Genomic DNA, 57,671 nt, shown 5'->3' with positions numbered 1-57,671 from the left:
TAATTTCTCTTCCAGTACTGAATTAATCGAATGATGCAAGCGCGTTATACATTACCTTGTTCACTCTGAGGAGATAAGTCAAGAAAACTGAAACAAATTAGTGTTTATTAGCACGCCTTTTCAGTGCAAATGTTTTTCATATTCCCCAGTAAAAATCGACACTATCCACTTTAGCCTGGGACTATCAACATCACTCACAGGCGCTGCACCAAAGCGTTCGGTGTTTTTCCGTAGTTTGGAAGCTTTGCAGTCATAGCTCGTTTGTGCACAGCATTGTGTGCATGATTGTTAATTGTGCTCCATTTGGGCAATATAATGTGTAAGTGGAACGAATTATGAAAATTTTCGTTTTCACAGGCCCTCAAAATGGGCTTAAAGCTGGTCTAGACGTTGTTTTATGCGTTGCTGAAATAGCTGTAATTACTTGCCGTGACTCTATATATGCTGTGGTTAAGCGGGTGTTGCGTTTCAAAACTGAACTTCTTAGGCGTTCTTTTTATAAAGGAGCTCATATGACTATTGTTCCATTGATAGCCGGTGTTTTTTTGGAGGACTAGGTGGGTTTATTTTGTTTGATTATTACCGCTTTAATAACAAAGCCCTAAAAACCTACGGCAAAATACTCCGATATGATGAACTCCAATACAAAGAAAATGCTAACCGTAAACGAACAATGTACAGGCCCTGCTTTGAATATAGAGTTAGCGGTAAAACCTATGAAGTTACATCTAAAACAACATTTAGCACTCAGGTAATACCGATAGGACAAAATACGAAAGTGTTGTATGAAATAGGAGATGAGAGCAATGCTCGGTTAGCTCAGGGGAACGGATATGGTTTAGGTATTCTGTTTATCGCTCTTTCCCTACCAGCATTTTATATTGCTTTGCAGGCGTAAATAGCATTTTTTGAACAAGGGTTCTTAACAAGACACCCATGGTTCTTAACAAGGGGTTCTTAACAAGACACCCATGGTTATTAACAAGGGGTTCTTAACAAGACACCCATGGTTCTTAACAAGACACCCATGTTTAAAAAGAGGGTTCTTGGTTTTTAACTAGACACCCAGGTTCTTAACAAGACACCCATGTTTAAAGGGGTTCTTAACAAGACACCCATGTTTAAAAAGTAGCTGCTTTAACCCAGAACGATGATTAGCCTTAGCTACTGCTCTGAGTTTGAACAATATTTTTATCCCTAAAATTTCAAATATCCTACTTTTAAAGCAAATAATGAGAATGCCAGCCTCAGGTTGTGCGGGTTGATTCTGCTGCATTGGCTATTTTCATGTTATGGGTGTCTAAGTAAAAAATACTTTCAAGTGCATCATGGTAAAGCGTTTTAAAATCCGAATATGTTGAGCCTTATGTCTCAATCTCCCCGAGCGTCTAAAATATCTCAGTTTATTTTGTAATAAATCCCTTAGAAAGAAGACTAGTAACTTTGAATTTCAGATATTGATGTCAATTTCATAAATCTAGAAAAGGTAATTTTAGGGGGAGAGTAAGAATGGAATATATTGATAATATTTTGGCAAGTGACAACTATGTATTTATGGGATTAATATTGATTGGAGTCTTTATTCTCTGGTTTCTTCCTGCAATGCTTGCTCTAGCTTTCAACCGAAAGCATTTTAAATACATATTGCTTGCCTGTATTCCTGCCGGTTTTTCTGTCATAGCATGGGGCGGCGTAATGGTTTGGGCAACAACGGGTAAAGTTTTTGGTAAGTACGCGAATAAAGTGAATGCTGAGAATTAGTGAAGAGGATACAAACTGCTGACCTCGTAGTTCGCAGCGCGAACCGCTTGGACCGAAAATACTGTGGGGTGTCGAAATTCTAACAGAGAATTTTTACCCGTTAGCTTAGTGTTAATTGCACAAGGAAGTCCCGTGAATCTTAATCAAGTTACATTGCCAGTTAAACACATGGATGAAGCCACCGAGTTTTATTTAAAACTAGGGTTTACTCAAATTGTAGATACTCCCCATTATGCCCGGTTCGAATGCACCGATGGAAATTCAACTTTTTCACTTTCATTAGAAACAGGTGATTTTTTAAATGGTGCAGTAATTTATTTTGAACATGAAGATTTAGATCAATGGGTATCAGATTTAAAAGCTGTTGGTATCGAGTTTGATCAACAACCAACAGATCAAAGTTATTTATGGCGTGAAGCAATACTGCACGATCCATCAGGTAATAAAATCAAACTATACTGGGCTGGTGAGAATAGACTCAATCCACCATGGAGAGTTGATAAGCGCGGCTAACTAGCACTTCAAACCGAAATAAAGTTGGTTGTTTTCACTTCGTTCAACATTATAACCAGCTATATTTGTGCACTTATCGCGGCGTTATTGCGCACAGGCTTTTAAAGTCTGTGTTTAGCGTAAACATAGAAATTTTCCTTAGTTCTACGATTTAACCACTGCTTTTTCCCACAATTGAGTAACGACTTTATTAATTTCAAATATTTATATATCTAATTTTTCTATCAAAACCAGTTAAGTGTAGCCTTCATCAAAAATTGTTATTTTCTGGCGGTTTGGTTTAGTCTAGGGTAATAATTTTAATCAATGATACAGTACTAATGGCTTGTTACAGTAAGGCCTCGATAGTCAAGTTGATGCAGTAATTTCGGACGTTAGTTTGAAGGGAGTCGTAATAATGTTCAGTCGAATAATCTTACTATTAATCGTTGTTTTTTCTCTAAATATTAATGCTAAAACAGTATTAGAGTTGGGGGATATACCACCAGATTTTTTGGGTAAAGATAACAATGGTGACATTGTTAGCTTGAAGGATCATAAAGGTAAAATTGTGGTTATATCTTTTTGGGCATCTTGGTGTTCACCTTGTATCAAGGAGCTTCCAATCTTAGAAAATATTCAAAATAAAGTGGGTATAGATAAAGTCAAAGTGATAGCCGTTAATTTTAAGGAAGATCGTAAAAAATATAACAAGGTTAAAAAGTTACTTTCTTCACTAAACTTAACGTTAACTCATGATAAACGAGGTGCCATAGGTAAGAAATTTGGTGTTGAAGCAATTCCTAACTTATTTATCGTAGGCAAAAATGGAGAGCTTGTTTTTCATGAAATAGGTTATGGTGATGCGTCTATAGATAAAATTGTTGAAGTGCTAAACCAGCAACTTTCAAGCTCGCTAGCGGTTTAAAATTGCCACCAAAAACAGAAACAGCTTTTTTACCCCATTTAAGAAGGGATTAGGCGCCAATACCGGAATATGAATGACTGATAAATTCGCAACAAAACAGTTTATTGCCGAGATAGCAAAGCTAGGTCACCAGCAATCAACTAGTGTGCTCCAACTAAGGGGCCTGTTCTCATCTTTGTCCTTATGGAACGCTTGGCGATTGATGGCCCTCCGAGCTCAAGGTGAGCTAGCTTGGCTAGTTAGCTTCCTTCAGTACCGTATTCAGCAGACTACCAGTAAAGGGTGTTGTTCTGTGCTTTTGGTTCAGAGATTACAATGAAGCTTACAGGCAGGCGAACTGCTTACCTCATTTTGCTTGTTGTCATCGTTGTGTTGGGCGCATGGATGATGGTGCACAAACTACAGGGGCCTGAGTTGGCTGTATATCGTATCCAAAGTCAGCCATTGGTGCAGACTGTCGTTGCTACCGGGCGGGTTACGTCGGGATCGCGGGCGCAAGTGGGGGCACAAATCTCAGGCGTGATCGCTGAGCGTTTTGTTCGTGAAGGTGACGAGGTCCTAGCTGGCGACGTACTGGCGGTGTTACAAGACAATGAACAACTTGCTCGCGTCGGTGAAGCAAAAGCCGCCCTTGCTGAACTGCGTGAATCGAGTAAACCACAGGCCGATGTCACTTTGAAACGGGCTGAGGCGCGGTACGAGCAGTTCAGGCGCGAAGCGCAGCGTCGAAGGGATTTGCTAGAGCGTAAGCTAATTGCCCATGAAGCCGTTGAACAGGCGGTTGAACAGGAAACTGAGGCACGTGCAGCACTTGAACAAGCCAAGCTTGCTGCAGAAATGCTGACTGCTGGTTATCCTAGCGATGTTGCTGCTGCCGAGCGCCTAGCGGCTGCACGCGCAGCACTGGAAAAAACAATAGTGCGTGCCCAAGTGAGCGGTACTGTGTTAACTCGTAATGCTGAACCTGGCGACGTAGTGCAGCCGGGTCGCGTGCTGTTTGAGATTGCCCGTGCTGGCCAAACCGAACTGCTGGTGCCGGTGGATGAAAGGAATCTTTCGGCTTTGCGTCTGGGACAACCTGCCCTGTGTGTAACGGATGCCTATCCGGATAGTCCGTTTGCGGCTACCTTGAGTTTTATCTCGCCAGCGGTGGATCCACAGCGTGGCAGTGTTGATATCCGTTTACAATTGGCAGCGATTCCTGACTTTCTGCGTCAAGACATGACTGTCACAGCCAATATTGAAACCGGCCGTCGCGAGAGCGCCCTCGTCGTGCCTAACGATGTGCTTGATGACATTAATGGCAGTTCGGCATACGTTTGGAAAGTCACAAACGGTCGCTTGCAACGCGCAAAAGTGACGCTTGGTTTGCGCGGAATGGGGCGAACCGAGATTACCAGTGGATTGGCAAACGACGATCTGATTGTTGCAAACATAGACCCGTCGCTGGTGGATGGCAGTCGGGTGCGTGCTCGTGAAGATGATGTAATGCCGCTTACCAAGGAAACCGATGCATCTACCGCTCGCGAAACACCGGTTAAGTTCGAATGACAGGCATATGGACCGAATCGACAATCGCTATTAGGTTTTTGCGAGAAGGTCGTTCACAAAGTGCTTTAATTCTTATCGGCATTGGGGTTGGCGTTGCGGTTATCGTGTTTATCAACGCACTGATCACCGGGTTGCAAGACAACATCATTGATCGCACCTTGGGTACACAGTCGCATATCAGATTGTCGGCTCCTGATGAGGTAAACCACATTCTGTCGCTAGCTGATGCTGATGACAGCGTACAGCTAGTATTGGAAAGCAAGCGAGCGCAACGACTGCGCTCAATAAATAACTGGTTGCAGTTGCGTGATGTATTGGACACATTGCCAGAGGTGACGGCGGTATCACCGATTATTTCCGGGCCAGCATTTGCTCGTCGCGGTGAAGCCCTTGAATCGGTGGCACTGGTCGGCATAGACAGCGAGCGCTACCAGCGGATTCTACCCATCAGCGAAGACATTATTGAAGGGGTTTTCGAAGTAGGCGCTGGCAAAACAGTGATTGGCAAGCAACTGGCCATCGAACTAGGTGTTAGTGCCGGCGACAAGTTAAGGTTGCAGACTGGGCAAGGCGGCGACAGCGTGTTGAGTATTGCCGGGATTTTTGAGTTGGGTGTTCGTGAGCTCGATGCGCGCTATGTTTACCTAGATATGAGTCAGGCGCAGTCGCTGCTAAATCTGCCCGGAGCGGCAACCGTAATCGATATGACTGTCACCGATATTTTTCGTGCAGACATTACGGCGACGCGCATAAGCCGACTGACCGGTCAGAAAGTTGAAAGCTGGATGGAGACCAATGCGCAGTTGCTGAATGCACTGCAGAGTCAAAGCTTGTCGACAAATATGATCAGTATGTTTGTGGCGTTGAGCGTGGCGCTGGGAATTGCTAGCGTGCTCTCGGTAAGCGTTGTTCAGCGTACTCGCGAGATTGGCATCTTGCGCGCCATTGGTATCACACGTACACAAATGTTGCTTGTGTTCCTTATTCAGGGCGCACTGTTCGGGCTGTTTGGCTCACTACTGGGCGGCATTAGCGGTTATCTGCTGGTCTGGATTTTTAACACGTTCGGGCCGCGATTGTTTTTCATTCCGGTCGATCTCAACCTGCTGGTGGCCGCGAGCATGCTGGCAACCTTAACCGGAGTCATTTCAGCCTCCATTCCGGCGCACCGTGCCGCGCACCTCGATCCGGTGGAGGCTATTCGTCATGTCTGACGTCGGCACCTTTAATCAGCGCCAAGAGGTGTTGCGTCTAAAAGGGTTGAGGAAGAGTTACAACTTAGGTTTGCCGACTGAGGTAGAAGTGTTGCATCGGCTTGACCTTAGTCTTCAGCGCAGCGACTTCGCCGCGCTGATTGGAACATCCGGTTCAGGTAAAAGTACCTTGCTCAACCTGATTGGATTACTTGACACGCCAACCGCTGGAGAAATCGAGGTGTTGGGCGAAGCTACCCGCACCAGTGATGACAGTCGTCGTACAGCTTTGCGCAGCAGCAGGATCGGATTTGTATTTCAGTTCCACCATCTCATTCAGGCTTTCACGGCGCTCGAGAACGTCCTCATGCCGCTGATGGTCACCCATGGAAAGCCGAACGCCGAACAGCGCGAGCTGGGTCATAGTCTTCTTAACGAAGTGGGCCTAGCCGCTTACGCCGAACGCAAACCTGATCAGCTATCTGGCGGTCAGCAACAGCGCGTAGCTGTAGCGAGGGCACTGGTGACCCAACCTGCCCTGTTACTGGCAGACGAACCCACTGGGAATCTCGACAGCAAAAGCGCAGACGAGGTCTTCGCCTTATTTCGCATGTTCAATCAGAAATTTGGCTGCGCGGTGCTTTTGGTAACACATGATGCGAAACTGTCTGCTCAATGCGACCGCATAATAACCCTCGAAGACGGCAGAATCGCTAGTGACACCGGTGGCCGTGTTTGAGCTAATAAGTTGAAATAAATTATATATTTGAATTGCAAACCGCAATTGCGCTTCACAATGTCACTTATTAACTGTATGTATTCGGACTAACAATTCGCCAAACATTTGATGAACGGTTAGTGTAAGGCACTAGTTTTAAAGGAGTAAAGATTGAAGTATTTAATAACCTTGCTAATTATCGTAAGTTGTAACGCTCTAGCAAATGATGAACTCAAATCTATTTATTTTGCGTTTGAGTCAGATTTTATGAGCAATGATGCTGAGAAATATTCTGATTGGCTAACTGAGCAATATGAAATTGTTCAAACTATGCATATTCCGGGTATGGGTAAAGACAGTCGTAAAGTTACAGGAAAGCAGATGATTGGGTTGATGAAAAAAATGAATAAACCGAATTCTACTCCTCGCTCTACATTTGAGAATACCAGTATTCGTCTAATTGATAATACGGGGTTCTGCGCGACTTCTAGTACGCTCACAACAACAAAAGTTTCAGGCAAAGACTACGAAGAAAAAGAAACCAGAGAAGTATGTTTTCGTAAGTTAGACAGTGACTTTAAAGCGATTGAACACAAAATTGACGTTTACTACAAAAAACTATAAATCCATACAAGCGCTTTAAACTTGATTCTAAAGTAGTCATGTTTTTTGCGGAACAAAAGCCAGAGCGAGCTTTCTACACAATTTAAGCGGCGGCAATGAGTCATGGGGGATTATGCATTGAATGTTGGAATCTACATTTACGATGATGCTGAAGTACTAGATTTTTCTGGTCCTTTTGAAGTGTTTTCAACTGCCAACAGGTTATCTAATCCAGCAGGGTTGTTTAACGTGTTTTTAGTAGCCGAGGAAAGTCGCACTGTTAAGGCTAGAGGCGGATTTAAGGTTAATCCGCATTATTGTTTTAGCCATCATCCTGAAATTGACGTACTGATAGTTGTTGGCGGCATTCACACCCAAGAGTTGCTAAAATCGAAGGTTATTGATTGGGTTTCTACTACGTCAAAGAGCGCCAAAACGGTAGCGTCTGTTTGTACCGGAGCCTTTATTCTTGCGGAGGCCGGATTGTTATCCAATCTCAAAGTAACCACTCACTGGGAAGATATTGAAGATCTTCGGAGCTCATATTCAGACCTAACCGTTATCGAAAATCAACGGTGGGTAGATGAAGGCAAGGTGGTAACATCTGGTGGTATTTCCGCTGGCATTGATATGACCCTTCACTTAGTTTCAAAACTTGCTAGTTTAGATTTGGCAGAGAAAACAGCGAGGCAAATGGAATTTGACTGGCGTAAAATTATTTAGACACCCATGGAATTATCAAGACACCCATGATTGTTTAGGGGAACAACTCAGGCTGCAGATTCTTTCAGATTAACTTGGGACGGATATTCCACAAGAGCTGTTAGCGGGCGCTTAAGTTGGCGTTAGCAAACAAGAAGTTACTTAATGATTTTTATAAAAATGAGAATTTGATGCTAAACAAAATATTCATGTTATTTCTTGCTCTTATTCTAACCAGTTGTGTAGTTTTGCCTGAAATAGACCATTCAGAAAAGTATCAATGTGCGCTATCAACAGATAGAAAAATATTAAAATTAGTGAACTTGACTGATGGTGATACTAGCTTTTACCAATGGAATGATGAAATATTTGCAATACTATCTATTCCAACATCAGCAATTATTTCAGGTACATATGTCCTCGTTAATAACGTTTATCATATTGGCGAAAAGAAAATTAAATGTGGTTAACAAAATTAACATGACATCCATGATTATTTGGTAATTTTTTCTAGATGTTCTAGGCTTACAGTTACTCAACAACCATGGATGGTTAGTTATGCCTCAGTCACGAAAATCTCAAATTAGTCTTATTGATACGCCCTATTACCATTGCGTCTCCCGTTGTGTTCGTCGCTCGTTTTTGTGCGGTGAAGATGAATTTACGGGGCAAAGTTATGAACATAGGCGAGGCTGGGTCGAGCAACGTTTACTCAATTTGAGTGCTGTTTTTGCTATTGATGTGTGTGCTTATGCTGTCATGAGTAATCACACACATATTGTAGTCTGTGTTGATAAAGAAGCAGCCGATAACTGGTCGTTAAAAGAAGTGGCTTATCGTTGGCATCAATTACATAAAGGCACATTACTTACCCAACGATTTTTGCGTGACGAATCACTGAGTCAAAGTGAGCAAATCACATTGAATGAAACGATTAATATTTATCGTCAACGTTTGTACGACATTAGTTGGTTCATGCGCAGTCTGAATGAATACATAGCCCGCGAGGCGAATAAAGAAGATGACTGCACAGGTCGATTTTGGGAGGGACGGTTTAAATCTCAAGCATTATTAGATGAGTCGGCCGTGCTAGCTTGCATGGCCTACGTGGATTTAAATCCAATTCGAGCCAAAATCGAAAAAAAAACGCCAGAAACCTCAAAACACACCAGTATCCAAAAGCGTATCCAGGCCTGTATTAAAGGAGAGCAACCCAAAAACTTGATGGGGTTTGTGGGTAACCATAGACAAGGTATGCCTAGAGGCATTGCCTTCTCTCTCATAGATTACTGTAAATTAGTCGATTGCACAGGCAGAAGTATTCGAGAAGATAAAGCCGGTTACATCGAACACCAGCATAGCCCTATTTTAGAACGCCTTGGCCTTAATTCAGAGCAATGGATAACGCTTACCACAGAGTTTGAACAGCACTTTCATACAGCGGTAGGCAGTGAGCATATGATGCAACAATTTAAACAACATACCGGCCATCAACGAATACGAGGGATAACAAAGGCCAAAGCATTATTACAACAAGCCTAAACAATTTAGCAGCCAAATTTGTTTTAATCCTCCTACTCGATGGACGATTCTTGCTGTCTGTAATATGAATTAAATCAGAGATATAGCTACATAAAGCCACAACAATTCCAAACTTCCCCCCACTTTCTTATCAAAGCCCAAAAGCGCCATATTCACATCACTTTTTCGCTCTGAATTGGTTTGGATTAAAGGGGCTTAATAGTTTGGATGTCTTAATCGGCATTAGGCACTTTATTTTGGGTGTCTTAATAGACACTTCTTAATAGTTACTTGAGGTTGGGGCATTGACGCAATTTTGATGCTTCAAACTGCCAATAAATCGATAAAGTAATACGTCACTCTTGCATATCAGCAAAGGGTTAATGCACCTGTTTTCACTGTGTTACCCATTAAAGTCGCTATGTCAAAAATGGACTATACTTAATTTCCCTTAATATGAGATTTTTAACGATATTAGTTGTCATTGCACTTAACCCAACTAGTTGCTTTCGTTTATTTAAATTCAGGATCGAAAATATTATCTAAATAAAAAAGGAGATAGAGATGCAACGACGGGAATTTTTGAATAGTTTAGGTTTTGGGATTGGAGCGAGTATGTTGGCCCCTGGAGCTGTGCTAGCACATTCTTCAAGCACTGATATGGGTGTTTCAACAGTTCGAACCGGTGATTGGCGTGCATTGCGAAAATTGTTTCCACTGACTCACGACTACATACAGTTATCGACTTTTTTGTTGGCTTCGCACCCAAAGCCTGTAGCTGATGCTATCGAAAAACATCGACGATCTTTTGATGAAAACCCTTCTGATTACTGGCACGAAAACTTCCTAACTATCGATAGTGAAATTTCAAATAGTGCGGCTCAATATATGGGCGGTAAAGGGGAGAATATCGCCCTAACCGACAGTACCACTATGGGGCTTGCCATGGTTTACAGTGGATTAAAGTTACAAGCCGGTGAAGAAATTTTGCAAACAGTTCATGATCATTATTCAACGGATATGTCATTGGTTCATAGGGCGAATCGAAGCGGTATTAAAATCCAGCGTATTGCTCTTTATGATAATCCAGCAAAAGTGAATGTTAAGGAAGTTGTTGCCCGCTTAAAAGAAGCAATAAATGTTAACACCCGAGTTTTTGCCGCCACATGGGTTCATTCGTCGACCGGCGTTAAACTCCCTATACGAGAAATGGCCGATGAGATTGCTCGAATTAATAAAACGCGTAAGTCAGCTCAACAAATCTTATTTTGTGTGGACGGAGTTCATGGATTTGGGATTGAAAATCAAGATGTGAGCGAACTTGGCTGTGATTTTTTCATTGCTGGTACGCATAAATGGATTTTTGGTCCTAGAGGAACTGGTGTTATTTGGGGAAACGATAAAGCTTGGGATCAGGCTGAAGCGGTTATTCCTAGCTTTAGTGCATCGTACGATGTTTGGATGGGATTGGTGAAACCAGGAAATGTGCCAGTGGGCGAACACATGTCACCGGGTGGTTTCCACTCGTTTGAGCACCGCTGGGCGTTACCCGAGGCCTTTAAATTGCATTTGCAATTAGGCAAAGAAAATGTACAAAACCGCATCCATCAATTAAACCAGCAAACCAAAGTCGGACTAGCAAAAATGCCTCATGTTACCTTGTATACACCTGAGAGTAGCGCGCTTTCATCGGGTTTAGTCTGCTTTGACGTAGATGGAATAGATCCTGAAACAGTAGTAAAAAGAATGCATAAAAAAGGCATAATCATGAGTAGTACTCCTTATCGGAAAAGCTACGCCCGATTTGCACCTTCATTACTTAATAATGAACAAGAAATTGAAACAGCCTTGGCTGAAATTAGTGCTATGGGATGAAAAACTTCTTTTAAAAATAAAGAAAAAATAAAGAAGACACCCATCTTTAGTAATTTTTATTACGCAGTAGATTTATATAAAAATTAACAAAGTGCTTTACCTCTATATCACCTCTGAAGGCGCTTTATTTTCAAAGTGTACATATTGTTTTTTATTTTGGTAATAATGGGTGTCTTAATAAGTACTATCCAAATAGTCCTGCAAGGTGGGCAGTTCTTGCTGCCAATAATATGCGTTAAATCTGATATATATCTAAATAAAGACATAGCAATTCAAAAACCTCCGAAAACTTTAAATTCAAACCCCAAATTAACAATATTCACATGATTCTACCGTTCTGAATAAACCAGAAAATGAGGACTTATTACTATGGGTGTCATAGTAAGAAAATATTAAATTCAAACCCCAAATTAGCAACATTCACATTATTCTACCGTTCTGAATAAACCAGCGAATGAGGGCTCATTACTATGGGTGTCTCAGTAAGAAAATGATGGGTGTCATGGTAAAAGAATGGGTGTCTCAAAAATTAGTGACATTTGTCATCGTGAATGAATGACAAAACACACTGACCTAATTTTTGCTATAGGGATAAAGTTAAACCTCAAACAAATTTGGGGAACAACAATGAAAATAACGAAAATTTTGGCTTTATCACTATGTTTAATTAGCTCAGTTAGTTCAGGCTATGTCAGCGCACAAAGCAGCAAATCGTCAGTTAAAATTACTCATCAATATGAAGCATTTAATGCAGTGGTATCCGGAGCGGGTAAGCCTATCATTTTGATTCCTGGGGTCTCTTCTTCCGCTGCTGTATGGACAGATACTATTAAGCACTTTTCTGATCGTTATCAACTTCATGCCCTTACTTTAGCTGGATTTGCTGGGGTAAAAGCCGCCGCACCAGAAACCGTTGGCGCTAACTATCTTGAATTTCAAAAGAATGCGATTTTAGACTATATCCGCACAAATAAATTAGAAGACGTTGTGATTGTCGGTCACTCTCTTGGCGGAACTTTAGCTTTGTGGTTGGCAACAGAAAAACATCCTCAAATATCAGCAATTGTGAATGTTGATGGACTACCAGCACTTGGGGCTTTATTTGCTAATCAGCAAGCACCAAGTGGCGAAACACCACGTTCATTTGATCCTAAAATCATGGTCAAATCGATGGCGAATAATGAAGCTTGGCACTCACAAATGCTAAATGAGATGATGACTTCAGACCCAATGACATCGGGACGGGCATTCGGTGAATTGATGCAATTAGATCTCAGAGATAAGCTCAATGAAATAGAACGCCCCGTGCTTACAATTGGCGCACCGGCACAAGCAGCGCCTTATGTAAGTTATGCTGCTACAAAAAACAATTACGTCACGCAACTGGCTAATATTCCGGAAGAATTTAAGCACATGGCCTATGCCCCAACCGCTAAGCACTTCGTGATGGCTGACGAACCTGAGTGGATGCTCAGTCAAATTGAGTTGTTTCTTAAATCGAATTTATGATTTTAACCCGCAACACCAACACACTAAGTTAAGTCCTTAGTGTGTTGTTTTGAATTGTAAATCACTTCACTTACGAGGCGCTCGTGCTCAAATCAACAAGTTTTCTGTGCATTTCGAGACCGATAAAAAGTATGTTATGTTTATTCTCACAGCGCTCTTTTTAGGTGTTATTGATAAACCATCGGGTGTAGGCATATAGCGCAACCAAGTAAATTAGATATCAACACCTAAAAAAGTAGGCTCAAGGGAAGTTACAATATTTATAAGGAGATTCGATGAAACATATTTTTTGTGCTGTACTCATTATTATTGTTAGCGGCTGCGCAAGCATAAAAAGAGATTATGTATTTGATGGCTCAACAATTGAATCAACGAAGCAGGGAATTTTGTACGTAAGCAAACGTCTAAAACGTGCAGAGGAAGTTGAGTTTCTAATGGCTTTGATGGCGATACAGTTTTCAGATGTCAAAAGTTTTTATGACATAGAGGGAGACCCTACAATGACTAACGAAATCAACTATTTCATTATTGGTAAAAAAATTGACGGATTAAATTACAACGAAGTATTAGAGTTGGCAAAATCCTCACCAACAAAAGTTAGTTTGTTTTCAAAATAACTATAATAAGGCAAAACATTGGTTGCCTCCGCCGCTTAGATACCAATCTTTTTGTGTTTTAAAACATTAGGTGCTCAAGGGAAAATGGAATTTTCGATAGATTCATCAGTTTCAGCTAACTCGCTCAGGTTCACTCATCCTGAGCATGATTATTTTATCGTCCATTCATCTGGAGTTGCTTATGCATCCGTTCGCGTTTGCACATATACAGATGAAAAGGGGCTGCTAAATTTTTTAAATGAGTTGGCTGCATTTAACAAACCATGGAAATCAGCTCGTAAATGGGAGTCCATAGAAAGTCAGTTTAGTCTCTCTGCAATTTGCTCATCTGTTGGAGAGGTTTGTTTTTCTTTCCAGCTAAAAGGTATGCTTGGACATCCAGAAGAGTGGCAATTAAGGTCAAGTATCTTAGTTGATTTCGGACAATTGCCACATTTAGCGACCCAAGCTGATCGTTTTTTCAATCATGTTCCGACTCAATAAAAGTATCAAATATGCTTTGCTTATCAGCGGGAAACGCATGCGGTTTTACCCGTCATTGTGAGGGTTAGGGGTAGCATGAAATATCTTTTTCCATTAGCAACAATTCTACCATTTCCTGCATTTGCCGAAGTTTCGGATAAAATGCCAAGTCTTATAGAGATACTTTTCACTGGCGTTGGAATTTTTATAGTCGCTATTGCAGTTAGTTTTATTCGATGGTGGCTGAGTGCAATATTCATTTTTGTTGGTGCTTTGTACTCGATAGGTCTTATATCCTTGTGGCAAGATATACAAATGCGCAATGCCTTACTTGATGAGCAAGGTTGGTACTATTTTGCTGTTTTAGGTATAGAGCAATTTTTAATTTATGCAGGTGGATTAGGTGGTATTTATTTTGGGCATAAAGGCAAAACCAATAAACTTGTTCCCTAGGCCTAATATTGGCGGCATGCAGCCTGTTTCCAATAAATACTGCCAGCAAGCTTATCTTAAAATTGTGGGGCCCTATGTGGCAAAGATATAATGAAGTCTGAGAAACCAACCATCATGGGAATGGCAGAGTTTTCACCTTCTGCAAAATGTCCAAAATGTCAGTTAATTATGTATCTTGGGAATAGGTGTCCTCACTGTGAACATTTGTTAAGTCATGCTGAGCAAAAAGCACAAAAAGAGTTTTGGATAAAAGTAAGAAATCGCGGTTATAAAAAAGGTTTTATTTTCTTTACTCTATTTTTTCTGATTTTTTGCTTAGTTTATAATTTTTAAACCAAAAGACATTACTCTTTTTGCTTCTACTATTTGTTTCGGCAATTTATTAAATCTTGAGATGATTTTGAAAACAACGTTTCTTATCTCTATATTATTTTTACTCTTGACGAGTATAGTGAATACTACCCTTGAACCGTCGATACTTATCCAATTTATCCAATTATTAAAGTCAAAACGTCAAGCAAGCTTTGGATGTATCTCATCCTGCGGTATCTATGCTTCATGAAAGTACCCAAATTATTGTTTCTGTTTCATATGTAATTGAAATTGCGACTAAAAATCCTAATCTCCACATTCCATACATCGACGAAACGTTTATTTTAAAACCCAATTGCGAGGTGTCGGTTCGCCATTAACAAACATAGGGTTTTTACAAAAAGATTTGGCAGAACTTGACGACAAGGAACTCCAGATAGCGATAAACCTTTATGGGGTGATTTATTATGCTTTCCAGGAGACTTTATTCATTATCTAAAGCGATAGTTATAATGAATGATGAAATAATCTCCAAAAGTACAGTTACGTTACAAATAGGTGTAGAACCTCAACCTAAGGACGATTATAGTAAAGTGCATAAACTTAAATTCATCAGTAATGGAATACTTGTATATGAGTTGTGTTGGTTGGATAAATAGGTCATCTAACAATTGCATCGGCTTGCACCCGTCACTTCGTTCAGTCTTATAGCTAGCATGTATTAGTCTACACTTAGTGATTTTGTGACAAGTCTTTAGCAGTCCTGCATAAATTGACGTCAGCGCAGACACACTAACTATCAGTATCAATTTCTAAGGCCGAGCTATGTCAGTCGGCCAATTTGAGAGCGATCTTCATAGAAAATTATACTTTCTCGCAAACGAATTGAAATTTAAGCCTTTTAACAACGAATTACTTTGGAGACAAGCGGTCTTGGAGAGCACTATATATACCGAAATAAATCGGCAAAACCTGATCGGTAGTCTTTGGATGGTTGCGGCTATGGGCGCATTCGCTATTGAGGACGCATTTGTTAAAGTGGCGACCAAAACGCTTCCAATTGGCGAGGTGCTTATCCTGTTCGGTCTGGGTGGCATGTTGATTTATATGGGGATGCTATACGTTAAACGTGAGCCTCTTTTTATCCCAGACGTTTTATCGCGCTCAATGTTAATACGCGTAGGCTTCGAGATAACCGGACGTATTTTTTACGTACTTGCCATCGTTTTAATTCCACTATCTACGGCTACGGTAATCTTACAAGCAACACCTCTTGTTGTGGTTGCCGGTGCTGCAATGATCTTTGGTGAAAAAGTGGGGTGGCACCGTTGGTTAGCCATTATTATGGGGCTTCTAGGGGTGATAATAATCGTTCAACCCGGTACTGATGGATTCTCTGAGTTATCTTTGCTTGCGATAATCGGAATGATCGGTTTTGCTGGTCGTGATCTCGCTAGTAGGGCTGCCCCTGTGACTATTGGAACATCACTGCTTGGTTTCTATGGATTCTTGTCGGTAGCCGTGTCTGGGTTGCTATACTCCGTTTGGGCCGATGCACCTTTTGTTGTTCCTCAAAGCGAAGCATCACTGGCTCTTGTGGGCTGCATCGTGGTCGGTGCGCTAGCTTATTCTTGTTTGATGAAAGCCATGAAAACGGGGGAAGTATCCGCTGTGACTCCCTTTAGGTACGTCCGACTTCTGTTTGGTATAGCCATGGGCATTTTGCTGTTCGGTGAAGTACTGACACCTGCGATACTTCTCGGCTCGATTTTAATTGTTATGTCCGGTCTTTTTATTATCTGGCGAGGTAAGCGTCGCACACTCGCTATCCACGAAAGCAATTAACCCTGGTGTGCAACCGCTATTCGCGATGCGCTATGGTAAAGATAATTTCAATATTGGATAACGTTATAGTATTCCAGATGATTTAAACTCATGGGCTAACGACAAATAATATGATGCATAACAAGGACATTCTGTTGATTTCTTTCGCGCGTTGGGACGCATATTCTTGGGCTGATTATGACTAAAGATCAATATGTAAGCCCTGAAAATTGCCCGTTATGTAATAAACCGAATTATTGCGCTAATTTATCAAATAGCAATAAGCCCTGTTGGTGCATGGAGGAGGATATTCGCTTTCCAGAAAAGCTATTCACCCAGCTGGTAGATGCTGCTATAAATAAAGCCTGTATCTGCAAAGCCTGTGCACTTAAGCATAAAGACGAGCACTAGCAAGACAAGTTGTATTTTGAAATCTCCGAATGTTGAAAAGCGACGAATTAACTGTTGTTAACAAAGTGAAAGTAATAAAGAGCCATATCGTGTTTGCAGAGAAAACTTGCTGGCAGCACTCATCCAGAAAGTCTAAAGTAAATTAAGCTTTGTAAGGCATGCTAACAGCTGCTTTTTATTACTGAGTACTGTGTTATCGAAAATAAGGAGGTATTGATGAGCAACAAACATAACGGCTCTTGTCTTTGCGGTAGCGTAAAGTATGAGCTTTGCGGTGAATTCCAGTCGTTCTTTTTATGTTATTGCAGCCGCTGTCAGAAGGATACAGGTTCTGCCCATGCAGCCAACCTGTTTGCTAAATCCAGCACGCTAACTTGGCTACAAGGTGAAAACGAAGTTGTCAGTTATCAACACCCAAATACATTACATCAGAAGAGTTTCTGTAAAATTTGTGGTTCGGCGGTCCCAACGATTAGTCAAGAAATTGATAGCATAGTCGTTCCTGCAGGTAGTCTTGATGGCCCTGTTGCAATTTTTCCTACCGCTAAAATATTTGTGGGTAGTTGCGCAAATTGGGTAACAAATTTGAGTAATGTTACGAGCTTCGAAAAATTGCCGGGGCAATCTGACAATTAAAGACATAACAATTTGCGTAGCTGTTACCTCACCATGTTAAGCAAGTTTAGGAAACTCTGCGTAAGTTTTAGCAAAAGCTTGCTTTGCTTCAATGTGCTTTTTGCGTAACTATAGCTTTGCATGCTAATAAATCGCGTTTTATATCTGGGAGACTTTAGTGAAAACTTCGTTTTTTTTACTTTTATTTGTGGCTTTATTTTCCAGCGCAACAGAGTTAAACATTGATATCGATAAAGGATTCTTAGGTGCAAAATGGCTTTCGTCTAAAGATAAGGTCATTGAAGTTTTAGGGGAGCCCAATGGTTCTTTTAGAATAAATAAACATAGGGAATTTTTGTTCTACGGTAAAAACATTGGACTTTTGATTTCTCGAAATCAATTGCGGGAAATTGTGATTGGGCAGATATTCTCCCATCATTACTACGACATGCCAGTGATTATGAATAATAAATTTAACGCTTCAGAGCTGACCATAAATAATGAAATATTTATCGAACAACCTTTCAAACAAGTTGAGAAAGCTTTGAATATTTCGTTAGGAAACCCAGGTTACAACGTTATAACGGGTACGGATGATGTCACTATTAAATTAAGTTTTAGTGGAACAAATTTTAATGGCATTGAGTCGTCCTTTAAATTGAATGAAATGAGAGTGACCTATCAATTGTGATATACCAAATCAATCAAGTGCAGCCAAACGGAAAATGGCGCATTGGGCCTGATTCGTGGTCACGTTTAGGCAATAAGTTTGTATCGATAAACCCAGTATTATGCTCAACAGAATTTACTTAAATGGCTGAACCAGACGCATTGAAAATCATGTCATTTGCTAGCCCGCAAGAACTCCGCCAGTGGCTACACTTGAAGCATGCAACTGAAAGTGAGTTGTGGGTAAATATATTCAAGAAAAACAGCGGAATTCAGAGTGTTACTTGGAATGATGTGGTCATGGAAATTTTATGTTGGGGTTGGATTGACGGTGTCAAAAAATCAATTGATGGGCAATCTTACCTTCAGCGAATCACGCCCAGAACCCCTCGAAGCAATTGGTCTAAAAGGAACACTGAGCATGTTGAACGACTGATAAACGAAGGTCGAATGATGGAACCTGGGCTGGTCCATGTTCGTGCTGCCAAAGCTGATGGGCGTTGGGAGAATGCGTATGTGGCAAGTGAAATGGAAGTGCCGGAAGATTTTATAGCTGCACTAGAACATCAGCCTATCGCCAAAGCGTTTTTTGAAACCCTTAATAAATCAAATCGTTATGTTATCGCCTATGGCCTAACAAGTGCGAAGAAAGCCGAAACTAGACAAAGACGATTTCACAAATACATGACGATGCTTGCCCAGAAGGAAAAGCCTCTTTGAGTTGCATTGGGCAGCTGAAACAGACACAAAACAAATAACTGCGTTCGCTTCGCCGATGATTTTAAGCAACTATAATTAGCCGTTTAACATGGCTTTATACACTAAGGGAAAAGCTTTGAGTAAATTCGTAATCTTTGGTAATTCAGGCTCTGGTAAGTCAACTTTAGCGAAAGAATTAGCGTTGAGTAACCATTTAGCCCATTTAGATCTTGATACCGTGGCGTGGAAACCTATTATGCCACCAGAGCGACTGCCTATTTTAGAATCCAGTAAATTGATAAATGAATTTTTAGTTGCGAATAGTGGTTGGGTTATTGAAGGTTGTTATTCGGATTTGCTAGCACTGGTAACTCAACAAGCGGATGAAGTGATTTTTCTCAATTTACCCGTCTCTGCTTGCATCGAAAATGCAAAAAACCGTCCATGGGAGCCGCATAAATATGAGTCCAAAGAAGCGCAAGATAAGAATTTAGAAATGCTAATCAATTGGATTTCGCAATATACTGTTCGTACAGATAGCTTTTCGAAAGCGGCCCATGAAAAGTTATTTACAGACTTCCAAGGGAAAAAAACAATGTATGTGTCGAACGACCAACGCCGCGAAAAGTAACAGCTAACACATTGCCTTTAATAAGATTTAATCATGGTTTTCATTTTGATTATGACAGTACGCTTAACTTGAGTTGTTTGTTCATACAGTAAGCCTCTCAAATTATCTAAGAAGTTTATTATCGCGATAATAAGCTTGGGCTTTATTGTCCATGGCGCTTAGAATAATTCGATTTTGTTAAACGGCTCAACCCACTCCTATCGGTTATTTCATTTTTCCAAAATAAGCACAGTGAACTACCGTTAAAGGTTTATTATCGGTAAATTATATCTAGCTAACAGTGGCTCTTTCAGCAATGTAGCCTGCTAGTTATCTCGATTCAAATGACTACTCGTTGTTTTTATCTCAAGGTGACGAAGACCCTATTGTCCCAGTTGAGATGAGTCGTGACTTTGTGGCTCAGCTGGAAAAATGGATCTTGTATTTGCATATTATGAGGTCAAGGGAGGAACAAATAGCTAAGTCGTTCAACCCTAACCAGTCGAAAGTTGTTTTTTCATCGGAACTGAAATTCTTAAAAAAAAGTCCGGATAAGTATTGCGTTAGTTGGTACTTACCAATGATTTTGTAAGTTATTTTACTCTCTGAGCTTGGTCCAACATTTCATATTATGTCTGTTCGAAAAAATATACGGCTAAATTCATAACGGCGATAAATAACTAACGGACAACTCAAGTATATAGAGGTGCTAACCCTAATACTGCCTAAGCAAGCTACATAACCTGCTGTAGTTATATACTTAAATCTAGCAAGTTGTAATCCTTCAGCTTTGTAAGTGTATCTGGCTGCCAGCTAAAATCAGTGCTTGAATCTGCAAGAGGCTTATAACAATATGGTGTTTCATGGGGGTATTGAGCTCGTCGCGCCTCAATTGCATACCCTATCGCTTGTGCGCGCTTTTCAATCATAGCAGTATCATAAACAACCGCCTCACTGTGTATTCCAGCTCCTTTCACATTCAGTACTGATGAACGTTTATGAAACCCAAAGTTAATTGTAATACGCGGCTCAAAGCCGGTATTGGCAAATGATCCATGTACCAATTGACGATTACAAATCACGACATCACCAGCATTACAAATAATAGGTACTGCGTCAGGTAAGCGCTCGCTGCCAGCGTCTTCGACCATCTGCTTAATGTTTTGTCGGCCTAAAAGATGGGAGCCTGGTACTACCCAAACGCCGTTTACTGCGGTGCTGCCATAAGCTTGAGCCATAAAATTAAAACCGTGGATTTGGCCATCAAAATCAGGGTTATCCCAATGGGTATCACCATCTTGGTGCCATGATACTGCGGCGCCTAACCCCGGTTCCTTAATAAATAAACATTCATGAAACGGTGTGAAGTCTTCGCCATTAATCGCTTGGGCCACTTTTAATAACTCGGGGTGAGCATAAGCGCGCAAACAGGCCTGTGAAAATTGTAATGAGCCTAATAATACAAAAGGTGACTCTTTTGGTGCATCTTTTGCTGCACTAGGTTCAAATAGTTTGACTTGATGGCGTCCATTGGCGATGGGGGTACCTCCAAGTGGATCTCCGAGAGGTTTGGCCCACAACAAGTTCGGAGCCTTACAGTCTGCTCCAAGGGCTGGCTCCCCTTCGGCATTGACTTTAGCGTTGCTATTAATGGCAAAGCGCTGTTTCAACTGGGCTAAGTCTTGCTCAATGTCGCTTAATTCTTGTTTATCTAGCACGTTTTCAAAGATATAAAAACCGTATTTGAGATACGCCTTAAGGATCTCACCGTTTAGCTGTCCGTCTTCATCAAACAATATTGGTCCTCGGTTGGGTAGTTCAACGGCTTTTTGTTGGCCATTGATCAAGTATTGGCGCATAGCGTCAGCGTCATTACCATAGTGGGCCGCGCAGGCTTCAATTGAATCGCTAATGTCTGTGATCATAGTATCTCCCTCATATGTAAATAATTCGTTAACGCACATATTCTTAACTTTTTGTAAATTTTATTCAACATAAAATTTAATGTGTGTTAAAATTTACTTAATGAAATGCAAGAGTCAGATGTAATGAAACCAGTTAGAGTGCAAGGCGGGGTGGCAACTCGTACTGCCAATAAATTGAAACGCAAGCAGACTATCCTTAATACTGCCAGAGACATTATTGCCAGTGGTGGTTATGCGTCATTTACCCTAGCTGAATTAGCAAACCAGGCGAATGTAACTGTACCGACCATACACAATTTGATTGGCAACAAGTCTGAGGTGCTCAAACAGTTGGTGGTGGATATGGTAGACCGTACGGAACAGGTGTTATTTTCCAGCGTGTTTAACGATCCAATTTCTGCCGTTGAGTCATTCACTGACAACCTGATGTCGCTTTATCAAGATGATGAAGCGTTTTATAAAGCTGCATTTGTGATTGGTGAGCAAGAGTCCATGTTCGAGCATGGCCATGCTGGTGGTATTTTCAAAAAATCTCTTAAACTGGCTTATCAAGTATGCATTGACGCAAAAGAACATGGCTTTCTGATTGGAAACATCAATAGTGAATTACTTGCTGATAGGCTGTTTGCCAATCAACGTATTGCTCGCTACGACTGGATGCATGGCTATATTGATTTGGCTGAATACCGTCGACAAATGATTTGCGGCATGTTGTTAACCTTTACCGCAGATGCAACCGAGGAATATCGTCCGGTGTTGGTGGCAAAAATTAGTGAAGTATTCGCACAAAGTTCAGTACAACGATAAATAGTTACGCAACATATGAAGCGGTTAATTGTAGCTATTAGGTAAATGGCAAATACTACCGAATGTAGTTGAGGGAAATCGAGATGAAGAATAGTCAGGCCATTGGTTTTTTACGAGGGGTTTTCCCCGTGGTACCCACGCCATTGCAACATGATGAATCAATCGACCTAATAGGTCTTAGTCGCTGTCTGAAGTTCTATCTAGACTCCCCCACCGCTGGAGTAACTGTGCTTGGCAGTGGTGGCGAACTACCTTATTTAAGTGATGCTGAACAACTAGCCGTAGTCAAACATACTTATCAATGTGTGAATAAAACCAAGCCGGTTATTGTTGGTGTAAATGCGTTTAGTGTGCATCAAGCTCTGGATAAAATTACCGCTTATCAAGGTATGGCTGACGTGGTTATGGTGTTATTTACCGACTATTACAAACATGATTTTTCAGCCCTTAAAAGTGCCTTAAAAGCGGTAGTTGAAAGCAGTCCTATACCTGTTTTGTATTATCATTTTCCGCAAGTATCAGGTCTGTTCCTTAACTATTATCAGCTTATCGAGCTTTTGAACGATACCGGTGTTGTGGGCATAAAAGACAGTGCCTTGCATCTCAAAAGTGCGAAGAAGGTATTGCAGTATTGTGGTTATAGCGCCTATTTTTCGGGGCTAAGTTTATTATTACCTGAACTGATGGGGGTGGGGGCTTCAGGGGCGATTTGTCCAATTGGATCTATTGCACCAAAACTTACAACAGCATTATTTGACCATTGTGTTAACGGGGATGAAAAAGCACAGCATATCACCCAAAAAAAATTAATTCATTTGTTGCCTATTGTGAATAACCTCAGTATTGAACCGGCACGACAATTTAGATTGCTGCGTTTTGTAACTGGTTTTCCAGTGAATTTACTGAAGCATGCATCGAGTCCGCAAGCGGCTAGTAAAGAAGCGTTGCGATTATTAGGGCTTGATATTACAGCTAAGGTAAGGCGACCATTGCCAGCACTTGAAGCGCAATCGAGCAGCAGAATTCAGCAACTCCTGAAACAAGCACAACTTGTCGCTCAAACATGACCAGCATGTATAAAGTAATTTCAAATTGATTTTGAGCCGCTATTCGTTTTTGCACACCGTTTCACTGGTCATAGGGTCTATATGAAAACAAATGCCGCTATGGTTTTAGACACAGGTTTATCTCGTGAGATAAGTTGTGTTTTAGTACATGTTTTAACTATCCATAACTAAACTGTTTAGCGACGGGTCATATGCAAAAAGGATTTCAAATGCAAAGAAATAACTTACTCATTATTGCAGGCTGCTTAAGCTTTTTCGCAGCGCTGTTGCATCTTGCTTGTATCTTTGGCGGGCCTGATTGGTATCGTTTTTTTGGTGCAGGTGAAAGAATGGCCCAAATGGCAGCTGCGGGAGACACCTATCCCACAATTGCTACCTTAGTTATTGCTTCCATTCTTTTCGTTTGGGGGCTTTACGCTTTCTCTGGCGCTGGTTTAGTCTTTAAATTACCGCTTTTAAAAACATCCTTAGTGTTAATCACTGCTGTATATTTGATTCGTGGTATTGCTGGTTTGCTACTGCCTTTTGTGACATCAGATCCAGTGGTTCATCAAAACTCAATCGCTTTTTGGTTAGTTAGTTCAAGCGTTTGCTGTGTCTATGGTGTTTATTATTTGCTGGGTACAAAGCGATTGTGGCGGTAGTGCGCAGTTTTGTGCCGATTCTGCAATTCAGTGAATTAACGAATACTTTTTCGCTTTGTTATTAGCGTGCCGCTTTTTCAAATTTACTTCGCTTATATACATTCATATCAGATGAGTTCATCAACAGCTGTTCAAACAGATATTTAACAATAGTTGCACTTTTCTGCCAGTTTGGCTTAGTCTATCGGTTGATTTTTGTACAGTGCTATTGTGCTGCCAGTTATAGCTGAAAAATCGCGATAATGAGGTCAAGTGGCCGATTGTCAAATAAGTGCTGCGAACATCAGCCCTTAGCTTTGCTGCATTGGGCGCTAGTTTTAGCCTACTGGATTGTGAAGCAAATACGGATGTAAATACGTGAATAAGGAAAGTTGAAATATGACAATAAAAATAATTGGTGCTGGTATGGGCAGAACTGGTACTGCGTCGTTAAAAGTGGCACTTGAAACCTTGGGTCTTGGGCAGTGCTACCATATGACTGAAGTACTAAAGAATCCTAAAACTGCAACAGATTGGATCAATGCGGCTGAAGGAAATGCCGACTGGGACAAAATTTTCAATGGATATACTGCAACCGTTGATAATCCGGGATGTAATTATTGGAAAGAACTTGCTGACTATTACCCTCAAGGGAAAGTTATCTTGACCGTTCGTGACGCAGACAAATGGTTTGAATCTACCAGTGAGACTATTCATTCGAGTGCCTTTGCCGGTTTCATTAAAAATAGTCCGTTTGGGGAAATGGTACAAAAAACGGTTTGGGATATCATGGAAAACCGCATGGATGATAGAAAATACATGATCGATTTTTTCAATAATCGCACAGCTGAAATTATTGACTATATTGCTCCAGAACGGTTGCTTGTATACAAGGTAAGTGAAGGCTGGGAACCACTTTGTAATTTCCTTGATATTCCAGTGCCAGACACTAAGTTTCCTCGTATAAACAGTCGAGATGAGACTAAACAGGTATTAGAAAATTTGCTTGCCAGCACTGGGGATGAAGAGGCAATGGTTGCGGCCGGCCATGCAGTGCATAAAGATTGATCTTGAAGTGACAAACAATTCCACCTACTTAATCTGCTAAAAACAGTAATAGGCTGTTATGTTACTTTTAGTAAATACAGGTAACCAATGTTTGAATGGTTACCTGATTATCTTAGTTTTGCCCTGCTATCACTCCGCCATCAACATCCCAAATTGCACCAGTAACCCAACTGGTTTCATCACTTTAGTAAAAAGTTAACTGTTTTGGCGATTGTTTAGTGCAAACATACATCAAGTTGCTTTACTGCTTATCTATTGTGAATTCGCCGTTATCCACTGCATTCGTCGCTGAACACTGCGCGATCACGACCTTCACTTTTAGCTATATAAAGGGCTTCATCTGCGCGCTGCAACCAAGTGTCTTCCGTGGAATCAGGTAGCCAAGACGCGACACCAAAGGACACTGTTATTTCTTTGCCATCTGGGGTTTTTAACGCATTCTTAATTGCCTGTCTGAGGTTGTTAATAAAGGTATGATGTTGATCATTTATTTGTGAAATTAGTAACACAAACTCTTCTCCGCCGAACCGATAAAGCCGATCATATTGACGAATGTGGGTTCTGGTAATAGCAACAAAACTTTTTAAAACTTCGTCGCCAACTGCATGACCGTATTTATCGTTCACCGTCTTGAAGTAATCTAAATCTAGGATCACCAATAATGGCTTGGCACCAGTGCGCTCTGAATTTGAAATGGCTGCTTTTATATCTGCGCTCATGGCTCTACGATTAAATGCACCGGTTAGCGCATCAACCGTATTCAGGGTTTCGAGTAAACGAAATTGTTTTGCACTATGACTGGCATACACAAAGGTACTTAGTGACAGCATCAAAATGGTGACAATATAAGAGTCGAGTGAAACAGTGGCTAAAATGTCAGATAGAGCCACGATAGACGCGCCTGCAACTATATTAACACCAAAGGCTTCAACAGGTTTTAGCAGCATAAACGTACTTGCGAACACAGGGTAAACCCATAAAAAGCTATCAATCCCATTTGCTCTCACAATGGCTACAACACCGGCATTAATAAATACGGCTAACACCGCGCTTACCATGCGGATTTTTTTAGAGTAAAACGCATAGGCAACAAAGGCGATCATACCCAGTACCAGAGCCATATCTATGACTGCAGCGGTAACATTGCCTTCAAAATAACGAATCACCGCAAATGGAAAAACCCCCAATATTGCTACAGTAGCCAGTAACAACAATAATGACAGTTGATATTTTTGCTGTAGCTGATTAATCATAAGCTTACTCGCAGTAAAACCACAGATTATGCCTATCAGTTTGCAGGGTTTACAAGCATGAAAATTTTAATATTTGTTATTTTGGATATAATCAACCTAGTTTGATTTTAAAAGAAATCGTGAGTGGGGTAAGGGTTAAAATTCTTGCTGGGAAAGTATCAGTTATTATATCTCGAGCAATTTAATCGGACTGAAAAGAGCGCCCGACACCCTCGGCATTAAGATATTTACCCTCGCTAATTGATCTATCCAACTAATTTTTCGTCGCATTTTTACAATTAACAAAGCTTCATCCCAAATGTCCCGTTTTCACATAAATTAATGCACCGTCTTGTTTAGTAAATGGAGTATGGCGGCTTAAGTGAGGGCTTCGTATCCAAGAGCCTTTAGGATAGCTGCCATGTTCGTCATGGAAGGTGCCGTCTAAAACGAAAATTTCTTCACCTCCCCAATGTTGATGACTGTTAAATTGGGTATTCGGTGCCCACTTAACTAAAGCAACTTGTTCAGTTCCAAATTGATGTAAAGGCATGACAGTCAGTCCATCGACAAGCCCTTGATGCCATGGTTGGGAAGGAGTATGAATCACCTTTTGTGAGTCATCGGTTTGCTCAAATTGATGCAGTTTGACAAAGATAACTGCGCCTTCTTTTCCAATTTTAGGTGTATGTGAGGTTCCTATCGGGTTACGCACATATGAGCCTTGGGGATAATCTTGATGTTCATCTGCAAAAACGCCGTCGAGCACAAAAAACTCTTCTCCACCAGAGTGAGTGTGTGCTGAAAACTCACTAAATGGAGAATACCTTACAATAGAGGTGGCCCTAGCCACCTCATCGCCAATCCGGTCTAACATCATACGCTCGACACCTCGCATCGGCGATTCAACCCATTGATAATCTTGCGGACGAATCACAATACGTTGTTCAAAATCTGCGTTAATACGAGTCGTCATATTGACTTCCTACTTTGGCTCTCAGTTTATTTTCTGTCGATGTTTAGGTTGCTATCTACACCCTCAATAGCAAGTATCTAACTCAGGCTAATAGTTGAAACAGCTCAGCTAAAGGCGAGATTATACAAGCTCTTGTTGAATCTGTGTGATTTGCTTTAATGGAATTGCGCTGTCGCTGTGGATTTTGGCGTCAATGAAATCAACATATAACATTAATAACAGCCATCTCTGTAACCCCGTCAATCGCCAGATATTTCGTGGTTTTCATGTTCGATGAAATAATTTCGACTATAATCTTAAAATCTAGGGTTATGCTACTACAACGAATCACAATTCACTTTTCGCGGTACTGATTGGATTTAATGCTGTTATTGATAATCGCTAGCTTGGTCGTTAAGGCTTTAATTTGGAGGGCGCTAGCCACTTGTTTGATTTAAGAGTCATTCTCTCACTTTTAAGTGCCTTACTGCTTTGGAGCTGTACGGTTGCACAAACCACTGCATCGCCAGTTATTGACGTTCATCTTCACGCTGCTCCCAGCAGTACTGCATCCCGATGGTATTCACTTGCAACGAACGAGACAGCCGATGCGGCTCAAACGCGCTACCTGCTCGATACCTTGAATGTTCATTCCATCGTTCGAGCCGTTATCGGCGGTTCTCCTGCTGACGTTGAGCGAATTCGTAGTGCTGACCCTACTCGTTTGATAGGCAGTGTGGCATTTCCTTGTTCAGATGGGGTAGATCCAAATCTATCCCCTTGTTTTGAAAATGGTGGCGATTGGCCGGATCTAGATTGGCTGCGTCAAGAGGCTGAGGCGGGCAGAATCGGCGCAATTGGAGAGCTGTATAACGTGTATGCAGGCATTGCCCCGAATGATATTCGGATGTGGCCATATTATGCTCTTGCGGCTAAATATAATCTGATGGTACTGGTGCACGCCGATGCAGGACCACCTCCGGAAGGCCGTGTTGCCGGATGTTGCGCGGACTTTGATGAAAGCTTAGCGTTTCCAGCACTTTACGAGCCAATTCTTGCTCGGCACCCTCAACTTCGTTTAGTTCTGTATCACGTATTTCGCCCTGATTTTGTTCAGCAAGCCTTGGCGTTGTTAGATAAGTACCCAAATGTGATGGTAGAGACATCACCAATGACCTTGGTTCCCACTCCTCTAATTCATAGCGCCATCAAAACCTTTGTTCAAGCAGGCCATGAAGACAGGATCGTTTTTGGTTCTGATTATTGGGGCGCGATTACGGGGAGTATTGAGGTGATTGAGTCCGCTCCTTTTTTGTCTGAAAAGCAGAAACGCGCGATTCTTCACGACAACGCTGCTAGATTCTTGTCTATCGACAAAAAGCACTAAGGCTTGGATCAAACCGCTTACGCTGAGATGCTGCTGAACTATCTAACAAAGGTTCAAATCAACGATAAAATCTGTCATTCCTATTACTTTGGTAAAGGCTGCACTCGTTAAGTATGCAACTTAGGATAGAGTTAGGGTGTAAACTTGGTAATCAGTATTTGAGCTGAAATATGCGCATTCTAGAAAGTGGAAGTTAAGCAATGAAGACTGCAATTGTGATAGGGGCGACAGGATTAGTCGGCAAAAATTTGGTTGACCGATTAGCGGCAGATGAGCGCGTTGAACGGGTTGTTGCTGTTACGCGGCGTCCCATTGAATATCAATCTAACAAAATTGTTAATCAAGTCGTCAACTTTGACGAGCTAGAAAAATACGCTGATGTTTTTACCGGTGATGTTCTGTTTTCATGCCTTGGCACAACCGCGCAGCAAGCCGGTTCTGTTCAGAAACAACGGAAAGTTGATTTTGAATATCAGTATCAAGCCGCAAAAATATCCGCTGAAAATGGTGTCAGTCACTATATTCTTGTTTCATCTAGCGGTGCTAACGGGAAAAGCATCAGTCCTTATCTAAAGATGAAAGGTGAATTAGAAGACGCTGTTTGTTTATTACCTTTCAAACGAGTAAGTATAGTGCAACCGTCACTGCTCATTGGCGAGCGAGAAAGTTTTCGTTTAGGTGAAACCTTGGCAAGTTGGATTCTTCCCCCTTTATGCATGCTGCCATTCTTTAAACGGTATCGTCCCATTTCTGGTGATGAGGTGGCTAAAAAAATGCTTTCAATTAGTCTGTCTTCAGGAAATGCTGTACAGATATATCGACTTGATGCGCTTTTTAGTTGATTATTTACACACAACTAACGCGCAAAAAAGTCACACTCTAAAGAAAGAGTAATCCGTCATAAATCTGGAGAGCATAATGAAAGTTATTTTATTACTGATCGTGTTTTTAAGTGGTTGTGTCGCGACTCCCCAAAAAACCGAAGCAAAGGTTGAACCTGCCATGCAATTGGGGAACTTTTCTGTCAGTCTTGCTGTTAAAGATATAGCGGTATCCCGAGCGTTTTACGAAAAACTAGGGTTCACAGTGCGTGGTGGGGATCAAGCGCAAAACTGGCTGGTCCTTCAGAATGAAAGCACAATCATCGGTTTATTTCAGGACATGTTCGAACAGAATATTCTAACTTTTAATCCCGGTTGGGATAATGATGGAAAGCAATTACCAGAATACAAAGATGTTCGTGAGTTACAAAAAATTATCAAAGCAAAGGGCATTAAATTGCTTAGTGAAGCTGACGAATCAACATCTGGGCCAGCCTATTTTATGCTAGAAGATCCGGATGGAAATCAAATTCTTATAGATCAGCATGTGCCGGCATTAGACTAAAAATTGGATTTAACATTTACCTACATGTCACTTCATTTAGTATTGAGGTGTGTCAGTTAAAAGTTTTGTTTGATGCGCAGTATGTTCAGGAGCTACAGATCCCTTGTTAAATTTTGCAGAAAAAAATGAATATTGGTCTGATAAATTTAAAGATTTAGATTTATCAGATGAAGAAATATGCTCGAAAGAGTTTGAAGGCTGTACCTTTGACCGTTGTAACTTCAGCAACACGGCTTTTGTTAGGTGCGTTTTTACAGATTGTGAGTTTACTGATTGTAATTTAAGTAATAGCAAAATTGAATACAGTCAATTTTCAGATGTTTGTTTTCGAGATTCAAAATTAATCGGTATTGATTGGACTAAAGCGGCTTGGTCAGAGTTAATATATAACTCGCCAATTAAGTTCTACAAATCGATTCTTAACGATAGTTCGTTTTACGGACTCTGTTTACAAGATTTAGTGCTGCAGGAGTGCAAGGCGCTTAACGTCGACTTTCGAGAAGGTGATCTTAGTCATTCAAACTTTACCTATACCGAACTGCAAGGCAGCTTTTTTGATAATACAAACTTGTCGGGTGTAGATTTTTCAGAAGCCACTGACTACAACGTTGATATTCACCGCAACAAACTGAAAAACGCCAAATTTAGTCGCTTTGAGGCGGTAAGGCTGTTGGAAAGCCTGGATATCCAATTGGTTGATTGAATAAACGTTTTCAAAATAGATTACATTAGATTTTGTTGTACATTTGCACTTTAGTTAGGCGTAAATTAGGAGCGCTATGAAGATTACGAATTTTTTCATTTTGGTTTTATGTTTGGTTGGTAGCCATAATCTACTTGCCGAGACTAAACTTGAAATAATGGCTAAAAGTAAGTTTACGATTGGTGACACTATCGAGTTTCATTCCCTTGTTTTAGATGAAAATCGAATCCTTAACATTTATCTTCCTAGCAGCTATGACGCGGCTATTGATAAACATTATCCGGTGGTTTATCTGCTTGATGGATCTGCCTCTGAAGATTTTATTCATTTAGCCGGTTTAGTCCAATTTGGCTCATTTTCTTGGATAAATCAGCTCCCCGAGAGCATTGTTGTAGGTATTGAAAATGTTGATAGAAAGCGCGATTTTACCTACCCCTCTAATAACCTTTTAGATCAAAAAGATTTTCCAACAAGTGGAGGCTCTGAACAATTTATTCAGTTTATCGGTACAGAAATCCAACCATTGATTGCGAAAAATTATCGAGCAAATGCCAGTAAAACCATTATTGGTCAATCATTAGGAGGATTGCTGGCCACTGAAATTTTGTTCAAAAAGCCTAATCTATTTGATAACTATATTATTATCAGCCCGAGTTTATGGTGGGATGATGAGTCACTATTAAAATTCACAGCATTAACCTCAAGTTCGCCTAAATCCATTTATATAGGCGTAGGGAAAGAGGGTGAAATAATGGAGCGAGTAGCAAAAGCGCTATTTGAAAAAGTTAAAGCAAATAAACCTTCGCACGATGCCGTTTTTTTTAATTATTTTGAGCAACTAAGTCATGGCGACACTTTGCATTTAGCAGTTTATGACGCATTTGATAAGATATTTAGAAGCAAAAAAGAGTAAGCATAGTTGTTTAATCAGCCGGTCAGAAATCCAAGTTTTGGCTTAAATTACGTTGAGAATTGCCGATGAAAAAGAAAATTATTGCAGCTTTACAGATTGGCTCTTCCTCCCAAGGAACGGCGCAAACGTTACAGCTGATCTTAGGTTATAAAGAGCGTATTTTAGAATCCAAATGTGATTTGTTAGTGATGCCTGAAGCACTTTGGGGGGGCTACCCCAAGGGAGCTGACTTTGGCACTAAAGTGGGATATAGAACTGAGCAAGGGCGTGAAGACTTTTTACATTACTGGCAGCAAGCAATTGATATTGATGGTCCGGAAGTGCAAGAGTTGGTTGAACTGGCAAAAAGTTGTAATACGTCAATCGTGATAGGGATTATCGAGCGCGGTGGTTCAACTCTTTATTGCACGGCGTTATTCATTACCGAAAAAGGTGAAATTAGTAAGCATCGTAAATTGATGCCCACCGCCAGTGAACGGTTAATCTGGGGGCAAGGTGATGGTTCGACATTACCCGTGTTAGAGGTATCTGCAGGGCGTATTGGTGCGGCCATATGCTGGGAGAATTACATGCCGTTGTTACGCTCAGCAATGTATGCCAAAGGTATTGAAATTTGGTGTGCACCAACGGTTGACGATCGCGATATATGGCAGGCAAGTATGCAACACATCGCTTATGAAGGACGCTGCTTTTTAGTCAGTGCTTGTCAATATCAATCCTCACCGACTGCAGAAAACAGCCTAGATCCATCTTGGCCAAAGGATAAACCTCTAATTAGAGGCGGTAGCGTGATTATTTCACCTATGGGTGAGATACTAGCGGGCCCTTTATACAATGAAGAGGGATTAATATGTGCTGAGATTGATTTAGACCAGATTGTTAAAGCTCGATATGATTTAGATCCCGCTGGGCACTATTCCCGTCCCGATATCTTTCAACTAACCGTTAACGAGCAAGCTCGCCCAGCGGTAACAATTGTGAAGACTGAAAATAACAATTAGTGATGTTTTGCTTGGCTAAAAATGGCAAAATAATAGACCTTCATCTTTGCTTCAATTGGCAAATTATTTTCATCAATAAGTCGAGTTTTATCAATTGCAATATTCACAACGTGCGCAAGCCATTTCCCCTTTCTTCGCTATGGCTTTTGGCGCTAAAGCTGCCGAGTTAGAAGCCCAAGGCCATCATATCGTTAAGTTAAACATTGGGGAGCCAGATTTTGGTGCGCCACCTGATGTATTACGCTCCATGCAAACGTTAGCAACCACTGCTCCACTGCCTTACACCTCGGCTCTAGGACTACCGGAGTTGCGAGAGGCCATAGCGGGTTTTTATAAGACCGCCCACAATGTTGATTTAAATCCTAATCGTGTTGTGGTTACTGCAGGAGCTTCTGCGGCCTTGTTACTGTTATCTGCGGCATTTGTTGATCCAGGTGATAACGTCATTATGGGTGACCCCTGCTACCCCTGTAATCGTCAATTTATTAAAAGCTTTGGTGGCAGTGTGCAACTGGTGCCAACTCAAGCACAGTCGCGTTTTCAATTGAACATGGCGTTACTTGAAAAGCATTGGCAAGCGGGCACTCGTGGTTTAATGCTCGCTACGCCGTCTAATCCTACAGGTACGGCTGTCGCGCCTGATGAACTGGCGGCAATGTGTGAATTTGCGAAAAGCCGTGGAGCGTGGCGCATTATTGATGAAATCTATCTAAATTTGCATCATGGGGACGGCAATACACCACCGATCACGGCTCTGTCATTTGATGATGAGGCGTTAGTCATCAACAGTTTTTCGAAGTACTTCGGTATGACTGGTTGGCGATTAGGCTGGTGCGTCGTGCCTGAGCGTGCTGTTCCGGTAATGGAGCGGATGGCGCAAAACTATTATATTTGTCCATCGACTTTAGCGCAAAAAGCAGCGCTAGCCTGTTTTACTCCCGCGTCTATTGCGGTCTGTGAGTCACGTCGAGAAACGCTTAAATCCCGCAAAGAATTGGTGCTGGCGGGGTTGAAAAAATGTAATTTGCAGGTGCCCGTTCAGCCTGACGGTGCTTTTTATGTTTATATTGATGTCAGCCGCACCGGGTTCACCGCGATGGATTTTTGTGAACGTGTATTGCAAGAGGCGCACGTGGCGTTAACGCCAGGCAATGATTTTGGTGAGTATCAAGGGGATCATTTTGTGCGCCTATCATTTGCTTCTGCTGAATCAGAGTTAGAGGAAGGCTTGCAAAGGCTCGCAGGCTTTATGAAAAAACTGATGGTTTGAAACTAAGGGTCTCAACGGGCAATTATGAATTGCAGTTCAAGTGAAAAGTTTTTAATTGTTGAGTTTCTCGTTCTGTTGATTTTTTCGTTTAACAGGCTCTGAAGCTGCTGTTTTAGTTCGTAACATGGGTAAATAAAGGTCTTTTATGAGTTTAAAAAATCGTGAGTACGGGGTAGGAAACAATTCTTACCTTATGGCGGGTGAATTACCTGGCATAACTAAACTGGTCGATGCGTTCTACGAGAATATGACTGTGCTCGGTGAAGCCCAAAAGATTAGAAATATGCACTCAAATGATTTAACGGAGTCTCGTAAAAAGTTGACTTATTTTTTATCCGGTTGGCTTGGTGGTCCTAAATTGTATGCCGAGCATTATGGGGCTATTAACATTCCTTTTGCACACAGACACTTGTCGGTTGGCGTTGAGGAAAGAGATGCTTGGCTTTTATGTATGCAAAAAGCCGTAGATAAACAACCTTATGAAGCCTCGTTTAAAGTGTATTTGATGGAGCAACTAAGGGTCCCAGCTGAACGAATTAGAGTGGTTTCTGGGGGGTAACCATCCCTTGAAAAAAAAGCTGAGGGTAAATCTATCACTTTGACTTCTTAGCTATGATATCTATGCTCGCGATAGCTATATCAGCAGCTAAACATGCGATGTGTAAAGCAAAGTTAAAGCGCTATTCGGGGGAGTTACCCTATTTCCGCAGGCTTTCCTGTGATGCTTCAATGGTTAGAATTTTGCTATAAATCTCCTCAGCTTCGTAGGTCAGTTGAGAGTAACTTCGAATATCACCTTTTCGCTGGGCATGCATGGCCTGCTCTAATTTTAAAGCATGTTCCTTTCTGAGTTTCTTGGTTGGGTCGCTCTTAAATATTGAAAACATAAACCAGTTCCTTTTTGTATTGGCTTTTTTACGCGAGAATATGCAAATAGTTCATAAATTAGAGTGTGAAAAATGGCTAAGTTCCGATAAATTGATGAAAAACAAAATAGCCGGAATTTACATTCAATGGATGATGATGCCGCTACAATAGTTAAACGGGCCGTAATTGCACAGGGTAATAGTTTGAATTTAAAAAAATTGTTGGTCGTTTTCAGCGTCACATTGCTAGCAGCATGCACAACGGGGCAGCTTTCTTATGTGGACGCTAAAGGCAATCAAAAACTCGCTTGTGAGGTTGAATTTGTCGGTTTACCAAGTGTTGATAAATATGCGGTGGAGTACGCACTTAGTCTGTGTGCAAAGAATATTGTTAAAAACGGGCATAGCATAAGCGAAACACATCTTCTTGAGATAGATACTAGCATTCCAGATCCACCATGTGGAGAAATCTGGACTCATGCATTCGCCAAACAAGAATATAAAAAAGCAGCGCTTTCTAAAAAACAGTACGGTTATTTAGTCGCGCATATTGATTTAGGGTTAGCTGTTATCAATCAATGTCGTTAAGCCATTATTTCAAGGGTTCTCACTCAAGTCTCTCAGGATATTTGTAATTACAGTGCCACTATATTTAGTGGCTTACTTTGCTGCTGTATTTTCGATGAGTTGCAGCGTTATAAAGGATTTAGCATGAATGTAGATAAAGCGAAAAAGCGCATTGCGAAACAGGTAAAAAAGGGGTTTAAAGGTTATCCAACAATTAACTTGGAATATTTTGGTCAAAGTACCGATAAAGCTACCGAAGTTGCCGTTCAATTTTTATTAGAAGAGGGTGCAGAGGTGCAAGAAGAGCGCTTTTCAAGCAAAACCGATGCGAGGGTTGATGAGGTTATTCAATCTGCATTAGTCAAAATCATCGAACGCGCTAATGCCAACTCTGTTATGGAAATTGAAACGGTTTCCATTCTTTGAATTTAATATTAAATGTAAGAGTGCAGTGTCAGTAACTAAATAGTTAAAAGTGGCTATAAACAGACAAGGTGATTGTACAGAGCTTTTGCGCTATCCCTCTACCCCGCTTTAGTACTTCGTTGAGTTTGTGGCTAGCTAATATTTAAAACGCAGAAACGTAGAATATTCTATAGAATTTGGTATCTTATGGTCAGTTATATACATCGCTATTTTTGCCATTCGACCTGCATATCATTATCGTTAAAACATAATTTGTGCTTTGTATAATGACATATCTGACAATAGTAAAACAGTTAACCAAAAGACTTTAACAATTAATCCAATGGGGCTCTGCCGCCCCCCGAAATACTCAATACAAGGAGAGTGATATGAATGATAATAAAGAAGAATATTGGGGAATGCCGTTAAACACTTACTGTATGTTAATTCATTTAAGTCAGTTAACTAGTATTATCATACCAGGCTTGGGTTTTATCTTACCCATCGTCATGTGGGCTACCAATAAAGATAAAAATGAACTTATTGACGTACATGGAAAGATAACCGTTAATTGGCTGATTAGTGTTTTTATTTATTCGATAGTGTGCGCTATTTTAGTGTTTGTATTTATCGGTGTTTTAGGGCTTATTGTGTTGGCCGTACTTAACTTGGTTTTTGCCATTATTGCTGCAATCAAAGCCAATAATGGAGAGGTTTGGGTGTACCCTCTTAGTATCAAATTTATTAAATAAGCGGATCGCGCAGGCCACAGAAAAGACTTAGAGAGCTTCTCTATTCTGTCTGTGGCTATATCGTCATTACAGCTGATGTCTTTGAGTTTTTAGCGCTCATAACCTAACTAAAATATTATCCCTACTCAAAAGTTAAAGCTGAGAATTTATCGCAAACCGCAAGGAGGTTGTATTCCATGGTAAATATTAATCCGATAGCCAATCGTGCTTTTACCCAAAGACATGGAGTTACTCTTAGGGGCGTCATTGTCGGTTTTATCACGCTGCTGCTGAGTGTATTAGCTGGATGTACTACAACGACGAATCAGAATATATCAACGCCTGACTATGACGTGGCCTTCAATTGCGTCAACGGTGAGAACTTACGGGTGCGTTTTTACACTGAGCAAGAAGTGGCAGTGTTGTTGCGAAATTCAGATGAAATTAAGTTGTTTCAGCAAAAAAGTGGTTCGGGATTCGTTTACAGCAATGGTCCTAATACTATTCGTGGGAAAGGCGATAATCTGACTGTTGAAATTGGCAGGATGATGCCCATTGAGTGCGTCAAACAGTAGACTGTTTTTTAGGCCTTAGCGCAGCAATCATTAACCTAAATTGAATGATTTTTCTTTATACAGCAAATAGTTAATCTTACTCTACTTGATTTAAAACCGCACGAAACCCATATTAACTTAAACCCTGCACTTTCAATGTTTGAAGGTAATAATGTAGGTTTTCATTGAGGTTTAAGATGACAGATTCAGTTATTCAAATTGTGTGTTCACATTGTAATGCGAAAAACCGCCTTCCCAAAGCCAAGCTTGATGATAAACCTCTATGTGGGAAGTGCAAAAAACCGGTGCTTTCTAACCATCCTGTTATCGCTACCGACCAGAATTTTAACCGTTTTATTACCGATAACGGTTTACCCGTAGTGGTTGATTTCTGGGCATCATGGTGTGGCCCATGCAAACAATTTGCACCCACTTTTGAACAAGTGGCGAGTGAAATGTCTACTCAAGCCTGTTTTCTAAAATTAGATACAGAGCATAATCAGCACACGGCTGGTGGTTATCAAATTCGTTCTATTCCAACGTTAATGATATTCCATCATGGCAAGGAGGTTGCGCGTTTGTCAGGGGCGTTACCAAAACCTCAATTTAAACAGTGGTTAGCGCAAAACTTACCCGCAGTGTAACAATGGAAACGTTAATTTCCATTGTTCATTTTCCATAGGCGATTGCCAGAGGCTACGCCAAACCAATTCTCAGCTGCAATGTTTACCTTAATAACCTAACTTTGCAGCTTTGTTATGGCTGATGGTCTATTCCAATCGATGGTTATGGGCTTGAATAGGATTAGGAAGTGTTTTTTCGCCTAGAATATCCAACAGGTTTATTTCAATTGTTCTCGACATCGCATGTAATGGCAGGTCATTGGCTGATACCCCAAACGGCTCCTCTAATTCTTCGCTTAATGCATCTAATCCAAAAAATGTGTACGCAATTATTGCGCTAAATAGAGGCGTTACTAAGCCTTGTGAGGCAACGATGGCGAAGGGTAAAATAAAACAGTACAAATAAGCAGTACGCTGAACAAGTAGCATGTAAGCAAAGGGTAATGGAGTATTTTGAATGCGTTCGCAAGAGGCTTGCACATCTGCCATTGCCGTCATATGCTCGTCCATTTTCAGCATTAAAAAGTCTGATATTAAATTTTGGCGTCGACACTCCCCTAGTTTTGCACCAATTAAACGTAAAATTCCATCGGTTAAGCTCTGAGCATCCCGCAGAAACTGGATGTCATTTTGTGCCATGTAAGGAGTAATGTCAGGCCAGGGATCTGTGCTACGTAATTGGTGACGCAGCGCGTGGCTAAACGCAATAATTAAGTTTATTACGTACCTTTGCACTTCAGCACCTTGTTTTTGCGTACCGTCAACATAAGAGACCATCTTTCGCGAAAGGCTTCGAGATGCCACTATAAGTTTGCCCCATTGTTTACGCCCTTCCCACCAGCGGTCATAGCTTGCGTTATTGCGGAAACCAAGAAATAACGACAAGGCTACGCCAAATAATGCCACAGGTGCGAGGGTGAAGTCGGGAAATGCCTCAGGGTAAAAATGTTCGGCACCTGCAACACCGGCCCCTAATAACGTAATAAAGATAATTCTTAGATAGATAAGCGGTAAAACAGATCCTCTTATTATAAAAAACAAGCGCAGTGAGTGGGGATTATCGCGTATAATCATAGAAGCCTCTAACTGAATAATTGTGCGACATTATAAAGACATAACGAATAAATTTCAGCGAACCTTAATATTAGGAGCCAACATGAAAACCGCGTCACCGGCTAATGGAAAACCGCCTTCATTTGATCCAGCAGATAGTCAACGTATTGAAATCAGTTCGCCCAAAGAGTGGGCCGCAGGCATCCCTGCCGTCATTTCTGCATACAAGAACGTCACTTCCAAAGCTGGGCCCTTTAAAGGTACGCGGCTGCTGTCTGATTTGAATCAAATCGAAGGGTTCGATTGTCCTGGTTGCGCTTGGCCTGATCCATTAAATAAACGGGCTACATTTGAGTTTTGTGAAAACGGTGCAAAAGCGGTAGCAGATGAGGCGACCACTAAACGAGCCGATGGGGCGTTTTTTGCCAAGCATAGTATTCGTCAGTTATGTGAAAAATCCGACCGATGGTTAAACGATCAAGGGCGCTTAGTTGAGCCAATGTGGTTGCCCGAGGGCGCAGAACACTATCAACCAATTGCTTGGGACAGTGCGTTTGAATTAATTGCCAAGCAATTAAATTTATTGGATAACCCTAATCAAGCTGCCTTTTATACCTCTGGACGCACCGGCAACGAAGCTGCGTTTTTATATCAACTATTTGTGCGTAAATTTGGTACTAATAATTTGCCCGATTGTTCGAACATGTGTCATGAATCAAGTGGCGTGGGCTTAGGTGAAACCATTGGAGTGGGCAAGGGGACAGTAAGCCTTGAAGACTTAGAGCAGGCCGAGGCAATTTTTGTGTTTGGCCAAAACCCAGGTACTAACCACCCGCGAATGCTGGGAACACTGCAAGATGCAAAACGTAATGGCGCTAAAATCGTAGCCATTAATCCACTGGATGAAACAGGTCTAAAACGCTTTAAAAACCCACAAGAAGTCTCGGGTGTTATTGGCAACGGCACCGCCCTTCGAGATTTGTATTTGCCGGTGAAAATAAATGGCGATGTAGCCTTATTAAAAGGTTTGTGTAAGGCATTAATAGAGCGTGATAACAAACATCAGCCGGTATTGGATCACGAATTTATTGAGCAGTATTGCCACGGTTTTGATGAGTTCAAAGCCGATATCGAGCAAACGAGCTGGCAAGACATCCAGCAAGGTAGTGGTTTAAGCCAAGCCCTTATTGAACAGGCCGCAGATATTGCCTGTGGATCGAAAAAAACCATTTGTTGTTGGGCAATGGGTATGACACAGCATAAAAATGCGGTGGCCAATATTCAGCTAATGACCAACTTTTTAATGTTACAAGGCAACTTAGGTAAGCCCGGAGCCGGTGTGTGTCCAGTGCGAGGTCATAGCAACGTGCAGGGTGACCGTACCATGGGTATTTGGGAAAAACCGAATCCTGAATTTCTAGATGCACTTGAACAAGAGTTTGGCTTTAACCCTCCACGAGACAACGGTGTTGATGCAGTTGAGACTGTGCATGGTATGCAGCAAGGCCAAATTAAAGTTCTGTTTGCCCTCGGTGGAAATTTTTTTAGGGCCATGCCTGATCATCAAGCCAATGAACAAGGGCTAAGTCAATGCGAATTAACGGTGCAGGTGTCAACTAAGCTCAACCGCTCGCATCTTTATACTGGCAAGCAAGCACTGATTTTACCTGCGTTAGGGCGCACAGAAATCGATACTCAAGTGGGCGGTATTCAAACCATCACCGTTGAGAATTCGATGGGCGTTATTCAAACCTCTCACGGTAAAATACCGCCTGCGTCAGATTTGCTGAAAAGTGAAGTGGATATTATCGCCCAACTCGCGCACCACACCCTTAAAAACGATAGCGTTAACTGGTTAGCCTTGCGTGATGATTACCGTCTTATTCGTGATCATATTGCTAATGTGATCCCCGGTTTTGAAAACTTTAACCAACGAATTGATGCGTTAGGTGAATTTGTACTTCCCAACGGTGTGCGAGATGCTCGTGTCTTCCTCACTGCTACTGGTAAAGCAAACTTTATGGTGCACAGTATTGATAATGTTGAGGTGCCAGAAGGGGGTTTATTGATGATGACCATTCGCAGTCACGACCAATTTAACACCACTGTATACACTAATAATGATCGCTATCGTGGCGTACGTGGTACGCGTAAGGTGTTGTTCATTAATAAACAGGACATTGCTGAGTTAGGGTTGCACAGCGGTCAAAAAGTAACGATTCGTAGCCATTGGCCAAATGATAAGGCGAGTGTTAGAGAAGTGACTGATTTTGCGCTAGTAGAATATGCAATTCCTAGGGGGTGTGCAGCGGCTTATTACCCTGAAACCAATGATTTGATACCCATTGGCAGCGTTGCAGATAAAAGTAACACACCAGCCTATAAGTCGATTGTGATCAGCCTGCACGCGTCTGGTTAATCATCAAAGTAAAATACGGCAAGCGCTCTAATTGCGCTTGCCGTGTTACAAATAGTTAGTGTCTAAAGCTAGGCATTAATGCTGGAATGCCCGGTAACATGCCAACCATAGCCATTACGCTGGTTAATATAACAAACATGACAAGCGGAATAATCCAACGGCTCATGTGAGTTAACTCAGAGCTTCTCTCTTTACAGCCGATTAATCCTAAATTATCAAGCAACATAGTCAGAGACCAACCAAACGCTGGGTTCACCAATGTTGAAGCGAATACCACTATCGCCGCAGATTGTGTGGTTTTGCCTTCACGTGTCATTTCCATGCCAGCTTCTAGAAGCGGAATAAAAACCCCTACAATTAATGCTACACACAGTACTGGTTGCCAGATGGCGAGATCCATTGGATATCCCCAAACTCCGGCAATTACGCAGAATAACGCGGTTAAAATCGCACCAGCAGGTATTGGACGTTTAGCAATGGCGGCTGGGACGATATAAGTACCCCAAGACGAAGCGAAGTTAGCGCCACCTAAAATAGAACCAAAGGTTTGTCGAGCTGAGGCGCTGAGCATAGTGTCATCAATATTCATTTGCACTTTTTCAGTACGCTCTGGGTAGCTTATTTTTTGAAACACTTGATGCCCCAAAAAGTCGGGAGACCACATTGCTACAGCAAGAATTGCAAAAGGTAACACGACAATAAAACTTTCGGCGGTCGGTAAGCCCAACATCCACCCCGTGTTTTCTCCCCACCAATACATTGGGTTCATATTCGGTAGCCCAGGTGCCGTGTGAAACTCAAATGGTGCACCTAAAGCAAAGGCTGTAAAGCCGCCTAAAACACAACTTAAGGGCACGGCTAACCAACGCTTTTTATAGTGCTCTAAGAACGCGTAAAGTAAAATTGTGGCCAGAATAACAATAAAAGCAATGTGCGTTTTATCAATACCTTCAGCCCAAACAAACAGCTTTTTAACCTGCGAAATCGTGCCGATAAAGCCTAAATAAAGTAGTAGGCCGCCACATACTCCTTTACTCGTGAGTCGGGCGAGCAGACTTCCGCCTTTGCTGAATGCCAATATCAATCCAAAGGCACCAATAAGTAGTCCAAATGCCATTGGGTGTCCGCCAGTGGCGACAACAATGGGGATTAACGGAATTAACGGGCCATGGGTTCCGGCTAAATTAGCGGTAGGCAAAATAAAACCCGAAAATAAAATAATGAAAAAGGACACTATGAGTAACTCGTAGCGCACATTTTCTAAAACAAACTCATCGCCAAGCCCTAGCGCGCCGGCAAAGGTAGCTGCAATGGCCGCAACCATTACTACTTTTCCAATTGTGGCTGCCATCGCGGGAATGGTGTCTTCGAATTCAAAACGGTAATCCCTAAACGGTAGATTAGGTCGCCAGCGTTTTGGCTGCATAATTTGCAGTTCGTGCTCTAGGTATTCGTCTCTCGTTGCGAATTCAGAGCTCGGTTTGTGAAGTTTTTCATAGCTATCGGAAACGGCTTGATTCTCCGTCACCTTTTCAGCTCCAGATGTAATCTCATCTTGCGGCGTGGTATTCATGATTTCCCCGGCAACATAGTTGCTCTTAAAAAATAAAAAATAGCTTTATTTAAAGCAAATGAATGTTGAGGGCGTAGAATAGATCAGCTTTTAAAAAATTACGATAAGCCTAAGGTCTTACATATTTTCGTTGAAATTTGTGAATGTAAATTGTAGTAAATTAGAAAATATCAGTTAATTTAAACATACAAATCAAATGATTAGCCTATTTTTCGGTCTAGATGCCCGCTAAATTGAATAACCACATGGGTATCAACTAACTTCCTGCTTTTTAAAACTGATTAGAGTTTACTCTTTAATGCTTGCTTAGAATTTGTGACTTACAATGCTGAGCACCGCCAATTATTCAAAAAAGATATAGATAACAGTCAGTTTATTTATTTTATGTCTAAAATTTTTTGTAAAAATACCCTTGATTCGTAGGCATAAATACAAGAGTCATTTTTTGCTAATAAATGGTGGTTGTAGCTGAGAGGAATAAAAATTATGTGATTTTTCACTTTTTTTTAATGGTTTTTAGCCAATTTTTTTTGCTCCAGCATTGGGTTTTAGAGTATAATTTAGCCAGACTACAGGTTTGTTGTCTGAGTCTACTTAGTTCAAAACTAAATAGACTAAAAAACACTTAAACAGCTCAAATGAGCAGAAAAAGTTGGTTTCACGTTCAACGTACGATATTGATATCAGCGTAAAAGCGCTTTTAGGAATTGGACAGAAAACTAAAGTAGTGGTAAATCGAGCATAAAATTGTATGGTGAATATTCCACAGAGTATTGCTGTACAAGCATGGTTCAGCTCGAGTGCTCTTCAAACTGGGTCATAGTCATATCCCTCCAGCATTAAAAGAGACTAAATTAATTCAATGTGACCTTTAATGTGTCCTTACTGAGTTGATCGGGCATCTATTTTCTCGAACTTATTGCCACCAAAGTCCTGCCCTCAACAGGCTCGCTGATTTTGTATCAAATTAATTACGTGAATGCGTGATATGACTGTAATTTAACGACTTTTTCTAGAGTCTCGTTAGAGCACAACTTAAATCAGGTCCCAAATGCTATCTGCACTTAGAAAATCGATACAAAGTAAACCGTCTTACCATGAGATTCAGGCTAACGTTCTGGCCGGCTTAACCGTTGGTGTTATTGCTCTTCCCCTTTCTATGGCGTTGGCCATCGCCAGTGGCGTACCACCACAGCACGGTCTGTATACCGCAATAGTGGCAGGTGTCATTATTGCCTTAACGGGTGGCTCTAAAGTTAATATTTCTGGTCCAACAGCGGCCTTTGTGGTTATTTTGCTGCCGATAGTGCAACAATATGGCCTAGGCGGGTTGTTGGTTAGCGGTTTCATGGCCGGTTTTATTCTTGTTTTAATGGGGGTAGGAAAGTTTGGAAAGCTAATAGAGATAGTGCCCTATCCAGTGATCGTTGGCTTCACTTCAGGCATTAGCGTGGTGATTGCCACCTTTCAAATTGGTGACTTTTTGGGGCTCAGGATTGAATCTCTCGACGGTCACTATCTAGATAAGTTAACCACTATCTTTATGGCATTGCCTACTCTTGCATGGCAAGAAACCCTAATTGGCATTTTAACTTTAACGGTGTTGTTAGTATGGCCAAAGTTTCGTTCTAAAATTCCAGGGCACTTGGTTGCCTTACTGATAGCCAGTTTTACCGCTTGGTTACTCAGTTTGTATGTAGCTGACTTTTCTGTTGCCACTATTGGTAGTCGCTTCTCGTTTGATATCAATGGCATTGTAGGAAACGGTATTCCTCCTATTCTACCGTCCTTCGATTGGCCTTGGAATTTACCTGGAGCGGATGGTGCGCCTATCGGGATCAGTTTTGAATTGGTTAGATTGTTGCTCCCATCAGCGATAACTATCGCTATATTGGGTGCACTTGAATCCTTATTATGTGCCGTTGTTGCCGACGGAATGTCGGGCAAAAAACACAATTCAAATGATGAACTTATCGGTCAAGGTATTGGTAATATTATCGCTCCATTATTTGGTGGGTTACCTGCTACAGCAGCCATTGCTCGTACCGCAGCGAACGTTAAAACTGGAGGAAGCTTGCCGCTATCTTCCGTTGTCCATGGCTTGTTCATCTTACTTAGTATCCTACTTTTAACTCCTTTGTTGTCGTATATTCCTATGGCATCCATGGCCGCATTGTTATTGATGGTTGCGTGGAATATGAGTGAGGCTAAATATTTTATTCGGACCTTAAAAATTGCTCCTAGAGATGATGTAGTTGTTTTGGTTTTGTGTTTTCTGCTTACTGTATTGTTTGATATGACGATTGCTGTGGGCGTAGGTATTGGATTAGCGGCAATGCTGTTCATAAGAAGAAGCATCAGTCTTACCCAAACTTCTCAGATTGAGGCCGACCACGGGGACTATGACATGCCCGACAATACGGTCGTATATGATATTAACGGTGCATTGTTTTTTGGTTCGGCACATAAAGCACTGAAAACCATTGCTTCCGTTCGTCCTGATGTGCGGGTTGTGATCCTCGATATGTCTGAAGTTACGCTGCTGGATATGAGTGCGATTGTGGCCATGGAGTCCATCGCCAATGATTTACAGCAAAAAAATATTGGGTTAATCATTAATAGTTTGCAGCCACGCATGATTTTAAAACTTAGACGTGCAGGGATTAGGAAAAAAATCGGCAAGGTGGCATTTTCAAGAACCCTTAACGACAGTTTTGAATTAGCCCGCAAAATGCCTGCCTAACCTCAGGTTATTTTTCCCTTCAAATGGGCTCAAAATGGACAAAAGATGTTAGTACATTTTGAGCCTTAATATTCTAAAAATACTATAGGTAAGGCGTAGTTAAACAAAAGCATGGAGCGAATTAAAAAGGTCATACTTTAGTATGATTATTTGGAATATTTATATCCCATATTTTTTCTTGTGCTATTCTGAATGTATAGGTTTGTTGAGTTAAAGGATATTAACGAGATTTTATACATGCTTGTATTGTTAAAACCATATTCACCTAACATTTGTCTGATTGCCTTTTGTCAGAAAAATCCACTCATAAATATAATCATCGGTTTGAAGAGTTTTTCTGTCGAGAGAGCGTTTTGATGTTCAGATTTAAATTTTATAAATATTTAGTACTACGTTCTCTATGTTTAGTTACGTTGTGTTTGTCTACCACTAGTGTAATCGCACAATCTAATCAAGGAACGGGTTCTGCTCTGCGGATCAGTGGTTTTGCAACTTTGGGAGTTACCAACGTCGATGCACCTGACGACTGGGGTTTTAGGCGAGATATTTCTCAACCAGCCAACGATGGTGACCTGCGTGGAGATATTGATTCTCGATTGGGACTGCAGTTTAACTATGCGCCAAATGCGCAGTTTGAGTTGGTCGGTCAATTTGTTTTGAAGCGACGCTCTAGTTATGCTCCAGCAAGTGATGCCATTGAATGGGCGTTTGCGGCGTACCGACCTTTAGCCGATTTAACCATGCGAGTCGGACGGGTCAATATAGACGCATTTTTATCGGCAGATTATCGCAACGTTGGTTTTGCTTATCCGTTTGCACGGCCGCCAGTGGAATTTTATGGTTCTTTACCACACTCACTTGACGGTATTGATATCAACAAAGATATGCAATTCGACGATAGTTTTTGGCGTTTTAAGGCCTATGCTGGGCGTTCACATAGTGGAGACTTGGCCTTTGACGGCCGCACTTCAGTGAAGCCGGTTTACGGACTCACGGTGTCTCGCGAATCCAATGGATTAACTTTACGCCTTGGGCTTGCCCATGCGGGTCTAGACGATAACCCCGCGCCCTTGGTGCCTTTACTCGACGGGCTCAACTCAATGACAGCCCTGCCAATTCCTCAAATTGTAAGCCAAGTAGAAAGTTTTCAATCTAGGTTAGACAGCAGTGATTCCCATGGGATTTATCATTCTCTTGCGATGAATTATGACTCATTGGATTGGTTGTGGACCTTTGAATTGACGAAGGTGACAGGCCATCCATCTACGCGTCTTACTGCTGGATATGCAGGTTTTGGAAGACGAATTGGTGCAGTGACCCTTTTTGCAGGCTATAGCCGTATTTCTACGCCAAAATTACCCGTTTCTACTCCTGATTGGGCAACACCTCTGACGCCTATTATCGGTGAGACAGGTGCATTTCAAGCTCAAGCTTTAGCCTCTGCATCAGCAATTGCGGTAAATAGTTCTGGCGCTAATCAGCACACATTTTCGTTGGGCGGTCGCTGGGATTTCCGTCATGACATGGCGTTAAAAATACAATGGGATAAGGTTAGTATCGATGAATACGGGGCCAGATTGTGGACAAATGGTACATTCGAATCAGCTAACGCAGACGTCTACAGTGTGCTATTGGATTTTGTATTTTGAACGGGTTAATTAAAACAACATTACGCTATTCGTTGTTCATGCTGCTCATTTTGTTTGGCAAACTGGCGCATGCAGACTCCTATATTGTAGTGAACGCTAATAATCCGCAACAAAACATGACAAAAAAAGAGCTGGTAAACCTTTTCATGGGACGCAGTCGAGGCTTTTCAAACGGCGATTTTGCATTGGTTTTTGATTTACCTCGAGACGATCCTAATAGTGCGGCTTTTTATAAAGCACTAACAGGGTGGAGTATGGCACAAGTTAACAGTTACTGGTCTCGTTTGATGTTTTCAGGTCAGAGTATGCCGCCACAACCTTTGCCTAACGAAAAAGCGATGATTGATATACTCAAGCGTAATCCAAGTGGAATCGGTTGGTTAAGCGAAGCGCCAGAAGATGATTCATTGCGAGCAATATTGGTCCTTAAGGAGCTTCCTTGAATGATACTAAACGCGGATTTGGCGTTTTCGCAGGTCTACAAACTCGCCTTCTGCTAATCATCATTTTGGGCGCTGTAATTTTTTCGATTGCAGCAGGTTTATTTGCTTATCATTTAGGTGAAAAGCGCGGAATTTCGACCAGTCAAGCTACCCTTACGGATCTTGCTCAAGCTGTTGAAAAAACCGTTGCTATTGGCGCGTTTGCATCAGATTCTGTGTTATTGGCTGAAGTGGTTAATGGGTTGGCCCGTAATTCTTTGGTTGCTTTGGTGCAGGTTGAGTCTGCCGATGGCGATATATTGGCGCAAAATCCGCAGGCCGAACCCCGCGCTTTAAATAATCTGGATACCACTCGAAATACCTATGTAAAACAAGTCTTGTACTCTCCTTTTGATGAAAAGGAAATCGTTGGATTTTTGCTTATTTATGCCCACCAAGACCAAATCGCTAAGGTTGCGAAACAAGAAGCATTAACCTTGGCTTGGATGATGGTTGGGCAAACAGCATTAGTGGCTATTCTTATCTACGCGGTTGTAGCCGCTTTGGTTTCACGCCCTATTACACGCTTGGCTGAGCAATTACGAATAATGTCGCCTGGCACTAGTGAGCGTTTAGAGACTCCTTCGCTGCATCGTGGAGATGAGATCGGCATATTGATTAATAGTGCTAATGAGTTGCTAGACTCGAATACAGTTGCATTGACTCGGGAGCGAGAATTACGCCACGAAATAGAATTAATGGAATCACAATATCGTCAAATATTCGATTCCAGTAGTGCGGGGATTTTTGTTTTAGACCAAAATGGTTTGTTGATCAATAGCAATCCAACGGTGTCAAAAGTTGTCGGTATGTCATTATCAGGGATGCAGCAGCTCAAACATGATAACTTTATTGAGCGGGTTTTTGGTCAACCAGACAAAGTTCGTGCAATGGTGCAAGAATCTATTCGCACTGGTGAAACGGTGTCAGGCGATCTTGAATTGGTGCAAAAAGGCGATGTGCGCCGTTGGGTACATTGTTTGATATCGGTACATGCTGGTCCTTCGGTAACGGATACCCTAAGGGCAATAACGACCGAAGGTGTTATGTATGATATCACCGAGCGTAAGAGTGTCGAAACCGCGGTGCGTTATCAAGCTGATCATGATGCTCTGACCGGGCTGAATAATCGCGCCTCAAGTCATGCTATTATCGAGCGATTTTTGGAAGAATGCCGGACTAATGCTACCGCTGTGAGTGTTATGTGTATCGACCTTGATGGCTTTAAGCAGATCAATGATCGATACGGTCATGAAGCGGGTGATAAAGTATTAATTGAATGTGCTTTGCGAATGAAAAACGCGGTGCGTAGATCAACTGATTTAGTTGGAAGGCTAGGCGGCGACGAATTTGTTGTTGCCTTGCGTGATATAGGTCCCAGTGATGACGCTTTAACGATAGTGGCAGATGCTATTATGGCTGCCGTATGTGCTCCAATTGTTTTAAAAGATGGCACTAAAGTGCAGGTGGGAGCAAGTATTGGCATCGCTTGTGCTCCAATACATTCACTTGACCGCGTAACGTTGCTCGATATGGCCGACGCTAGTATGTATAAAGTTAAACGCACAGGCAAAAACACTTATGCAATGGCCTACCCAAAAATTCTTTAAAAAGTAATCGCCTTGTTAAGCCGCTATTTCCTTCCAAGCTGATGATTTCCCTTTCAATCTAATCTGTGCTCGCTATTTTTGGATTTTTCCTAATTTGGACTAAGCTTTAAAAATGATCTACGCATATCTGCAGGCGTTAAGTGTAAATGCGAAAGTGAACAATGTCAGATGGTCGTAGGGAAAGTAATGACAAATTGCGGGAGGGATGTTTATGCTCAGACGAGCAAAATCGATCATGATTCTTACGGTTGCACTTTGGGGGTTTGTTGGGTCTTTTCACAACCTAATAGATTGGGACGGTACATTGGCCGCTGTCGGGGCTGCGACTTCGATGGTAACTGTTACTGGTGGCACTGAAAGCTGGCAAGCCACCTCAAATACCTTGGTTATTTGGATTGGCGCACTGTTAATTTTGGGGGCAAAATTGACTACTGGCGTTATGTGTACGCTGGGTTCAATTCGCATGTGGAGAGCGCATAATGCCAACAGTACGGTGTTCAACGCAGCAAAACAAATTGCGCTCACAGGGTGTGCTGTGGCTATCATTATGTTGTTCGGTGGCTTCATTATTATTGCTGAAAGCTGGTTTGAATTGTGGCGTTCAGAGTCGATGTTGGTGCCGGTATTAGGCTCGGCTTTTCGTTATGCTGGGATGATCTCTTTAATCGCTATTTTTGTCGCTTTAAAGGATTAACGTTAGCTTCGGCGGAGTATAAAAAAGGCGATATGAAATGTCATATCGCCTTGTTAATGATGCACCTAAATCAGCAGTTGATTTTGGTATCCATGGTGTTTATTAGAAATGCATTAACATGTTCACACCAAAGGTACGCGGAGCGCCCTTTAAGAAGGTATCTGGAGATAATCCTGTGGTCGGAAAGAAGCCAACATTGTAGTCTTCATCTGCCAAGTTTCTTACCCATAATGCCACTTCCCAATCTTCTGTTTCCAACGCTATGCGCGCATTTGTTACAGTGTAAGAGTCGACCTGATCATTGTTGTTGATAGTTTGGTAGTGCTCACCAGTATTGCTCGCGTCAATTTGTGTACGCAGAGTAAAGTTATCGTCGATGGCTGTTGCATAAACTACAGCTATATTCCAAGACACATCTGGAGAAAACGGTAAGTCATTGCCTTCAATAGTTGCATCTTCACCTTGGAAGTTATCGATTTCCGATTCAACAAACGCTGCACCTGCACGAATATCTAATCCATCAATTGGCGATAAAGTAAGAGCAAATTCAGCGCCTTTGATTGTGGCATCTGATACATTAGCACGAACATTGGTACTGGCTCCTGCTACGAATAACGTTGCCGTAGACTGGTAATCAGAAAAGTCATAATAGAACAGGTTGGCTTCTGCAGAGAGCAAGCCGTCAGTTGAACGATACTTCGAACCTAGCTCATAGGCAATCAAGGTTTCAGAATCAATCGGCAGAGCTTCTTCGGGTGTCAATATGGTTGAACCGTCAAAGCCACCTGCTTTGTAACCAGTGCTAATTGTTGCATATAGTCGCCATTGCTGTGCCGGCGTAAATATACTGCTAATTTTCCACGTTACTTCACTGTCATCCAAAGATTCATCAAACATCAGTGGAGATAGTGGATCAATTGGCACACCAATATACACGTCACCTGCAGGGAAAAATGTCGGTGCAGTACCGTAAACACCATAAGGGTCTAGGTTTTGAGTCTGTCCTTCGAATGTGACTTCATCTGATGAATAACGAATGCCCGTTTCTAACGTAAACCAATCTACTGGGGTCCAGTCTGATGAGGCAAACAGGCCAAAAGAATCACGTTCTTGAATATAATCTGTTTGCACGTCGGTTTGCCACAATCCAGAGTTTAAGAACAATAAGTTAGTGCCAAAGTCGACTTCATCTTGCAAGGCGAAAGCGCCAAGCAACCAGTTAAGGTTTTCTGAATAGCTACCAGCTAGTCGAGCTTCAATCGTAAATTGTGAAAATTCATTTCTGAATAAATAATCAGCAACTGCAAATGGTAGGTTGTCAGAGGTTGTGTAATCACGGTCAAGTGACTCATAGCCAATTAAAACAGTTCCCGTCATATCCGTTGAAAACTCGTGTTCAATTTGCAGGTTTGCGCCAAACTGATCTGAATCTAATTTAGGTAGGATATTGGAATAGACAGTGAAAGGGTCGTTGTCTAAGGCATTGGCAAATTCAATAAGTGCAGGATCTTGTGGGTTTAAAAAGAACGCTGATGTGCTTGCATACTCCGCCCAGTTATCCGCGGTGACATCCGGGATAGCTAATTCAGAGTTATCTTCTCCCATAGTGACTTTAGCTGTCACCAATGTGCTGTCTGAAACCGTCCATTCAGCAGTTACACGAGCTGAAATACGATCGGCCCCGCCCCAGTCGCCTTGAGCCGCTACACTTTCTTGCGGCGCAATTGTGCCTTCTGCGTAGGTATATCCAGTTCCTGGGCCGGTACCTAAGTGCTCATAAAAACCGTCAGATGATTCATACAGACCAGCGATACGAACTAGGAAGTCTTCAGAAATAGGAATATCCACCGCGCCTTCACCGCGAAATAGGCCGTAATTACCAACATCTAAATCAACGTAGCCACCAAAATCAATATCGGGACGATTAGTTAAAATGTTCACTGCACCAGCGGTCGCGTTACGTCCATATAGGGTACCCTGTGGGCCTTTTAATACTTCTACTCTATCAATATCGAAGTACTGACCATTTAACAAGCCATTGGTACCTTGATAAATACCATTCACATGAATAGCGGCAGATGATGAGCCGTTTGGATTAAAGTCATCATCACCTACACCACGAATGGTGATTCTAGGAGATGACGCCCCTGCGTAGGTTTCACTGTATATTAGTCCTGGAGTATTTAGGGCTAAAGCTTGGGCATCAGCTGTACCATTAGCTCTAAGTTGTTTGCCATCAAGTACATTAACAACCCCTGGGATATCTTGTATTGATTCGACTTTTTTACGAGCTGTGACGGTAATGACTTCCAAAGCATCTGCTTGTGCATTTGTTGTTTGTGCATAGGCATGAGATGAGAGTAGTGCTGATCCTGAAGTGGCAATAAAGGTACTGGCCACTGCTAGGGTAATTGCTTTTTTGCGAAAGTGAGTGTTTGTTGCTTTGTGCGTTGTCATAAGGTTTCCAAGATTGACGTTTATCTTAAGTTGGTCATCCAATTAGATGACGGCTAATTATATCACTTGCATTAAAAAAGGCTATAATGGTATGTCTTAAACTGTTGAATTTAATATAAAATTCATAAATTCATCTTGTCGCAGTGGTTGCGGTCAATTCGTGCAAATAAAGCGTGATTTTATTTAGATAAGCGCTGAAATAAGCTGCTTTGTGATACTCTATGTTGGCTACTAATCTCGCTACTTGAATATTGATTTTAAGCCTATGAGTTTTCTAATTATTTAATCGTGAAAACTTTAGAGGCGTTAGAAAAAAACACTTATTATCAGCGAAAACCTAGCAGTAAAAATGAAAGCGCAATTATCAATAACCCTTGGAGTAGAGAGTGGAAAATTCATTTGAATTTTTAAGCTTAGTTCTTGATACAATCACTGAACATATTGTTGTTATTGATGACGCAGGTGAGATTAAATACGTCAATAAAAGCTGGTCAGCATTTGGTGATAATAATGAATGTTCAATCGGCAATGATTGGAGAGGTGTCAATTATTTAGACGTATGCGATAAAGCTGCGGCCTTTGGCGATGAATTCGGGGCTAACGCTGGAAGGGGGATTCGAAGCGTTATAGAACAACGTTCACCTCTTTTTTATTTAGAATACCCTTGCCATAGTCCTAACGAGCCACGCTGGTTTATGATGCGAGTATCTTCTTTTTTACTGTCAGGAAATCATTACTTCGTTATCTCCCATCAAAATATTACAGAACGAAAGCTAGCAGAGGAAGAGGTTTTAAATCTATCGCGAATTGATGAACTAACTGGTATTGCTAATCGTCGTTATTTTAATGAATTTATAGAAAGTGAGTGGAGGCGATGTCATCGACATGGCATGCCAATTTGTCTTGCGATAATCGATCTAGATTATTTCAAATTATTAAATGATAGCTATGGACATCAAGTTGGAGATAGCTGTTTAAAATCAATTGGTAAGATACTGCAAAAGTTTGCTAAAAGACCAAGCGATATGTGCGCTCGTTATGGCGGAGAAGAGTTTGCACTCGTATATGGAGATACAAATTTGCAGCAAGCTAAGCCATTAGTTAACGAGTTACTGGAGCAAATTCGTTCGCTCAACATAGCTAACGAAAATTCACCTATATGTTCGATGTTAACGGCCAGTATTGGAGTGCACTCAATTTATCCCAAAGATGATAATAATGTGAGCGAGTTTATTCGTCGAACCGATCAATTACTGTATTTGGCCAAAGAGAATGGAAGAAACCAAATTTCTTTTTAACCCCCAGCTTTTCATTATAAGTGTTATAATTCATCGACTTTTTGCCTAATTAGCCTAGCTGGATATAGAGTTTTGCTATTCTGCAAAGTATTACGCTTTAAAATCGAGATATTAAAGCGAATCCTCAATCAACAGCGCTTTTAGGAAATATACATGAAAATATTAGTACGTAATCTAGTCCGTAGTACCTCAGAAAATGAATTAAAAGAATTATTTCAAGAATTTGGAACAGTTGGTTCTTGTACTTTGGTGATCGACAAAGTGAGCGGCGAGTCAAAAGGGTTTGGTTTTGTGGAAATGGCTAACGCTAGAGAGGCTAAGGCTGCGATTCAAAACCTAAATTATAAAAATCTAGGTGGCAATAAAATACGGGTCAAAAAAGCCGAAGATAAAAGCGTTGCCGATCCATCTGAATAAGTAATTTGAGCTGTTATCTAGCTTTCCTCAGCGGTTATTTTTTAAAACAAACTGGATGTAATGAATGAGTCAGTCAGTTAAACAGCATATTAGCAGCGTGGCTTTATTGGTAGATAGTTACGCGAATGCTATTGATTTTTATACTGATAAATTAGAATTTGACGTTATTCAAAATGTCGATGTTGGTGACGGTAAACGATTTGTTCAGATATCGCCAAGAGATTCAACCAGCTCAAGTTTGTTGTTGCTCAAAGCAGAGTCAGAGCAACAGCTTGCTGCTATGGGAAATCAAGCTGGCGACAGCGTTTTTTTGATTATACAAACCAATGATTTTTGGCGAGATTATCATAAAATGCACTCCAAAGGCGTTGTCTTTGATGAACAGCCGCGCGAAGAACCTTACGGCACTGTTGTGGTGTTTCAAGATTTGTATGGAAATAAATTCGATCTTATTCAGGTTAAAACAGATTGAGATAATCGATGATGTAAAGCCGACAAATGCGGTGATTTGTTTAACTCGATAATGAGCACAGGATGCATTTCATTTGTTTTTGATGGTTAAAGTCTTTTTACTGCTTGCTGCGTTATCGTTACATGATGTCGTAGCAAAACCCGTTCCTCCCACTTTATTATTCGTTGTGCCGCTATCTATTATTAGTTTTATTTCCACTGCTGCTATTTGGCATACGCTTTTTTTAAGCCTAATTTTGAGTTTGGCTGCTTTTGTGTATTTCTGGTTATTGTCTTATTTTCCTTCTGGGGGCAAATACTATGCAATTATGTTGCTAGGCGGGATTGGTTTAATGGCGATTTAACTGCTTTACTTAACAGATTATTACTAAATTACATAAAACCATGAAACAGGCTATCAAGGGTTATCATAAAGACGAACAAAGGCATTGGGTTGCCGAACTTGATTGTGGTCACAATCAGCACGTCAGACACACCCCGCCTTGGGCCAATAGACCTTGGGTGGAAACGGCGTCAGGAAGGAATGCCAAACTGGGTTTTATGTTGGATTGCAAAAAATGTGATCGAGGTGAACCTAAAGACAACTAAAAAATACTGCTATCATAGTTTCATCTTAGTTGCTGGGTGGGAATTTAATGTCTGAAATACTAACAATCATCTTACTTACCAGTTTATCGGGGAGTTGTATTCTCATCGGTGGAATTTTGGCTAGCTTTGACCATATTCGCCCGCTTTGGATTGAGCGCGAAGTACGCCATGGTGTGATTGCTTTTGGCGGTGGCATTTTACTCGGTGCGGTGTCAGTTGTATTAGTGCCTGAAGGCATTGCCAGTATGGGCCATTCTATGTTCTCTATCCCGATTGTGTTACTCGGCGGAGTGGCTTTTTTTATTGTTGAAAAGCGACTCGGCTTGAAAAAGCATGATTCACCGCAGTTACTGGGAATGATGTTGGATTATATTCCCGAAGCAATTGCACTAGGCGGTTTAGTTGCGCTGGGTTCCCCAGTGGCACCTTTGTTAGCATTGTTCATTGGTTTACAAAATTTGCCTGAAGGTTTTAATAGCTACCGAGAAATTAACCATAACAACGGCAACAAATCTTCTAAAACACTTTTAACCATGAGTGCATTAATTCCATTGGGGCCTATTGCTGGGATTATCGGTTACGTTTTTTTATCAGATTATGAAGCAGTTTTAGGCGCAATTATGTTGTTTGCCTCAGGTGGAATTTTGTATATTATTTTTCAAGATATTGGACCACAATCACGTTTGGCTAAACACTGGGCCCCTCCACTAGGAGCTGTAGTTGGTTTCTGCTTGGCACTTTTTAGTGACATGTTGGTGACTAGTAGCTAATTGTCACTCTGGTATTCTGAGATCATCTAATATTCATTTTAAAAGAAGTCGTGCATGAAAATTAAAAGACTAGCCACATGTGTATTGTTATTATGTTTGGCAGCTTGTCAGCCAACCTCTCCAACCCAAACCGTGAATTATGAAGCGCAAGGTAATTTGCAATCATCCACTGCGCTAGGTTGCGTGGGCATTGATGATGTAAATTCGTCGCACACGCCTGCCGATCTATTTTTAGGTTTAACAGAGTGCATTGAACAGGATGAATTTGATAAGGCGTCAGATCTATATTTAGTGGCTATGAGCTATGGTTATTTTGATACTCGCAGAGTTGCAGATCGTTCTGGCCACCAAGCAATTATGGTATTGAGAATGAATTCCTTTGGCGACCAAGAACAACAAACCTTGAATGAACTATTAACTTACATAATGCAGAAAACATCGAATAATTCTGCTACTTGTAAACATCTGAAAAAACTAGGGAAGCCTACCTATATACCCACTTACATGATCCAACATGGCATAGGCTCGTTTACAGAACAAAAACACAGCAATGGTCTTATTGAAGATTTTGATGCCGACACTGCTTGGCAAGAGGCGCGCTCGGTAGTGGCTAATTGTTCTTAAAACCTACTCTAAACCCTATAAAAAAACGCGCTACTGCTATGTCGTTACAGGCTTATAATTGGTGCGTAAGCGGTAATTACGTTTTAGATAAATAATAAACTTAGTAAAATGTTCAAATGGTCGTATACTCGCCACCCTGGCGAGTATTGCACAGATTTTAAGCGTTAATTGGCGTTTTTTTGCATTTTACATCTCCAGATAATCATCCATTTTCTTTCAATTTAAATTAATTAGGCTTTTGTAAGGTAACAAACGTGAGCGCCATCCAATCTTTGGTTCTGAAAAGTGATAACAGTGGTTTTGACGAAACCTTGTTTGCGGCTATTGCTGATGATTTATATCACCAAGGGTACAGCATTAAACCTGTTGCGTTACCAAGTGCGCTTTGCACTTCCATGAGCCAATATCAGCTGAAAATGGACGAGCAACGTTTTAAGGCTGCTGGCATTGGCCGAGGAAATGATTACCTGAAAAATGAATTTGTCAGAACCGACGAAATTTGTTGGATCACCGGAAAATCACCAGAGGAAGTTGAGTGGTTAAATTGGACCGCCCAGCTACAACGCTATTTAAATAGCCGATTGTTTCTTGGCTTGTTTTCGTTTGAAAGTCACTTTGCGCATTATGCCCCCGGAATGTATTACAAACGTCATTATGATGCGTTTAAAGGCGAAGCCCAGCGTGTGTTATCAATAGTGACATACCTTAATTCTGGTTGGGCAATCGATGACGGTGGTGAGTTAGTCCTGTTTACCGACGATAACGACATTGAAGGGATTAAAGTTGTTCCGTTGATGGGAACCATAGTGGTTTTCTTAAGTGAAGATTTTCCCCATGAAGTTTTGCCAGCGCAACGTGATCGCTATTCAATTGCCGGATGGTATCGAGTCAACACTTCTGTTTCTGAACGAGTGGATCCTCCTTTATAAGTTTTTTGTGTAATCCAGATTTTGCTCTGGCTAGCATCGTCAATCCAATCACAAGAAGGTTAATTTTGAGCTTACAGTAGCACTGACTCGATGAATCTAAAAAGTTGACGAAAATTAAATTCGTTTCTTTTGATTTCAATCAAGTTATGGGTTTGAAAACTTTCATGAAAGCCGCAATGTATTCCTTATAGCGAGTATAATTTGATCATACAGTCAGCAATACGAGACTGCATTTGAATCTAATCTGAGCATAAGGAATTAGTATGATGAAAGTAAAAAAACACGG

The 57,671-nt window shown here is 41.3% G+C and carries 63 protein-coding genes (1 of these 63 cut by a window edge); 56 read left to right on the top strand and 7 right to left on the bottom strand.

Going from position 1 to position 57,671, the window contains the following annotated elements; genetic code table 11:
- The first annotated feature begins 335 nt into the window (after positions 1-335).
- The 24 genes from VUI23_RS21380 (at position 336) to VUI23_RS21265 (ending at position 19,546) form a co-directional block, all read left to right on the top strand.
- Positions 336-557: a hypothetical protein gene (locus tag VUI23_RS21380; protein ID WP_342806026.1), complete on the top strand. Its 222-nt coding sequence runs from the start codon at positions 336-338 to the stop codon at positions 555-557.
- Between the two features lie 11 nt (positions 558-568).
- Positions 569-898: a hypothetical protein gene (locus tag VUI23_RS21375; protein ID WP_342806024.1), complete on the top strand. Its 330-nt coding sequence runs from the start codon at positions 569-571 to the stop codon at positions 896-898.
- A 611-nt stretch (positions 899-1,509) separates the two neighbouring features.
- Positions 1,510-1,761 carry a superinfection immunity protein gene (locus VUI23_RS21370; RefSeq protein ID WP_216049444.1) on the top strand — a complete coding sequence of 84 codons (252 nt, stop codon included), beginning with the start codon at positions 1,510-1,512 and terminating at the stop codon, positions 1,759-1,761.
- A 132-nt stretch (positions 1,762-1,893) separates the two neighbouring features.
- Entirely contained in the window at positions 1,894-2,274 is a 381-nt protein-coding gene (locus tag VUI23_RS21365; protein ID WP_342806022.1) for a VOC family protein, read from the top strand.
- Between the two features lie 397 nt (positions 2,275-2,671).
- The gene (locus VUI23_RS21360; protein ID WP_216049446.1) at positions 2,672-3,181 is read left to right on the top strand and encodes a TlpA disulfide reductase family protein; all 510 of its coding nucleotides are present in this window, start codon (positions 2,672-2,674) and stop codon (positions 3,179-3,181) included.
- A gap of 315 nt (positions 3,182-3,496) precedes the next feature.
- Positions 3,497-4,732: an efflux RND transporter periplasmic adaptor subunit gene (locus VUI23_RS21355; RefSeq protein WP_342806020.1), complete on the top strand. Its 1,236-nt coding sequence runs from the start codon at positions 3,497-3,499 to the stop codon at positions 4,730-4,732.
- Positions 4,729-5,946 carry an ABC transporter permease gene (locus VUI23_RS21350; protein ID WP_342806018.1) on the top strand — a complete coding sequence of 406 codons (1,218 nt, stop codon included), beginning with the start codon at positions 4,729-4,731 and terminating at the stop codon, positions 5,944-5,946. The genes VUI23_RS21355 and VUI23_RS21350 overlap by 4 nt, the downstream gene beginning before the upstream one ends.
- Positions 5,939-6,664, top strand: coding sequence for an ABC transporter ATP-binding protein (locus VUI23_RS21345; RefSeq protein ID WP_342806016.1), 726 nt, complete (start codon positions 5,939-5,941; stop codon positions 6,662-6,664). Before VUI23_RS21350 ends, VUI23_RS21345 begins: the two co-directional genes overlap by 8 nt.
- A 150-nt stretch (positions 6,665-6,814) precedes the next feature.
- Positions 6,815-7,267: a hypothetical protein gene (locus tag VUI23_RS21340; RefSeq protein WP_342806014.1), complete on the top strand. Its 453-nt coding sequence runs from the start codon at positions 6,815-6,817 to the stop codon at positions 7,265-7,267.
- A gap of 117 nt (positions 7,268-7,384) precedes the next feature.
- A complete protein-coding gene (locus tag VUI23_RS21335; protein WP_342806012.1) occupies positions 7,385-7,969 on the top strand; it encodes a DJ-1/PfpI family protein in 585 nt (194 codons plus the stop codon).
- 116 nt (positions 7,970-8,085) lie between these two features.
- Complete coding sequence (locus tag VUI23_RS21330; RefSeq protein ID WP_303502447.1) at positions 8,086-8,418, top strand: hypothetical protein; 333 nt, start codon at positions 8,086-8,088, stop codon at positions 8,416-8,418.
- Between the two features lie 88 nt (positions 8,419-8,506).
- Entirely contained in the window at positions 8,507-9,490 is a 984-nt protein-coding gene (locus tag VUI23_RS21325) for a transposase (protein WP_342806010.1), read from the top strand.
- A 543-nt stretch (positions 9,491-10,033) separates the two neighbouring features.
- Positions 10,034-11,344, top strand: coding sequence for an aminotransferase class V-fold PLP-dependent enzyme (locus VUI23_RS21320; RefSeq protein ID WP_342806008.1), 1,311 nt, complete (start codon positions 10,034-10,036; stop codon positions 11,342-11,344).
- A gap of 627 nt (positions 11,345-11,971) precedes the next feature.
- Positions 11,972-12,853 (top strand): alpha/beta hydrolase, encoded by an 882-nt coding sequence (locus tag VUI23_RS21315; protein WP_342806006.1) that lies wholly within the window; start codon positions 11,972-11,974, stop codon positions 12,851-12,853.
- 275 nt (positions 12,854-13,128) lie between these two features.
- Positions 13,129-13,470, top strand: a complete 342-nt coding sequence (locus VUI23_RS21310; RefSeq protein WP_216047670.1) for a DUF6694 family lipoprotein — start codon at positions 13,129-13,131, stop codon at positions 13,468-13,470.
- Between the two features lie 84 nt (positions 13,471-13,554).
- The gene (locus VUI23_RS21305) at positions 13,555-13,953 is read left to right on the top strand and encodes a DUF6228 family protein (protein ID WP_342806004.1); all 399 of its coding nucleotides are present in this window, start codon (positions 13,555-13,557) and stop codon (positions 13,951-13,953) included.
- Between the two features lie 75 nt (positions 13,954-14,028).
- A complete protein-coding gene (locus tag VUI23_RS21300; protein WP_342806002.1) occupies positions 14,029-14,385 on the top strand; it encodes a hypothetical protein in 357 nt (118 codons plus the stop codon).
- A 90-nt stretch (positions 14,386-14,475) separates the two neighbouring features.
- Positions 14,476-14,718, top strand: coding sequence for a hypothetical protein (locus VUI23_RS21295; RefSeq protein ID WP_216047673.1), 243 nt, complete (start codon positions 14,476-14,478; stop codon positions 14,716-14,718).
- A 912-nt stretch (positions 14,719-15,630) separates the two neighbouring features.
- The gene (locus tag VUI23_RS21290; RefSeq protein WP_342806000.1) at positions 15,631-16,542 is read left to right on the top strand and encodes a DMT family transporter; all 912 of its coding nucleotides are present in this window, start codon (positions 15,631-15,633) and stop codon (positions 16,540-16,542) included.
- A gap of 177 nt (positions 16,543-16,719) precedes the next feature.
- Positions 16,720-16,932 carry a cysteine-rich CWC family protein gene (locus VUI23_RS21285; protein ID WP_216047675.1) on the top strand — a complete coding sequence of 71 codons (213 nt, stop codon included), beginning with the start codon at positions 16,720-16,722 and terminating at the stop codon, positions 16,930-16,932.
- Between the two features lie 216 nt (positions 16,933-17,148).
- Positions 17,149-17,568 carry a GFA family protein gene (locus tag VUI23_RS21280; RefSeq protein WP_303501639.1) on the top strand — a complete coding sequence of 140 codons (420 nt, stop codon included), beginning with the start codon at positions 17,149-17,151 and terminating at the stop codon, positions 17,566-17,568.
- A gap of 157 nt (positions 17,569-17,725) precedes the next feature.
- Positions 17,726-18,238: a hypothetical protein gene (locus tag VUI23_RS21275; protein WP_342805998.1), complete on the top strand. Its 513-nt coding sequence runs from the start codon at positions 17,726-17,728 to the stop codon at positions 18,236-18,238.
- A gap of 122 nt (positions 18,239-18,360) precedes the next feature.
- Positions 18,361-18,936 carry a YdeI/OmpD-associated family protein gene (locus VUI23_RS21270; RefSeq protein ID WP_303501641.1) on the top strand — a complete coding sequence of 192 codons (576 nt, stop codon included), beginning with the start codon at positions 18,361-18,363 and terminating at the stop codon, positions 18,934-18,936.
- 115 nt (positions 18,937-19,051) lie between these two features.
- Positions 19,052-19,546, top strand: a complete 495-nt coding sequence (locus VUI23_RS21265; protein ID WP_342805996.1) for an AAA family ATPase — start codon at positions 19,052-19,054, stop codon at positions 19,544-19,546.
- Between the two features lie 731 nt (positions 19,547-20,277).
- On the opposite strand, the gene VUI23_RS21260 is transcribed toward VUI23_RS21265, so the two are convergent.
- Entirely contained in the window at positions 20,278-21,450 is a 1,173-nt protein-coding gene (locus VUI23_RS21260; protein ID WP_342805994.1) for a phytanoyl-CoA dioxygenase family protein, read from the bottom strand.
- A gap of 123 nt (positions 21,451-21,573) precedes the next feature.
- On the opposite strand from VUI23_RS21260, the gene VUI23_RS21255 reads away from it, so the two are divergent.
- The 4 genes from VUI23_RS21255 to VUI23_RS21240 all read left to right on the top strand — a co-directional run bounded on the left by VUI23_RS21255 (position 21,574) and on the right by VUI23_RS21240 (position 25,015).
- Positions 21,574-22,257, top strand: coding sequence for a TetR/AcrR family transcriptional regulator (locus VUI23_RS21255; protein ID WP_342805992.1), 684 nt, complete (start codon positions 21,574-21,576; stop codon positions 22,255-22,257).
- 83 nt (positions 22,258-22,340) lie between these two features.
- The gene (locus VUI23_RS21250) at positions 22,341-23,324 is read left to right on the top strand and encodes a dihydrodipicolinate synthase family protein (RefSeq protein WP_342805990.1); all 984 of its coding nucleotides are present in this window, start codon (positions 22,341-22,343) and stop codon (positions 23,322-23,324) included.
- A 209-nt stretch (positions 23,325-23,533) separates the two neighbouring features.
- Positions 23,534-23,968: a hypothetical protein gene (locus tag VUI23_RS21245; RefSeq protein WP_216047680.1), complete on the top strand. Its 435-nt coding sequence runs from the start codon at positions 23,534-23,536 to the stop codon at positions 23,966-23,968.
- A 378-nt stretch (positions 23,969-24,346) separates the two neighbouring features.
- Positions 24,347-25,015 (top strand): sulfotransferase family protein, encoded by a 669-nt coding sequence (locus tag VUI23_RS21240; protein ID WP_342805988.1) that lies wholly within the window; start codon positions 24,347-24,349, stop codon positions 25,013-25,015.
- Positions 25,016-25,284: 269 nt separating this feature from the next.
- Here the strand turns inward: VUI23_RS21240 and VUI23_RS21235 are convergent, their stop codons facing one another.
- Positions 25,285-26,268, bottom strand: a complete 984-nt coding sequence (locus VUI23_RS21235; protein ID WP_342805986.1) for a GGDEF domain-containing protein — start codon at positions 26,266-26,268, stop codon at positions 25,285-25,287.
- A gap of 289 nt (positions 26,269-26,557) precedes the next feature.
- Positions 26,558-27,223 carry a cupin domain-containing protein gene (locus VUI23_RS21230; RefSeq protein WP_342805984.1) on the bottom strand — a complete coding sequence of 222 codons (666 nt, stop codon included), beginning with the start codon at positions 27,221-27,223 and terminating at the stop codon, positions 26,558-26,560.
- Between the two features lie 424 nt (positions 27,224-27,647).
- Here VUI23_RS21230 and VUI23_RS21225 point away from each other — a divergent pair, with 424 nt between their 5' ends.
- The 8 genes from VUI23_RS21225 to VUI23_RS21190 all read left to right on the top strand — a co-directional run bounded on the left by VUI23_RS21225 (position 27,648) and on the right by VUI23_RS21190 (position 34,421).
- Positions 27,648-28,589 carry an amidohydrolase family protein gene (locus tag VUI23_RS21225; protein WP_342805982.1) on the top strand — a complete coding sequence of 314 codons (942 nt, stop codon included), beginning with the start codon at positions 27,648-27,650 and terminating at the stop codon, positions 28,587-28,589.
- Between the two features lie 200 nt (positions 28,590-28,789).
- On the top strand, positions 28,790-29,431 hold the full coding sequence (locus VUI23_RS21220) for an NAD(P)H-binding protein (protein WP_342805980.1): 642 nt from the start codon (positions 28,790-28,792) through the stop codon (positions 29,429-29,431).
- Between the two features lie 76 nt (positions 29,432-29,507).
- Complete coding sequence (locus VUI23_RS21215) at positions 29,508-29,975, top strand: VOC family protein (protein ID WP_342805978.1); 468 nt, start codon at positions 29,508-29,510, stop codon at positions 29,973-29,975.
- Positions 29,976-30,078: 103 nt separating this feature from the next.
- Positions 30,079-30,678, top strand: coding sequence for a pentapeptide repeat-containing protein (locus VUI23_RS21210; RefSeq protein ID WP_342805976.1), 600 nt, complete (start codon positions 30,079-30,081; stop codon positions 30,676-30,678).
- Positions 30,679-30,754: 76 nt separating this feature from the next.
- Complete coding sequence (locus tag VUI23_RS21205) at positions 30,755-31,591, top strand: alpha/beta hydrolase-fold protein (RefSeq protein WP_342805974.1); 837 nt, start codon at positions 30,755-30,757, stop codon at positions 31,589-31,591.
- A 65-nt stretch (positions 31,592-31,656) separates the two neighbouring features.
- A complete protein-coding gene (locus VUI23_RS21200; protein WP_342805972.1) occupies positions 31,657-32,592 on the top strand; it encodes a carbon-nitrogen hydrolase family protein in 936 nt (311 codons plus the stop codon).
- A 94-nt stretch (positions 32,593-32,686) separates the two neighbouring features.
- Positions 32,687-33,862, top strand: a complete 1,176-nt coding sequence (locus VUI23_RS21195) for an aminotransferase class I/II-fold pyridoxal phosphate-dependent enzyme (RefSeq protein WP_342805970.1) — start codon at positions 32,687-32,689, stop codon at positions 33,860-33,862.
- A gap of 145 nt (positions 33,863-34,007) precedes the next feature.
- A complete protein-coding gene (locus tag VUI23_RS21190; protein ID WP_342805968.1) occupies positions 34,008-34,421 on the top strand; it encodes a group II truncated hemoglobin in 414 nt (137 codons plus the stop codon).
- 139 nt (positions 34,422-34,560) lie between these two features.
- Here the strand turns inward: VUI23_RS21190 and VUI23_RS21185 are convergent, their stop codons facing one another.
- Positions 34,561-34,749: a DUF6435 family protein gene (locus tag VUI23_RS21185; protein ID WP_216047693.1), complete on the bottom strand. Its 189-nt coding sequence runs from the start codon at positions 34,747-34,749 to the stop codon at positions 34,561-34,563.
- Positions 34,750-34,932: 183 nt separating this feature from the next.
- Between VUI23_RS21185 and VUI23_RS21180 the strand changes: the two genes are divergently transcribed.
- The 5 genes from VUI23_RS21180 to trxC all read left to right on the top strand — a co-directional run bounded on the left by VUI23_RS21180 (position 34,933) and on the right by trxC (position 37,629).
- The gene (locus tag VUI23_RS21180; protein ID WP_342805966.1) at positions 34,933-35,316 is read left to right on the top strand and encodes a hypothetical protein; all 384 of its coding nucleotides are present in this window, start codon (positions 34,933-34,935) and stop codon (positions 35,314-35,316) included.
- Positions 35,317-35,439: 123 nt separating this feature from the next.
- A complete protein-coding gene (locus VUI23_RS21175) occupies positions 35,440-35,721 on the top strand; it encodes a hypothetical protein (protein ID WP_342805964.1) in 282 nt (93 codons plus the stop codon).
- A gap of 368 nt (positions 35,722-36,089) precedes the next feature.
- Entirely contained in the window at positions 36,090-36,452 is a 363-nt protein-coding gene (locus VUI23_RS21170; protein WP_216047696.1) for a DUF4870 domain-containing protein, read from the top strand.
- 176 nt (positions 36,453-36,628) lie between these two features.
- Entirely contained in the window at positions 36,629-37,006 is a 378-nt protein-coding gene (locus VUI23_RS21165; RefSeq protein ID WP_342805962.1) for an MliC family protein, read from the top strand.
- A 176-nt stretch (positions 37,007-37,182) separates the two neighbouring features.
- Positions 37,183-37,629, top strand: a complete 447-nt coding sequence (gene trxC / locus VUI23_RS21160) for a thioredoxin TrxC (protein ID WP_252728962.1) — start codon at positions 37,183-37,185, stop codon at positions 37,627-37,629.
- 126 nt (positions 37,630-37,755) lie between these two features.
- Here the strand turns inward: trxC and VUI23_RS21155 are convergent, their stop codons facing one another.
- Positions 37,756-38,682 carry a bestrophin family ion channel gene (locus VUI23_RS21155; protein ID WP_342805960.1) on the bottom strand — a complete coding sequence of 309 codons (927 nt, stop codon included), beginning with the start codon at positions 38,680-38,682 and terminating at the stop codon, positions 37,756-37,758.
- An 82-nt stretch (positions 38,683-38,764) separates the two neighbouring features.
- Between VUI23_RS21155 and VUI23_RS21150 the strand changes: the two genes are divergently transcribed.
- Positions 38,765-41,080 carry an FdhF/YdeP family oxidoreductase gene (locus VUI23_RS21150; RefSeq protein WP_342805958.1) on the top strand — a complete coding sequence of 772 codons (2,316 nt, stop codon included), beginning with the start codon at positions 38,765-38,767 and terminating at the stop codon, positions 41,078-41,080.
- Between the two features lie 55 nt (positions 41,081-41,135).
- Here VUI23_RS21150 and VUI23_RS21145 read toward each other — a convergent pair whose 3' ends face one another.
- Positions 41,136-42,653, bottom strand: coding sequence for a DUF3360 family protein (locus tag VUI23_RS21145; RefSeq protein WP_216047700.1), 1,518 nt, complete (start codon positions 42,651-42,653; stop codon positions 41,136-41,138).
- Positions 42,654-43,704: 1,051 nt separating this feature from the next.
- On the opposite strand from VUI23_RS21145, the gene dauA reads away from it, so the two are divergent.
- The 5 genes from dauA to VUI23_RS21120 all read left to right on the top strand — a co-directional run bounded on the left by dauA (position 43,705) and on the right by VUI23_RS21120 (position 49,831).
- A complete protein-coding gene (dauA, locus tag VUI23_RS21140) occupies positions 43,705-45,396 on the top strand; it encodes a C4-dicarboxylic acid transporter DauA (protein WP_342805956.1) in 1,692 nt (563 codons plus the stop codon).
- 356 nt (positions 45,397-45,752) lie between these two features.
- Entirely contained in the window at positions 45,753-47,045 is a 1,293-nt protein-coding gene (locus VUI23_RS21135; RefSeq protein WP_342805954.1) for a hypothetical protein, read from the top strand.
- On the top strand, positions 47,042-47,488 hold the full coding sequence (locus VUI23_RS21130) for a hypothetical protein (protein WP_342805952.1): 447 nt from the start codon (positions 47,042-47,044) through the stop codon (positions 47,486-47,488). The genes VUI23_RS21135 and VUI23_RS21130 overlap by 4 nt, the downstream gene beginning before the upstream one ends.
- A complete protein-coding gene (locus VUI23_RS21125) occupies positions 47,485-49,137 on the top strand; it encodes a sensor domain-containing diguanylate cyclase (RefSeq protein ID WP_342805950.1) in 1,653 nt (550 codons plus the stop codon). Before VUI23_RS21130 ends, VUI23_RS21125 begins: the two co-directional genes overlap by 4 nt.
- Before the next feature lie 211 nt (positions 49,138-49,348).
- A complete protein-coding gene (locus VUI23_RS21120) occupies positions 49,349-49,831 on the top strand; it encodes a DUF2165 family protein (RefSeq protein WP_216047705.1) in 483 nt (160 codons plus the stop codon).
- Between the two features lie 102 nt (positions 49,832-49,933).
- On the opposite strand, the gene VUI23_RS21115 is transcribed toward VUI23_RS21120, so the two are convergent.
- Positions 49,934-52,288 carry a TonB-dependent receptor gene (locus tag VUI23_RS21115; RefSeq protein WP_342805948.1) on the bottom strand — a complete coding sequence of 785 codons (2,355 nt, stop codon included), beginning with the start codon at positions 52,286-52,288 and terminating at the stop codon, positions 49,934-49,936.
- A 386-nt stretch (positions 52,289-52,674) separates the two neighbouring features.
- Between VUI23_RS21115 and VUI23_RS21110 the strand changes: the two genes are divergently transcribed.
- From VUI23_RS21110 to VUI23_RS21070, 9 genes are all read left to right on the top strand, one after another.
- Entirely contained in the window at positions 52,675-53,586 is a 912-nt protein-coding gene (locus tag VUI23_RS21110; protein ID WP_342805946.1) for a sensor domain-containing diguanylate cyclase, read from the top strand.
- 153 nt (positions 53,587-53,739) lie between these two features.
- Complete coding sequence (locus VUI23_RS21105) at positions 53,740-54,003, top strand: RNA-binding protein (protein ID WP_216047708.1); 264 nt, start codon at positions 53,740-53,742, stop codon at positions 54,001-54,003.
- 64 nt (positions 54,004-54,067) lie between these two features.
- Positions 54,068-54,475 carry a VOC family protein gene (locus tag VUI23_RS21100; RefSeq protein WP_342805944.1) on the top strand — a complete coding sequence of 136 codons (408 nt, stop codon included), beginning with the start codon at positions 54,068-54,070 and terminating at the stop codon, positions 54,473-54,475.
- A gap of 73 nt (positions 54,476-54,548) precedes the next feature.
- Positions 54,549-54,818, top strand: coding sequence for a hypothetical protein (locus VUI23_RS21095; protein WP_342805942.1), 270 nt, complete (start codon positions 54,549-54,551; stop codon positions 54,816-54,818).
- Between the two features lie 40 nt (positions 54,819-54,858).
- The gene (locus VUI23_RS21090) at positions 54,859-55,062 is read left to right on the top strand and encodes a DUF3565 domain-containing protein (RefSeq protein ID WP_303501692.1); all 204 of its coding nucleotides are present in this window, start codon (positions 54,859-54,861) and stop codon (positions 55,060-55,062) included.
- 47 nt (positions 55,063-55,109) lie between these two features.
- Entirely contained in the window at positions 55,110-55,832 is a 723-nt protein-coding gene (locus VUI23_RS21085; protein WP_342805940.1) for a divalent cation transporter, read from the top strand.
- A 54-nt stretch (positions 55,833-55,886) separates the two neighbouring features.
- The gene (locus tag VUI23_RS21080) at positions 55,887-56,456 is read left to right on the top strand and encodes a hypothetical protein (RefSeq protein ID WP_342805938.1); all 570 of its coding nucleotides are present in this window, start codon (positions 55,887-55,889) and stop codon (positions 56,454-56,456) included.
- A 254-nt stretch (positions 56,457-56,710) separates the two neighbouring features.
- Positions 56,711-57,385, top strand: coding sequence for a 2OG-Fe(II) oxygenase (locus tag VUI23_RS21075; RefSeq protein WP_216047713.1), 675 nt, complete (start codon positions 56,711-56,713; stop codon positions 57,383-57,385).
- Positions 57,386-57,651: 266 nt separating this feature from the next.
- Positions 57,652-57,671, top strand: partial view of an STAS/SEC14 domain-containing protein gene (locus tag VUI23_RS21070; RefSeq protein WP_303501725.1) — the start only. The gene runs 367 nt beyond the window's last position; the window shows 20 of its 387 coding nt (coding positions 1-20); the start codon lies at positions 57,652-57,654; its stop codon lies off the right edge, out of view.

Source organism: Alteromonas sp. M12, assembly GCF_037478005.1.
Lineage (GTDB): Bacteria > Pseudomonadota > Gammaproteobacteria > Enterobacterales > Alteromonadaceae > Aliiglaciecola > Aliiglaciecola lipolytica_A.
Note: the sequence above shows the minus strand (reverse complement) of the source record. Positions and strands in the feature narration are given on the sequence as shown.

Coding starts and splice junctions, on each gene's coding strand:
- VUI23_RS21260 (WP_342805994.1), bottom strand. CDS start 21,450: ATGATCACAGACATTAGCGATTCAATTGAAGCCTGCGCGGCCCACTAT.
- VUI23_RS21135 (WP_342805954.1), top strand. CDS start 45,753: ATGTTCAGATTTAAATTTTATAAATATTTAGTACTACGTTCTCTATGT.
- VUI23_RS21360 (WP_216049446.1), top strand. CDS start 2,672: ATGTTCAGTCGAATAATCTTACTATTAATCGTTGTTTTTTCTCTAAAT.
- VUI23_RS21370 (WP_216049444.1), top strand. CDS start 1,510: ATGGAATATATTGATAATATTTTGGCAAGTGACAACTATGTATTTATG.
- VUI23_RS21245 (WP_216047680.1), top strand. CDS start 23,534: ATGCAAAGAAATAACTTACTCATTATTGCAGGCTGCTTAAGCTTTTTC.
- VUI23_RS21345 (WP_342806016.1), top strand. CDS start 5,939: ATGTCTGACGTCGGCACCTTTAATCAGCGCCAAGAGGTGTTGCGTCTA.
- VUI23_RS21190 (WP_342805968.1), top strand. CDS start 34,008: ATGAGTTTAAAAAATCGTGAGTACGGGGTAGGAAACAATTCTTACCTT.
- VUI23_RS21350 (WP_342806018.1), top strand. CDS start 4,729: ATGACAGGCATATGGACCGAATCGACAATCGCTATTAGGTTTTTGCGA.
- VUI23_RS21170 (WP_216047696.1), top strand. CDS start 36,090: ATGAATGATAATAAAGAAGAATATTGGGGAATGCCGTTAAACACTTAC.
- VUI23_RS21090 (WP_303501692.1), top strand. CDS start 54,859: ATGAAACAGGCTATCAAGGGTTATCATAAAGACGAACAAAGGCATTGG.
- VUI23_RS21115 (WP_342805948.1), bottom strand. CDS start 52,288: ATGACAACGCACAAAGCAACAAACACTCACTTTCGCAAAAAAGCAATT.
- VUI23_RS21295 (WP_216047673.1), top strand. CDS start 14,476: ATGAAGTCTGAGAAACCAACCATCATGGGAATGGCAGAGTTTTCACCT.
- VUI23_RS21105 (WP_216047708.1), top strand. CDS start 53,740: ATGAAAATATTAGTACGTAATCTAGTCCGTAGTACCTCAGAAAATGAA.
- VUI23_RS21355 (WP_342806020.1), top strand. CDS start 3,497: ATGAAGCTTACAGGCAGGCGAACTGCTTACCTCATTTTGCTTGTTGTC.
- VUI23_RS21200 (WP_342805972.1), top strand. CDS start 31,657: ATGAAAAAGAAAATTATTGCAGCTTTACAGATTGGCTCTTCCTCCCAA.
- trxC (WP_252728962.1), top strand. CDS start 37,183: ATGACAGATTCAGTTATTCAAATTGTGTGTTCACATTGTAATGCGAAA.
- VUI23_RS21325 (WP_342806010.1), top strand. CDS start 8,507: ATGCCTCAGTCACGAAAATCTCAAATTAGTCTTATTGATACGCCCTAT.
- VUI23_RS21255 (WP_342805992.1), top strand. CDS start 21,574: ATGAAACCAGTTAGAGTGCAAGGCGGGGTGGCAACTCGTACTGCCAAT.
- VUI23_RS21085 (WP_342805940.1), top strand. CDS start 55,110: ATGTCTGAAATACTAACAATCATCTTACTTACCAGTTTATCGGGGAGT.
- VUI23_RS21235 (WP_342805986.1), bottom strand. CDS start 26,268: ATGATTAATCAGCTACAGCAAAAATATCAACTGTCATTATTGTTGTTA.
- VUI23_RS21320 (WP_342806008.1), top strand. CDS start 10,034: ATGCAACGACGGGAATTTTTGAATAGTTTAGGTTTTGGGATTGGAGCG.
- VUI23_RS21215 (WP_342805978.1), top strand. CDS start 29,508: ATGAAAGTTATTTTATTACTGATCGTGTTTTTAAGTGGTTGTGTCGCG.
- VUI23_RS21300 (WP_342806002.1), top strand. CDS start 14,029: ATGAAATATCTTTTTCCATTAGCAACAATTCTACCATTTCCTGCATTT.
- VUI23_RS21270 (WP_303501641.1), top strand. CDS start 18,361: ATGGCTGAACCAGACGCATTGAAAATCATGTCATTTGCTAGCCCGCAA.
- VUI23_RS21165 (WP_342805962.1), top strand. CDS start 36,629: ATGGTAAATATTAATCCGATAGCCAATCGTGCTTTTACCCAAAGACAT.
- VUI23_RS21380 (WP_342806026.1), top strand. CDS start 336: ATGAAAATTTTCGTTTTCACAGGCCCTCAAAATGGGCTTAAAGCTGGT.
- VUI23_RS21310 (WP_216047670.1), top strand. CDS start 13,129: ATGAAACATATTTTTTGTGCTGTACTCATTATTATTGTTAGCGGCTGC.
- VUI23_RS21100 (WP_342805944.1), top strand. CDS start 54,068: ATGAGTCAGTCAGTTAAACAGCATATTAGCAGCGTGGCTTTATTGGTA.
- VUI23_RS21080 (WP_342805938.1), top strand. CDS start 55,887: ATGAAAATTAAAAGACTAGCCACATGTGTATTGTTATTATGTTTGGCA.
- VUI23_RS21120 (WP_216047705.1), top strand. CDS start 49,349: ATGCTCAGACGAGCAAAATCGATCATGATTCTTACGGTTGCACTTTGG.
- VUI23_RS21220 (WP_342805980.1), top strand. CDS start 28,790: ATGAAGACTGCAATTGTGATAGGGGCGACAGGATTAGTCGGCAAAAAT.
- VUI23_RS21150 (WP_342805958.1), top strand. CDS start 38,765: ATGAAAACCGCGTCACCGGCTAATGGAAAACCGCCTTCATTTGATCCA.
- VUI23_RS21285 (WP_216047675.1), top strand. CDS start 16,720: ATGACTAAAGATCAATATGTAAGCCCTGAAAATTGCCCGTTATGTAAT.
- VUI23_RS21250 (WP_342805990.1), top strand. CDS start 22,341: ATGAAGAATAGTCAGGCCATTGGTTTTTTACGAGGGGTTTTCCCCGTG.
- VUI23_RS21315 (WP_342806006.1), top strand. CDS start 11,972: ATGAAAATAACGAAAATTTTGGCTTTATCACTATGTTTAATTAGCTCA.
- VUI23_RS21205 (WP_342805974.1), top strand. CDS start 30,755: ATGAAGATTACGAATTTTTTCATTTTGGTTTTATGTTTGGTTGGTAGC.
- VUI23_RS21155 (WP_342805960.1), bottom strand. CDS start 38,682: ATGATTATACGCGATAATCCCCACTCACTGCGCTTGTTTTTTATAATA.
- VUI23_RS21280 (WP_303501639.1), top strand. CDS start 17,149: ATGAGCAACAAACATAACGGCTCTTGTCTTTGCGGTAGCGTAAAGTAT.
- VUI23_RS21185 (WP_216047693.1), bottom strand. CDS start 34,749: ATGTTTTCAATATTTAAGAGCGACCCAACCAAGAAACTCAGAAAGGAA.
- VUI23_RS21240 (WP_342805988.1), top strand. CDS start 24,347: ATGACAATAAAAATAATTGGTGCTGGTATGGGCAGAACTGGTACTGCG.
- VUI23_RS21145 (WP_216047700.1), bottom strand. CDS start 42,653: ATGAATACCACGCCGCAAGATGAGATTACATCTGGAGCTGAAAAGGTG.
- dauA (WP_342805956.1), top strand. CDS start 43,705: ATGCTATCTGCACTTAGAAAATCGATACAAAGTAAACCGTCTTACCAT.
- VUI23_RS21305 (WP_342806004.1), top strand. CDS start 13,555: ATGGAATTTTCGATAGATTCATCAGTTTCAGCTAACTCGCTCAGGTTC.
- VUI23_RS21175 (WP_342805964.1), top strand. CDS start 35,440: ATGAATGTAGATAAAGCGAAAAAGCGCATTGCGAAACAGGTAAAAAAG.
- VUI23_RS21230 (WP_342805984.1), bottom strand. CDS start 27,223: ATGACGACTCGTATTAACGCAGATTTTGAACAACGTATTGTGATTCGT.